At 41.7% G+C, this 57,671-nt stretch carries 46 protein-coding genes and 1 other RNA gene (2 of these 47 only partly in view); 34 read left to right on the top strand and 13 right to left on the bottom strand.

Translation table 11 applies throughout. The annotated features are described in order from the left end of the window. The 3 genes from ssrS to NST01_RS09580 form a co-directional block, all read left to right on the top strand. Positions 1 to 48: non-coding RNA, 6S RNA (gene ssrS, locus NST01_RS09590), on the top strand (it extends 138 nt beyond the left edge of the window). A 135-nt stretch (positions 49 to 183) separates the two neighbouring features. After that, positions 184 to 1,965 carry a DNA helicase RecQ gene (gene recQ / locus NST01_RS09585; protein ID WP_144716671.1) on the top strand — a complete coding sequence of 594 codons (1,782 nt, stop codon included), beginning with the start codon at positions 184 to 186 and terminating at the stop codon, positions 1,963 to 1,965. Positions 1,966 to 2,221: 256 nt separating this feature from the next. Then, on the top strand, positions 2,222 to 3,013 hold the full coding sequence (locus NST01_RS09580) for a LysM peptidoglycan-binding and 3D domain-containing protein (RefSeq protein ID WP_341003282.1): 792 nt from the start codon (positions 2,222 to 2,224) through the stop codon (positions 3,011 to 3,013). A 152-nt stretch (positions 3,014 to 3,165) separates the two neighbouring features. Here NST01_RS09580 and NST01_RS09575 read toward each other — a convergent pair whose 3' ends face one another. Then, positions 3,166 to 3,672, bottom strand: a complete 507-nt coding sequence (locus NST01_RS09575; protein WP_019743302.1) for a GNAT family N-acetyltransferase — start codon at positions 3,670 to 3,672, stop codon at positions 3,166 to 3,168. Between the two features lie 204 nt (positions 3,673 to 3,876). Here NST01_RS09575 and NST01_RS09570 point away from each other — a divergent pair, with 204 nt between their 5' ends. From NST01_RS09570 to prpB, 4 genes are all read left to right on the top strand, one after another. Continuing rightward, a complete protein-coding gene (locus tag NST01_RS09570; RefSeq protein ID WP_008346516.1) occupies positions 3,877 to 4,416 on the top strand; it encodes a DUF420 domain-containing protein in 540 nt (179 codons plus the stop codon). A gap of 167 nt (positions 4,417 to 4,583) precedes the next feature. Next, entirely contained in the window at positions 4,584 to 5,726 is a 1,143-nt protein-coding gene (gene mmgD, locus NST01_RS09565) for a citrate synthase (RefSeq protein ID WP_025207495.1), read from the top strand. A 2-nt stretch (positions 5,727 to 5,728) separates the two neighbouring features. After that, complete coding sequence (locus tag NST01_RS09560) at positions 5,729 to 7,165, top strand: bifunctional 2-methylcitrate dehydratase/aconitate hydratase (protein WP_341041859.1); 1,437 nt, start codon at positions 5,729 to 5,731, stop codon at positions 7,163 to 7,165. Between the two features lie 12 nt (positions 7,166 to 7,177). Continuing rightward, the gene (gene prpB, locus NST01_RS09555; protein WP_341003281.1) at positions 7,178 to 8,095 is read left to right on the top strand and encodes a methylisocitrate lyase; all 918 of its coding nucleotides are present in this window, start codon (positions 7,178 to 7,180) and stop codon (positions 8,093 to 8,095) included. A 34-nt stretch (positions 8,096 to 8,129) separates the two neighbouring features. Here the strand turns inward: prpB and NST01_RS09550 are convergent, their stop codons facing one another. Then, a complete protein-coding gene (locus tag NST01_RS09550) occupies positions 8,130 to 8,792 on the bottom strand; it encodes a lysozyme family protein (RefSeq protein WP_017359484.1) in 663 nt (220 codons plus the stop codon). Positions 8,793 to 8,889: 97 nt separating this feature from the next. Further along, the gene (locus tag NST01_RS09545; protein ID WP_341041856.1) at positions 8,890 to 10,215 is read right to left on the bottom strand and encodes an APC family permease; all 1,326 of its coding nucleotides are present in this window, start codon (positions 10,213 to 10,215) and stop codon (positions 8,890 to 8,892) included. A 187-nt stretch (positions 10,216 to 10,402) separates the two neighbouring features. Between NST01_RS09545 and czrA the strand changes: the two genes are divergently transcribed. Further along, the gene (gene czrA / locus NST01_RS09540) at positions 10,403 to 10,732 is read left to right on the top strand and encodes a Zn(II)-responsive metalloregulatory transcriptional repressor CzrA (RefSeq protein ID WP_007500691.1); all 330 of its coding nucleotides are present in this window, start codon (positions 10,403 to 10,405) and stop codon (positions 10,730 to 10,732) included. A 35-nt stretch (positions 10,733 to 10,767) separates the two neighbouring features. Here czrA and NST01_RS09535 read toward each other — a convergent pair whose 3' ends face one another. Further along, entirely contained in the window at positions 10,768 to 11,292 is a 525-nt protein-coding gene (locus NST01_RS09535; RefSeq protein WP_341041854.1) for a mother cell-specific membrane sporulation protein, read from the bottom strand. A 118-nt stretch (positions 11,293 to 11,410) separates the two neighbouring features. Here NST01_RS09535 and NST01_RS09530 point away from each other — a divergent pair, with 118 nt between their 5' ends. The 7 genes from NST01_RS09530 (at position 11,411) to NST01_RS09500 (ending at position 17,416) form a co-directional block, all read left to right on the top strand. Further along, a complete protein-coding gene (locus NST01_RS09530; RefSeq protein ID WP_046343770.1) occupies positions 11,411 to 12,334 on the top strand; it encodes a helix-turn-helix transcriptional regulator in 924 nt (307 codons plus the stop codon). 53 nt (positions 12,335 to 12,387) lie between these two features. Beyond that, on the top strand, positions 12,388 to 12,864 hold the full coding sequence (locus NST01_RS09525) for a GyrI-like domain-containing protein (RefSeq protein ID WP_056704336.1): 477 nt from the start codon (positions 12,388 to 12,390) through the stop codon (positions 12,862 to 12,864). A 37-nt stretch (positions 12,865 to 12,901) separates the two neighbouring features. After that, entirely contained in the window at positions 12,902 to 13,621 is a 720-nt protein-coding gene (locus NST01_RS09520; RefSeq protein WP_025207489.1) for an MBL fold metallo-hydrolase, read from the top strand. Between the two features lie 3 nt (positions 13,622 to 13,624). Then, the gene (locus NST01_RS09515) at positions 13,625 to 14,197 is read left to right on the top strand and encodes a TetR/AcrR family transcriptional regulator (RefSeq protein WP_008346533.1); all 573 of its coding nucleotides are present in this window, start codon (positions 13,625 to 13,627) and stop codon (positions 14,195 to 14,197) included. A 151-nt stretch (positions 14,198 to 14,348) separates the two neighbouring features. Beyond that, positions 14,349 to 15,230: a hypothetical protein gene (locus tag NST01_RS09510; protein ID WP_144610212.1), complete on the top strand. Its 882-nt coding sequence runs from the start codon at positions 14,349 to 14,351 to the stop codon at positions 15,228 to 15,230. Continuing rightward, positions 15,193 to 15,798: a DUF4166 domain-containing protein gene (locus tag NST01_RS09505; protein ID WP_144610211.1), complete on the top strand. Its 606-nt coding sequence runs from the start codon at positions 15,193 to 15,195 to the stop codon at positions 15,796 to 15,798. The genes NST01_RS09510 and NST01_RS09505 overlap by 38 nt, the downstream gene beginning before the upstream one ends. Then, positions 15,791 to 17,416: a YndJ family protein gene (locus tag NST01_RS09500; protein WP_341041849.1), complete on the top strand. Its 1,626-nt coding sequence runs from the start codon at positions 15,791 to 15,793 to the stop codon at positions 17,414 to 17,416. Before NST01_RS09505 ends, NST01_RS09500 begins: the two co-directional genes overlap by 8 nt. Here NST01_RS09500 and NST01_RS09495 read toward each other — a convergent pair. Further along, positions 17,413 to 17,892 (bottom strand): hypothetical protein, encoded by a 480-nt coding sequence (locus NST01_RS09495; protein WP_007500681.1) that lies wholly within the window; start codon positions 17,890 to 17,892, stop codon positions 17,413 to 17,415. The two genes, NST01_RS09500 and NST01_RS09495, sit on opposite strands and share 4 nt — an antisense overlap. Before the next feature lie 266 nt (positions 17,893 to 18,158). On the opposite strand from NST01_RS09495, the gene csaA reads away from it, so the two are divergent. The 3 genes from csaA (at position 18,159) to NST01_RS09480 (ending at position 22,033) form a co-directional block, all read left to right on the top strand. Beyond that, on the top strand, positions 18,159 to 18,491 hold the full coding sequence (csaA, locus tag NST01_RS09490) for a chaperone CsaA (protein WP_017359474.1): 333 nt from the start codon (positions 18,159 to 18,161) through the stop codon (positions 18,489 to 18,491). Between the two features lie 517 nt (positions 18,492 to 19,008). Next, positions 19,009 to 20,400, top strand: coding sequence for an MFS transporter (locus tag NST01_RS09485; protein WP_007500679.1), 1,392 nt, complete (start codon positions 19,009 to 19,011; stop codon positions 20,398 to 20,400). A gap of 25 nt (positions 20,401 to 20,425) precedes the next feature. Further along, positions 20,426 to 22,033, top strand: a complete 1,608-nt coding sequence (locus NST01_RS09480) for a glycoside hydrolase family 43 protein (protein ID WP_236797576.1) — start codon at positions 20,426 to 20,428, stop codon at positions 22,031 to 22,033. A gap of 47 nt (positions 22,034 to 22,080) precedes the next feature. Here NST01_RS09480 and xylR read toward each other — a convergent pair whose 3' ends face one another. Continuing rightward, a complete protein-coding gene (gene xylR / locus NST01_RS09475; protein WP_341041845.1) occupies positions 22,081 to 23,241 on the bottom strand; it encodes a transcriptional repressor XylR in 1,161 nt (386 codons plus the stop codon). A gap of 213 nt (positions 23,242 to 23,454) precedes the next feature. On the opposite strand from xylR, the gene xylA reads away from it, so the two are divergent. The 3 genes from xylA to NST01_RS09460 all read left to right on the top strand — a co-directional run bounded on the left by xylA (position 23,455) and on the right by NST01_RS09460 (position 27,100). Then, positions 23,455 to 24,792: a xylose isomerase gene (gene xylA / locus NST01_RS09470; RefSeq protein WP_341041844.1), complete on the top strand. Its 1,338-nt coding sequence runs from the start codon at positions 23,455 to 23,457 to the stop codon at positions 24,790 to 24,792. Between the two features lie 33 nt (positions 24,793 to 24,825). Next, positions 24,826 to 26,319 (top strand): xylulokinase, encoded by a 1,494-nt coding sequence (gene xylB, locus NST01_RS09465; RefSeq protein WP_076822077.1) that lies wholly within the window; start codon positions 24,826 to 24,828, stop codon positions 26,317 to 26,319. 94 nt (positions 26,320 to 26,413) lie between these two features. Beyond that, positions 26,414 to 27,100, top strand: coding sequence for a glycoside hydrolase family 11 protein (locus tag NST01_RS09460; RefSeq protein ID WP_007500674.1), 687 nt, complete (start codon positions 26,414 to 26,416; stop codon positions 27,098 to 27,100). A gap of 46 nt (positions 27,101 to 27,146) precedes the next feature. Here the strand turns inward: NST01_RS09460 and NST01_RS09455 are convergent, their stop codons facing one another. Next, positions 27,147 to 29,186: a molybdopterin oxidoreductase family protein gene (locus NST01_RS09455; RefSeq protein ID WP_046526854.1), complete on the bottom strand. Its 2,040-nt coding sequence runs from the start codon at positions 29,184 to 29,186 to the stop codon at positions 27,147 to 27,149. Between the two features lie 118 nt (positions 29,187 to 29,304). After that, complete coding sequence (locus tag NST01_RS09450) at positions 29,305 to 30,501, bottom strand: cytochrome P450 (protein ID WP_052320494.1); 1,197 nt, start codon at positions 30,499 to 30,501, stop codon at positions 29,305 to 29,307. Between the two features lie 469 nt (positions 30,502 to 30,970). On the opposite strand from NST01_RS09450, the gene proC reads away from it, so the two are divergent. From proC to NST01_RS09435, 3 genes are read left to right on the top strand one after another with little or no spacing between them, the layout of a single operon-like run. Then, a complete protein-coding gene (proC, locus tag NST01_RS09445) occupies positions 30,971 to 31,768 on the top strand; it encodes a pyrroline-5-carboxylate reductase (protein WP_414092564.1) in 798 nt (265 codons plus the stop codon). A 27-nt stretch (positions 31,769 to 31,795) separates the two neighbouring features. Then, complete coding sequence (gene proB, locus NST01_RS09440; protein ID WP_236797570.1) at positions 31,796 to 32,914, top strand: glutamate 5-kinase; 1,119 nt, start codon at positions 31,796 to 31,798, stop codon at positions 32,912 to 32,914. Positions 32,915 to 32,932: 18 nt separating this feature from the next. Continuing rightward, on the top strand, positions 32,933 to 34,201 hold the full coding sequence (locus NST01_RS09435; protein ID WP_025207480.1) for a glutamate-5-semialdehyde dehydrogenase: 1,269 nt from the start codon (positions 32,933 to 32,935) through the stop codon (positions 34,199 to 34,201). Between the two features lie 199 nt (positions 34,202 to 34,400). Here the strand turns inward: NST01_RS09435 and NST01_RS09430 are convergent, their stop codons facing one another. After that, a complete protein-coding gene (locus tag NST01_RS09430) occupies positions 34,401 to 34,970 on the bottom strand; it encodes a GNAT family N-acetyltransferase (protein ID WP_052320493.1) in 570 nt (189 codons plus the stop codon). Between the two features lie 88 nt (positions 34,971 to 35,058). Between NST01_RS09430 and NST01_RS09425 the strand changes: the two genes are divergently transcribed. After that, positions 35,059 to 35,880 (top strand): MerR family transcriptional regulator, encoded by an 822-nt coding sequence (locus NST01_RS09425; protein WP_129548335.1) that lies wholly within the window; start codon positions 35,059 to 35,061, stop codon positions 35,878 to 35,880. Positions 35,881 to 35,939: 59 nt separating this feature from the next. Here NST01_RS09425 and NST01_RS09420 read toward each other — a convergent pair whose 3' ends face one another. From NST01_RS09420 to NST01_RS09410, 3 genes are all read right to left on the bottom strand, one after another. Further along, entirely contained in the window at positions 35,940 to 37,769 is a 1,830-nt protein-coding gene (locus NST01_RS09420; RefSeq protein WP_212337989.1) for an ABC transporter ATP-binding protein, read from the bottom strand. Beyond that, on the bottom strand, positions 37,766 to 39,499 hold the full coding sequence (locus tag NST01_RS09415) for an ABC transporter ATP-binding protein (RefSeq protein WP_341041831.1): 1,734 nt from the start codon (positions 39,497 to 39,499) through the stop codon (positions 37,766 to 37,768). Before NST01_RS09415 ends, NST01_RS09420 begins: the two co-directional genes overlap by 4 nt. Before the next feature lie 94 nt (positions 39,500 to 39,593). Next, entirely contained in the window at positions 39,594 to 40,496 is a 903-nt protein-coding gene (locus NST01_RS09410) for a LysR family transcriptional regulator (RefSeq protein WP_065460521.1), read from the bottom strand. A gap of 153 nt (positions 40,497 to 40,649) precedes the next feature. Here NST01_RS09410 and gltB point away from each other — a divergent pair, with 153 nt between their 5' ends. Then, entirely contained in the window at positions 40,650 to 45,221 is a 4,572-nt protein-coding gene (gene gltB / locus NST01_RS09405) for a glutamate synthase large subunit (protein ID WP_341041828.1), read from the top strand. 16 nt (positions 45,222 to 45,237) lie between these two features. Further along, entirely contained in the window at positions 45,238 to 46,722 is a 1,485-nt protein-coding gene (gene gltD, locus NST01_RS09400; protein ID WP_008346585.1) for a glutamate synthase small subunit, read from the top strand. A gap of 63 nt (positions 46,723 to 46,785) precedes the next feature. On the opposite strand, the gene NST01_RS09395 is transcribed toward gltD, so the two are convergent. Beyond that, a complete protein-coding gene (locus NST01_RS09395) occupies positions 46,786 to 47,988 on the bottom strand; it encodes a nitrate/nitrite transporter (RefSeq protein ID WP_008346586.1) in 1,203 nt (400 codons plus the stop codon). A gap of 169 nt (positions 47,989 to 48,157) precedes the next feature. On the opposite strand from NST01_RS09395, the gene nirB (NST01_RS09390) reads away from it, so the two are divergent. From nirB (NST01_RS09390) to dacB, 7 genes are all read left to right on the top strand, one after another. Then, on the top strand, positions 48,158 to 50,419 hold the full coding sequence (gene nirB / locus NST01_RS09390) for a nitrite reductase large subunit NirB (RefSeq protein WP_017358864.1): 2,262 nt from the start codon (positions 48,158 to 48,160) through the stop codon (positions 50,417 to 50,419). Continuing rightward, positions 50,416 to 52,554 carry an assimilatory nitrate reductase catalytic subunit NasC gene (gene nasC / locus NST01_RS09385; protein WP_341041825.1) on the top strand — a complete coding sequence of 713 codons (2,139 nt, stop codon included), beginning with the start codon at positions 50,416 to 50,418 and terminating at the stop codon, positions 52,552 to 52,554. Before nirB (NST01_RS09390) ends, nasC begins: the two co-directional genes overlap by 4 nt. Before the next feature lie 89 nt (positions 52,555 to 52,643). After that, positions 52,644 to 55,055, top strand: coding sequence for a nitrite reductase large subunit NirB (gene nirB, locus NST01_RS09380; RefSeq protein WP_017358862.1), 2,412 nt, complete (start codon positions 52,644 to 52,646; stop codon positions 55,053 to 55,055). Between the two features lie 23 nt (positions 55,056 to 55,078). Then, positions 55,079 to 55,402: a nitrite reductase small subunit NirD gene (nirD, locus tag NST01_RS09375; protein WP_008346593.1), complete on the top strand. Its 324-nt coding sequence runs from the start codon at positions 55,079 to 55,081 to the stop codon at positions 55,400 to 55,402. A gap of 66 nt (positions 55,403 to 55,468) precedes the next feature. After that, positions 55,469 to 56,161, top strand: a complete 693-nt coding sequence (locus NST01_RS09370) for a DUF421 domain-containing protein (protein WP_008346595.1) — start codon at positions 55,469 to 55,471, stop codon at positions 56,159 to 56,161. A 99-nt stretch (positions 56,162 to 56,260) separates the two neighbouring features. Continuing rightward, on the top strand, positions 56,261 to 57,241 hold the full coding sequence (locus NST01_RS09365; protein WP_008346597.1) for a pectinesterase family protein: 981 nt from the start codon (positions 56,261 to 56,263) through the stop codon (positions 57,239 to 57,241). 131 nt (positions 57,242 to 57,372) lie between these two features. Beyond that, positions 57,373 to 57,671: the beginning of a D-alanyl-D-alanine carboxypeptidase/D-alanyl-D-alanine endopeptidase gene (gene dacB, locus NST01_RS09360; RefSeq protein ID WP_341041823.1), read on the top strand. Its footprint extends 1,186 nt past the window's final position; only the first 299 of its 1,485 coding nucleotides appear in the window; it begins with the start codon at positions 57,373 to 57,375; its stop codon lies beyond the right edge, outside the window.

The following is a 57,671-nucleotide window of genomic DNA, read 5'->3' as shown; positions in this document are numbered from 1 at the left end:
GGTGGTTTAAAACTTTCTTACTTAGATTACGGCATCCGCAGCTTTTCCTAGGATGATTCAAGCCATTTTCCATTTTTGGAAAATGGCTTTTTATTTTGTCCAAAATACGATTTTGAACAGACCGAATGTGCATGTACAAATGTATGTTAAAATAGACAAAACAAACGACGGAGAGGGAATTGGATGTTACAACAAGCAGAAGCACTTCTTAAACAATATTATGGCTTTGATGCTTTTAGACAAGGACAAAAACAAGCCATTGAATCGATTGTGAATAAACGGAAGGATACGGTCTGCATTATGCCGACAGGCGGAGGGAAATCGGTTTGCTATCAGATTCCTGCTCTTATGATGGAAGGAACGACAATCGTTGTATCTCCGCTTATTTCTTTAATGAAAGATCAGGTTGATGCGTTAAATGAGATGGGAATACGATCGTCCTTTTTAAATAGTACACTTTCAGCAGGTGAAATGAATACAAGGCTGAAAAAATGTGAACAGGGGGAGTATGATTTGCTTTATATCACCCCTGAACGCTTACAAAATGAACGTTTTTTTCAGCTGCTTGATCGATTGACGATTCCTTTAATGGCTATTGATGAAGCGCACTGTATATCTGAGTGGGGACATGATTTTAGACCGAGCTATCGCTTTATACAAGAATGTGTAAACAAGCTTTCAAAAAGGCCTGTTATTGTAGCATTAACAGCCACTGCTACAAAGAAGGTCCAACAGGATATATGTGAGCAACTTGGCATGGACGAAGAAGAAACAATCTTTACTGGTTTTGCTAGAGAAAATTTGTCTTTTCAAGTGGTGAAAGGGCAAAACAGCGACCAATTCATCACACAATATATGAAGAAAAACAGTCTTGAGTCAGGCATTATTTATACAGCCACACGAAAAGAAGCAGATCAAATTTATCATCGTCTAAAAAAGCAAAAGATCAAAGCGGGTGTTTATCACGGAGGATTAGATGATGAAGTCAGAGAAGAACAGCAAAATCTTTTTTTAAATGATGATATTCAAGTAATGGTAGCTACATCTGCATTTGGTATGGGGATTAATAAGTCTAATGTACGTTTTGTCATTCATCATCAAATTCCAAGAGATATTGAAAGTTACTACCAAGAAGCAGGACGTGCCGGGAGAGACGGGCTTGAAAGTGAATGCATTTTGCTGTTTTCACCGCAAGGCGTACGCGTGCAGCGCTTTCTCATTGAACAATCAACAGAAGATGAATTGCGGTATCAGCATGAATTGCTCAAGTTGAGACAAATGGTAGACTACTGTCATACGGAACAGTGCCTTCAGCAATTTGTGATGGATTACTTTGACCAATCATCAAGTGCCCCTTGTCAAAAATGCAGCAACTGTCTAGACGAGAGAGAGCGTGAAGACGTCACGAGAGAAGCACAAATGGTTTTGTCATGTACCGTTAGAATGAACGAACGATTCGGAAAAATGATGATAGCTCAAGTATTAGCCGGCTCTAAAAACAAAAAAGTACTTGATTTTGGTTTCGACCGGCTTCCTACTTATGCTTTAATGAAACAGCATTCAGCCCAACATATTAGTGATTTCATTGAATTTTTAATTACAGAAGAGTATTTACACATGTCTGAAGGAGCTTTTCCAACACTAAAAGTGACACAAAAAGGAAAGAAAGTGCTAGTGGGGCAGGAGACCGTCTATAAAAAGCAGGCGATAAAGGCAGAGGCTATTCAAGAAAATGATGCATTATTTGAGCAGTTAAGAATGGTCAGAATGAAGTTGGCAAGAGAGCAGGGCGTTCCGCCATTTGTTGTCTTTTCTGATCAAACATTGAAGGAAATGTCAGCAGTAGAGCCTAAAACAGAAGAAGAACTTTTAAATATTAAAGGTGTCGGCGCACAAAAAAGAGAGAAATATGGAGATGTTTTTTTAGAAGAAATTCGTTTATTTATAGAAAAAGAGAAAAACTAAAGAGTTTGAAGAAGGAAAATAAATTTTTTTCGTTTCATTTGGACGCGTTTTCATCATGATGATTTCCATCCCTACAAAACCTTGATATGATGCGGAATTGAGCCATTTAGTGGGCTGATTTACCAATGGAGAGAGATGTTTCATGTAAAGGAACTGTAATCTAAAACATATCGTTTTGTTATTGAAATGACATTTACATATGTTACGATAGCACTCGTTAGCCGCCATAAAAAGCTAACAAGGGAGGATTTACTTTATGAAGAAGACTATTATGTCCTTGGTTGCTGTTGCAGCAATCTCAACAACAGCATTAGGAGCACAGCAAGTTTCTGCAAAGGAAATCACTGTACAGAAAGGTGATACACTTTGGGGAATCTCTCAAAAAAATGATGTGTCTCTAAAGGACCTAAAGGGTTGGAACAATTTATCTACAGACATGATCTATGTAGGAGATAAATTGACAATCTCTTCAAAAGAGAAAACTCAGGAGCAGTACAAAGTCCAGAAGGGGGACAGCCTCTGGAAAATCGCTCAAAAATTCAATGTGTCAATTAGCGATATTAAGTCTTGGAATAACTTAAACTCAGATATAATTATGATTGGTTCAACACTAAGTGTTGCTGGTCAAAGCTCAGCTCCGGTAAGCTCAGAACCTGTTCAAAAACAGGCACCTGTCCAAAAAGAGCAAACAACGAAAAAAGCTGCTCCTAAAAAGGAAACAGCTAAAGCAGAATCATCTTCTGCTAGTCAAAGTGTTCAAAAAGAAATGACTGTAACGGCTACGGCTTATACAGCAAATGATGGTGGCATCTCAGGTATCACTGCAACAGGGGTAAACTTAAACAAAAACCCAAATGCAAAAGTAATCGCAGTAGATCCTAATGTCATTCCATTAGGAAGTAAGGTTTATGTTGAAGGCTACGGTGAAGCCATCGCAGCAGATACTGGCGGCGCAATTAAAGGTAACAAAATTGATGTACACGTACCAAGCAAATCCCAAGCTAAAAATTGGGGCGTAAAATCAGTCAAAGTGAAAGTACTTAACTAGTAGTCTATTGTTTTTGGAAGAAAGCATCAGGTGGCGGCCTGATGCTTTTATTATACCTTTTTTTGGCCGGAAATACACATATTTTTCTGAAAAATTCGCATTTTCGACAAAAACCAGCGTATAAGCCCATCTCAACGCTGGTTTTTGTGTCGTTAGCTGTCCACCCAATAAATTTCTCCGCTTTGCTCTTTCCAATTAATTTGGACATCAAAATGGTGTTTTTCATAAAAATGAATCAGGCGGTCCACATGGTTCCAATCTCTTTTGACGAGATCCCCAGTAATGACTGGAATGTTTTGCTCTCTTGCGATTTCTTTTAAATGCTTCATACAGATGGATCCATAGCCATTATCAGGCGGGCCTTTAATATCGGCAATGTGAATCTTTCCTTCTTCAGGATATTCCGCGATCAAGGAAAAATCAGATTGTCCGCGAAAAGCTTTTTCACAATCGCTTAACATGATTTTGCACGTCTCTGCATTCTCAATTGCAGAGACGATCATCCATTCATCTTCCTTCGCTTGATCAATGCCAATAATCTTTGCTTTTTTTGAAATATCTTTTATATTTTCTTGCATTCGATACATCTGGAACTGCAACTGCTGTAATTCTTGCTCTAATGTCTTCACATCTTTTGTTGTTTCCTGTAAGATTGACAAGTCTATTGCTCCTTTCATAGAAGAGTTGATAAAAACCACACAAATTCCCATTCTAAAGGAAGTGAGTGGATCTTTCAAGCCGCTAGAAGGCAGGCAATCGGCAAGTTTGTCTAAAATTCGACGAAGACAGCGAATTCATTGACTTTAGAGAGAAAGTTAAATAACATACTCTTAGTCGGAACTAATAAAGAGAGGTTTTCAAACATGAACGAACAGAATCAAAAACCGAAAAATTTCACCGGCATTGTTGTCTTTTTAACAATTGCCATAAACGGCTTAATTGCTTTATTATTTTTCATGCCAAAAACAGATAAATTTAGTCATCTGGATATTACATTTCTGCCGTTACTGAATGCCGTGATGAACAGTTTTACGTTTATCTTTTTACTTTCAGCGCTCATTATGATTAAACAAAAGAACATTAAAGCCCATAGACGATTTATCTTTGCGGCTTTTTCAACAACACTTGTCTTTTTAATTTCGTATGTGACGTATCATTCAATGGCAGCTGATACACACTTCGGGGGAGAAGGAATCATTCGTCCGATTTACTTCTTTATTCTCATCACACATATCGTCTTATCTGCCGTCATTGTACCGCTTGCACTGATCACTCTCTTTAGAGGCGCACAAATGCAAGTCGAACGTCATCGTAAAATTGCCAGATGGACCATGCCTCTTTGGCTCTATGTCAGTCTAACAGGTGTCATCGTATATATTATGATTTCTCCATACTATAGCTAACGTATGTCCATCTGGACATACGTTCTTTTATTTACAAGATGAAGTGCTTTGGATAAAATGGGAATTGGGTATCCGACTTGCACGGTATCTTCCCACCTATAGAATCACATCATGTCTGGCCGTTTGCTCGTTTGGAGAACACAATTGAACGAAACGGGGGTTATATGATGACTGAACAATTGCAGTACAAACCGGGGCTTGAAGACATTGTGGCAAGCGAAACGTCAATTTCGTTCCTAGATGTCCAGCAAGAAGAAATTGTGATTCGCGGTTATGACCTCATCGAGCTGGCACAAAACAAGACGTACTTAGAAACAGCCTATCTGCTCATTTATGGAAGATTACCAGATGCAATGGAATATCACCAATTTCAGCAAGATATTTCCTCACAAACAAGCTTACATCCAACCATTCAAACCATTTTGACAAAACTGCCAAAAACCACTCACCCAATGGATGCCATGAGAACGTGTTTATCTGCTCTTGCAGGGTACGATGAACAACTGAATGATCGATCAGAAGCATGCCAACAAGCGCGTGCCGTTCGATTACTTGGCCAGCTGCCAGCGATTGTTGCGGGAAGCTATCATATTCTCACACAAGACACCACACCTACTCCAGACCAGACCAAATCCTACACTGAAAACTTTCTAGCGATGTTAACAGGCCGCACTCCGGCACAAGACGAAATCAAAGCATTTGACCAAACACTCACGCTTTATAGTGAGCATGAGCTGCCGAATTCAACATTTGCAGCAAGAGTCATTGCATCTACTCATTCTGACATGTATGGTGCTTTTACTGGAGCGATTTCTTCATTAAAAGGTGACTTACACGGAGGCGCAAACGAAGCAGTCATGCACATGCTGCTCGAAGGCAAAACAACAGAAGGTTTCCTTGCGCTCATTGAACGTAAATTAGCCGCAAAAGAAAAAATGATGGGCTTTGGACACCGGGTATACATGAGAAAAATGGACCCAAGAGCGGCTCTTTTAAAAAGATCGTTGAAAACGCTTACCGAATCAAAAGGAGACACGACGCTTTATGACATGTGCGTCGCAGGCGAGGCATACATGAAAGAAAAGAAAAACCTCTATCCAAACCTTGATTATTACGCAGCACCTATTTATTACGTGCTCGGCATTCCTATTTCACTTTATACACCGATTTTCTTTGCTGCGAGAGCAAGCGGATTAGCAGCGCATGTCATCGAGCAGCATTCACACAATCGGATTTTTAGACCGAGAGTAAGGTATTTAGGACCAAGAGGATTAAAAGTCTCAAATGATGATGGAAAAACGGGGGAATGAATATGAATAAAACAGCAGTAGCCAATCAAACAGATCAACTATTAGAAGATATCGCAGCCTATGCCGTGGATGGAGAAATTACGAGCAAAGAGGCCATTGAAACAGCTAGGTATGTACTCATGGATACACTCGGCTGCGGAATGCTGGCGCTCAACTTTCCAGAATGCACGAAGCATCTTGGACCCATCGTACCTGGAACTGTTGTCCCTAACGGAGCAAGAGTGCCCGGCACTTCATTTGTATTAGATCCTGTTCAAGCGGCTTTTAATATAGGATGTATGATCCGCTGGTTAGATTATAATGACACGTGGCTTGCACAGGAGTGGGGCCATCCCTCAGATAACCTGGGCGGGATATTGGCTGTAAGCGATTATATCAGCAGAACGAGGCTTGCAAACGGAGAAGAACCGCTTTCGATGAATGACTTACTGCATGCGATTGTAAAGGCACATGAAATACAAGGTGTGCTTGCTTTAGAAAATTGTTTGAATCGAAATGGCTTGGATCATGTTCTTTTTGTCAAGGTGGCATCAAGTGCAGTCGTTTGTGCAATGCTTGGCGGAACGAAAGAAGATGTGCAGCATGTGTTATCACAAGCATTTGTGGATAATTCACCGCTTAGAACGTACCGGCATGCCCCGAACACAGGATCAAGGAAATCGTGGGCAGCAGGGGATGCCACAAGCCGTGCAGTGAGACTAGCGATGATGACATTGAAAGGAGAAATGGGCTATCAGACGCCCCTCAGTGCAGAAAAGTGGGGATTTGAAGATGTGTTAATGAAAGGAAAACCACTTACACTTGCCCAGCCGCTCGGGTCATATGTGATTGAGAATGTACTCTTTAAAATTGCCTATCCAGCAGAATTTCATGCGCAAACTGCCGCTGAGGCCGCTGTCATTCTACATGACGCGGTAAAAGACCGTTTAGATGAGATTGACAGGATTGAGATTACGACACATGAATCAGCCATTCGAATTATTGATAAAAAAGGACCGCTTTACAACCCGGCAGACCGTGACCATTGCTTGCAGTATATTACGGCCATTGGGTTAATCTATGGTGAGCTGACCGCTGATCATTATGAAGAAGAGACGGCGCAGAATCCGCTCATTGACCGTTTGCGTGATCAAATGATCGTCAAAGAAGATAAACGGTATACAGAAGACTATTTAGATCCGAAAAAGAGATCAATTGCAAACTGTGTTCAAATCTTCTTTAAAGACGGAACGATGACAGATCGAATTGAAATTGAATATCCGCTTGGTCATCGCAGAAGAAGGCAGGAAGGGATCCCGCTGCTTGAAAAGAAATGGGTATATCATTTGAAAACGAGATTTCCACAAAAACAAGTCGATCAAATTGTTTCACTTTGCCAAAATCCAAATCAATTAAAAACAACGACAGTACCAGCATTTATGGATTTATTTGTCATATAAGGGGGAGCTAGTGTGTGGATCTTGAATGATGAAGTAAATCAAGCTGACTTAGCCGCAGCTTTTAAAGAGCAAATGCACAAATCCGCTTTATTTCAAATTCCAGGCGTTCACGATGGAATGTCTGCGCTCTATGCGAGGAAAATGGGATTTCAAGGGCTTTATTTATCGGGTGCCGCTTTTTGCGCAAGCAAAGGGCTTCCTGACCTCGGTATGATTCATTCCACTGAAATGGCGGAAAAGGCAAAGGAAATCATTCGAGCTTCTCAGCTGCCTCTTTTAGTTGATATGGATACTGGCTATGGCGGTGTATTAAATGCAGCCAGGGCAGCAAAAGAAATGGTGGAGAGCAAGGTAGCGGCTGTTCAAATTGAAGATCAGCAAATGCCGAAGAAATGCGGACATTTAAACGGAAAATCACTCGTTTCTGTAGAAGACATGATGGCGAAAATCAAAGCGATCAAACAAGCGGCACCTACACTTCTCGTCATCGCAAGAACGGATGCGAAGTCAGTAAACGGGATGGAGGATGTCATTCACCGGGCGAATCTCTATCTAGAAGCAGGAGCAGATGCCATTTTTCCTGAGGCGCTGATCACAGCAGAAGATTTCACGTATGCTTCAAATAATATAAAAGGGCCGCTTCTTGCAAACATGACGGAGTTTGGAAAAACACCTTATTATCATACAGACGAATTTTCTATGTTTGGCTTTCAAATGGTGATTTATCCAGTGTCATCCCTGAGAGTTGCTGCAAAAGCGTATGAGCGTTTATTTACAGAGATTAAGGAAAAGGGGACTCAGCAGGGGATGCTGGAGGACATGCAAACGAGAAAAGAGCTATATGAAACGATTCATTATGATGAATATGAAGAAATGGATCAGCATTTAGCCAAAACGATCCTGCCGGAAATCGGGAAAGAGCATTCATAAAATGAAAAGCACTTCCTAAACGGAAGTGCTTTTTTTACGATGATGGTGTGGATGATGAAGCCAATTTCATCTTTTCTTCAACTGTTTTCGTTTTTTCTTTTACTTTTTCAGCATAAGTGAAATCACCGTAGCAATACGGATAGCGGAAGTTATCTTTGTCGCCCCCGCATGTATAGACTTCAGGGTTTCGCTTCACTTGCTTTTTGGAGTATTGCTTTGCCAATTTTTCGGAATGTTTTCCCCCGTTTTTTGCAACAAAATCAATATAGCCGATTCCCATGTTATAGCTTTGAATAATGGTTTCCAAATCAACGCCTTTTTTCTTCCCATGCTTGTACATGGTTGAAAAATGATGGACTCCTTGTTTAATGCTTTTCTGAGGGTCATTGATTTCATTTCGTTTCAAACCAAGAGATTCAGAGGACTGCATTGGATCTCCGCCTCTGCCTTTTGATTCCTGATACATCATACCGAGAATTAACGCGGTATATTGATCTAAATCTTGATCTCTTAACTCTGTTTCTACAAGCGGTTTGTAATCATCCAGTCTCGACAAAACAATTGATTCCGTATCAATCGGCAGCTTTTTTAACTCCTTTTGATTAAAGGAAATGACAATGGCCGCTAATACGCAAACAAACAGAAAAATCGTGAAACAGCCTGAAATGGCAAAACATCCTGTTTTTTTCTTTTTCAAGGTCAGTTCACCCCTGTTTTGCCCCGCTTTTAAAAGGGAAGTACAGCCTTTATATTATGCCATATCCTGCACAGGATACCAAGTGAAAACCTTATATTCAATCATAGCCAAACGTAAATTCTATTCTTGTTTTCAGTCTATAGCAGAAATAAACAAAACCGATCATGAGCCACACCATGCCGATGATTAATGCATTTGTACTGATGCTTGTTAAGAGCCAAATACAAAAAGCCGTTCCGCAAAGAGGGATGATGGCATACCTCAGTGTGTTTAATACACCTCTTTGTTTTTGTTTGATGAAATAGTAAGCGAAAACAGACAAGTTAACAAACGTAAATCCAATTAATGCCCCGAAGCTGATAAACGAGTAAATGACCTCAAGCTCACCAACAACTGCGGTTAACGAGAAAACACCAATTAATAAAATATTAAATACAGGCGTTTTCAATGTTGGGTGAATATAACCGAAGAAACGCTTTGGTAATGATTGATCTCTTCCCATCGCATACAAGAGTCTTGCGGCACTCGCATGTGATGATAGGGAGGAAGAGATGACAGCGACCATGGTGCCGGCTAAAAAGAATGAGTGGAGAAACGCGCCACCCACAAATTCTGCAATTTCAAGTGATGCCGCATCTGGATGCTTGAACTGTTGAAAATTTGGAAACACCTGCTGTAAAAAATAAGAGGTGAGGGTAAACAGCACACCTCCAATAGCGACCGTTAAAAATATGGCGAGAGGAATCGTTCTTTTTGGTTTAATTGTTTCCTCAGACATGGTCGAAATCGCATCAAATCCTAGAAAAGAAAAACATAAAATCGTTGCGCCGGAAAAAATAAGGGCGGGATCTAAGCTCGCTGAATAAAACGGACGGGTTGACAGTAACTCTCCCGTGCCTGCATTCTGCGTGAGCCCATAAACAATAAACCCAACAAATGTCACAGCGACAATCACCTGAAAGGTCACAAATAGCGCTGTAATGTTGGCTGTAAGACGTATACCGATTACATTGACAGTCGTTATGGCGATAGCAAGTATGATGATCCAAATGTAATGAGGTACATCAGGAAAGGCTGCGGTTAAATAAGCACTTCCGATTGCAAAATTCACCATAGGCAAAAATAAATAGTCTAGCAATAGTGTCCAGCCTACAAGAAAGCCAACGTGAGGATGAATACTTTTTTGCGCGTATGTATATGCAGATCCTGCTTTTGGAAAAGCCTTCACCATATTCCCATAGCTAAGCGCTGTCAATAGTAATGCCAGTAAAGTAAAGATATAAGCTGCAGCAACGTGTCCTTTCGTCAGCTGAGCAACAATGCCGTATGAATCAAATACGACAAGTGGGTCCATATAAGCAAGCCCGATCACAACAAGTGGAAAAACAGTCAGGCTGCGTTTTAGTCTTGGCTCTTCAGTCAATTTGCCTATCAGCTCCTCTAAAAAAATGAATAAATAATGCTCATTTTAAAAAGAATGCTACCACGTGTCAATGCTATTTGAATAAATCTTTTTTCAAAAGGTGTGGAAGCTTTGCATGCTACACGTTTTGGTATATGATGATACATAGAATAAGTCGTGAGTTGACTGACAAGAAAGGTGAAGCGAAATGAAGGAAGAACTGAATACAAATCAAGAACAGGAACGGATGGAGCTGGACGAAGAAAGTCTATTTCTTGTCTCCCAAACATTTAAAGCCTTATCTGATCCGACGCGTATTCGTATTCTGCATTTGCTGTCTCAAGGTGAACATTCAGTAAATGATATAGCAGAAACACTAAACCTTATGCAATCAACCGTATCTCATCAGCTGCGCTTTTTAAAAAATCTTCGTCTCGTGAAATCTAGACGAGCAGGGACCTCGATTTTTTACAGTCCTGAAGATCAGCATGTGATGGAAGTGCTTGAACAAATGATACACCATGCACAGCATGATTGAGAAAAAACCTTCCTACTTCTATATAGGAAGGTTTTTTATGCATGATGTACATGGGTTGATCGTTTATTTGCTTTCATCATTTGATAAGAAAACACAATATAGTAAGCCGCTAGAAGGAAAAAGCTGAGTATTGTCAACGCATCATCGCTGACAATATGCTGATACAATTCAACGATATCCATTTTGGTGATCGCATGTGTTGTCAGATTGACCGATTTAAATGCAAGCCTAGATAAAAACAAACATAAAATAAAGCTTTCAATCCATTTACTTGTTTTCACATACAGCCGGCCATTTTCTAATTTCATTTGAATCGTCTGATAGGCATGAACGGCGAGACTGCTCCCGAAGATCATGCCAATGACGGCATAGATAAAAATACTGTGATTTTGCCATCCTTCTGATAAGAGAATAAGGGCAGTGAGACTAAATACATACATTCTCATGAAAAGATTTACCGGGCGCACAAGCTGATAGCGTCTCATTCGATTCATTCGAATGATGATCCAGACGAGCATGACGATCCCGATCATGAACAACTGCCATACGTGATGTGTCATGATGCAACCTCCTCCTGCACAGGCAGGGATGTAAACGAATGCTGGCTGTTACTTATCATTACCATTCTTTCTTTTTTTATCAAATCAAAACCTATATTTATGAAAAAGAGGAAAAGTCATGAAAATCGATCGCATTTTGTCCATTGTGATGATACTGATTAGCAAACGGCAAGTACAGGCGAAAGACCTCGCTGAACTACATGAAGTGAGCGTAAGAACCATATACCGTGACATTGATACGATTAATCAAGCGGGGATTCCAGTTGTCACAAAACAAGGCGCAGGGGGTGGAATTTCACTCGTTGACGACTATCGTCTAGAGAAAAAATTATTCACCGATGATGATATTGAACTGATTTTAACAGCTCTTGAAAGCATTACGAGTGCATACACCTTTAAAGAAAGTGAACATGTACTAAAGAAAATGAAATCCCTGATCCCGCCTCAAAATGAGAAACAGCAACATGTCTTTATTGATTTAAGCTCTTGGGGGAAAGACAGCTACTTAGAAAAGAAGCTCCAGCTCATTCATACCGCTGCCTCAGCGCATCAATATATCCAGTTCACCTATCGCAATGCAAAAGGCGAAACACTTCCTAGAAAAGTAGAGCCTTATACACTTGTCTTAAAAGGAAGACACTGGTATTTGTATGCGTATTGCTGCGTGAAAAAAGCGTTTCGCCTGTTTAAACTCAAAAGAATGTCAGACCTTATCACGCATTCAGTATCTTTTCTTCCTAAACGAATAAAAAATGAAGACAAGCCTTGGAATGATTCTTGGCATGAAGAACCTTCCGTCAGTACACTAACGCTCAGGTTGACTCAAGATTCTGTTGGTAAAGTGAAGGAATGGATAGATGAAAATGAATTCACCGTATGTGCAGATGGTACGTATCTTGCCACAATCACTTTGCCTCAGGATGATTGGTTATATAGCTTTCTTTTTTATTTAGGGCCAGATGTCGAGATTGTCTCTCCGCTATCCGTTCGGGAAGCATTTGATCTCAAGTTGAAACAATTTCAAAAACCAAAAGGAACTTGACACAATGTTGTCAGGTTTCTTTTTATATGATGGAAAAAAGGAGATGAGAATGTATGTACGATATCGTGATTTTACAGAAACAATGGATCAAGGGATTATCTGTTCGAACAACAAATGAAATGGAGCAAACAAACGAGCGGAAGATTGCACCGCTTTGGCAGCAATTTTTCACGCAGCAGCTCGACGGAGGCCATGCGCCAGTCATAGGGCTGTATTCAGATTATGAAAAGGATGAAAATGGCGCTTATTTGTTCACAGCGGGGCAATTGGTTGACCAGCAGCTAGCACAAGATGCAAAAGAGATTCCAGGCTCCACCTACGCAAGATTTCAAACGAGAAAGGGCCCGATTGAAGAGGTTGTGTTTGAAACATGGCAGCAGATTTGGAGTTGGGATCAGCGTTATTTGCGAACATATACTGGCGATTTTGAATGGTACGACGAACGATCAATTGATCCAAAAGAAGCGCAAGTTGATATTTATATTGCAGTCGATGAAAAAATAGTTGCTAAAACTAATACTATTAGTTAATATAAAACTAACGACATTAGTTTTAGGGGGAAACAAGATGAGATTGACAACATTTGACCGTTTGCACCAGCTTACACTCATGCCACGTATTTTTCCGGTAAATTGTTATGTATTTGAGGAAGAGAATGAACTCATCTTAATTGATGCAGCTTTGAAAATGGCAGCAAGCTCGATCATTGAATTTGCACATCAATTAAACAAACCCATTAACAAAATTATTCTGACTCATAGTCATATGGATCATATTGGCGCACTAGATGAAGTGAAAAAGGCTTTTCCAGAGGCAGTTGTTTATTTATCGAAACGAGATGCTCGCCTGTTTGCTGGCGATTTCTCTTTACTTCCTGGTGAACCGAAGAAAAAAGTCAAAGGCAGTTTTTCAAAAGACATTCTCACAAAACCAGACGTGCTTGTTGAAGAAGGGGACGAGATTGGGTCACTTAAAGTCATTGCCACACCAGGACATACACCAGGAAGCATCTCTTTATACGATGAAAAGTCAGGGGTTGTCATTGCGGGAGATGCAGTTGTGACAAAAGGCGGTTTATTTGTAACGGGTGAGTTTCGCTTCACCTTCCCATTCCCGGCTTTTGCCACTTGGGATGCAGAAACAGCACTAAAAAGCGCTGAAAAATTACTGGCACTTCGCTTGTCTTGTCTCGCAGCAGGACATGGTGATCTCATCATAGAGCCTGAGGCAAAGCTCAGAGCTGCTATCGAAAAAAGGAAGCATCAGCTACAAAAGGGAGGACAGTAAGCCATGTCTCCAAGAATGGGTATCACACAAGAAAAAATTGTTGAATCTGCCATCGAATTTGTCGATGAGGAGGGCTTTTCCGCTTTGACCATTGCTACATTGTCCAAACGGCTTAACATCAGACCACCATCTCTTTACAACCATATATCCGGTCTTCATGAAATACAGGCAGCTCTTGCTGTTAAGGGGCTGACAATGCTTTGTGAGGCCGGCAAACAAGTTACAGCGGGGCTGGAAAAAGAAGACGCTGTTTTAGCATTTGCAAGACAATATGTTCAATTTGTTCGTCAGCATCCCGGCCTTTATGAGGCTGCTTTTTCACATATGAATGAAAAAGAAGTCAGTGTGGCTGCAGAGAATCTTGCTGATTTTGTCCAATCCATCATGTCTCGTTTTGGTGTAAAAGAAGAGGACATGACGCATGTCGTCAGAGGGCTTAGAAGCTTACTGCACGGCTTTGGAGATATTTCAAACAAAAAAGGATTTCAACGGAAAGAACAGCTTGAAGATAGTGTGAGCTATGCGGTCCGTCTTTATATTGCAGGCATCAAAGAGCAAGAAGATCTGTCTCATTGACAGGTCTTTTTTATGTATCGAACTGATATGATGAAGGAGATGTAAACGAATCAAAACATTTTTTGGGCAAAAAACCAATAAAGATTTGACAGTTTTGTGAAACATGGTATGCTTATTATGTGAAATAATTCACATAGAGGAGTAGAGGCAGATGAAAAGAAAGCCTGTTTATGTGGAAACAACCATTCAAGCACCTATTGAAAAAGTATGGGAGTATACGCAAAATCCAAAGCTTCATGAACAATGGGATTTGCGATTTTCGACAATTTCATTAAATGGACCTAGTCATGAACAGCCCCAATCCTTTTTGTATGAGAAACACCTTGGATTCGGCATTAGTGTAACTGGGACAGGAGCGTATCGAACGAGCGTGAAGGATGAGCGTCATGAAAGAGCATCCTCACTTCAATTTAAATCATCACACCCTTTGTCTTTCATCAAAGAAGGCGGAGGGTATTGGAAATACATGAAAACGAATGATCACATTGTGTTTCAAACGCAATTTGATTATGAAACAAAGGAAGGAAAAGGGTGGAAATGGGCAGACCGTTTGTTTTTTCGACCAATGATGGGGTTTATGACTGCCTTTAGCTTTGGCGCATTAAAGACGTGGCTTGAAAAGGGCACGCATCCCCGTTTGCTGCTAGAGAGAACACTTGCCCATTATGGCATTTGTTTGTTGTTTGCCATCGTCTGGTTATGTCAAGCGATCATTCCTTTTTCACCTTCTGCTTTTGATCATAGCACCGGATTTCGATTGTTTTATGCGCTATTAGGTGTATCATGGCTCATGCCTAAACTGCCAAAGAAATATATATTCATCCTTCAAAGCATCTTTCTGCTACTGATGCTTGGTATAGGGATTTTATCGCCAGAAACGACTCTGCACGAGCCGCTGGTGCTGAGTGCATTTTTCATTTTATCCGTTGCAGGAATGATCAATTTAAAAGATTGTGTAGATGTGTTTTCGATCAAACGAAAAAGGGGAGGTAGACATGGTCGTTCATCATCATCAAGTAAAGGACTACGATAAGCTGCATCCAGCATTAAAAGAACGTTATAACCGCGCGTTTATGGCCGAAGGCATCATGGAGGAAATAGGAGGCGGCACAAAGCTCATCCGATTTTTATTCAAAGTCGGTCCATTGTTTCGCTGTTTTTTTCCTGAAAGAGGGCGAAATATTCCCTTCCAAATTGTGAACAAGCCTTTTACGACAAGTAAGGGAGAAGAAGGGATGCACTGGTTTCGAACGTTCTATTTTCCTGACAAGGAAAGACATTTTGATGCAGATATGATCATTGATCAGAAGAGCCATCAAGTACTTGACTACTTTGGAAAGCCTAGGCTTCTTGTGTCAGAGCTCCATTTTACAGTCACGGAAAAAGGGTTCTTGCACATTCAATCAGGTAAGCAAAAGTTTTTGCTGTTTGGGCGGGAGTGGCCACTGCCTTCTTGGCTTTATGGTGAATCTGATGTAACAGAAGGTTACGATGAGCATGCAGGTGAGTATACCATTGATGTTCAAGTGAAAAATCGCCTTTTTGGCACTCTTTTTACTTATAAGGGCCGGTTTACGGAAAGGGTGTCACCTCATGAATAAATGGCATTTGATGTGTAGCATCATGTTGCTGTCCTGCTTTCTCGTTACCCGTTTGACGACAGCTCCCATACCAGAATTTTTTGTTTTGATTGCGATGTTATTTTTTCTTCCCGCTTTCTTACACTTTTTTTATCAGGAAGAGAAGAAACGGCAGCAGAAGGGGCTGATCGGCTTCATAATGAAAGCCTTTCCAGTAGCAGCTCTATGTGCAACAGGCGCATTCATCTATCATTCTCTTTGGCTTGCATTGGGATGGCTTTTCTTTACAATGATTCTGGCTTTATTTGGTTTCACTCGTTTGCTGAAAAGAGGGGCCCATCCGCTTCATGAGCTGATGATCGATGGCGCATGTATGTATATCGCTCTAGGTGGGCTTTGGTTCTGGCTGTACATAGCAGATATACAAGTGATGACATTTTCACCGATGATTGTACTTTTGACCGCTATTCATTTTCATTATTCGGCTTTTTTTATCCCTATCTTTTATGGATTATTGGGGAGGCAGCGGAAAAAAGAGACGACGCTATACAAACTGGGTGGCTGGGTTATTTTACTGTCGCCAGTGATGATTGCTGTTGGAATCAGCTATTCTCGCCTGTTTGATACGTTCAGCGTCGTTTTGTATGTGATCGCACTTTATTTGTATGGAGTTTTATGTATGAAAACTTCTTTTCGTTCAACTGTCGCAAAAGGGTTCGTTGTGTTTTCTAGCATCATGTTAATGGGAACGATCGTCCTATCATTCCTTTATTCTGCCGGAATGCTTTTACATGTTACCTACATCAGCATGGATCAAATGATTTGGTTTCATGGCAGTATCAATGCAAGTTTGGTTATTTTACCAGGCCTCATAGGATGGTTGATTGAAAGACCAGCTGATCGATTGAAACAGAAGGATTTTCCGGTATCGAGAGTTCACGGTCGTTTTCAGATCATGTCATTTCAACATGACGACATGCAGCATGATGAGAAGATTGGTTTAGTCGATTCTCTTGACCAATTAAATGGAAAGGCATTTTCAGCAGAGAGTGTGTCACCTGTTATTCGCAGATTTTATGAAGACCCGATGTCCTTTACGTTAAAAGCAGCCGTCTGTTTTCATTGGTGGGTAAGGCCGTTTGTCTTTTTGCTTCAACCTGTTTTTAGACAAATAGGACAGCTCTATTTAGGGTTATCACGAATGCCATATGAAATGCCGGGGAGTCTTTCAAGATTTCAACATCCTCTTGAAGAAAGGGAAAATGTACGTGTGTGGATCAGGCGCAATGAGAAAGGCGAGCAAGTCTTTTATGCGCTCTATGCCCAGCACCATGATGAAGAGACAGTCTATATGAATATTGCTTTGCCGCTTCCTTTTTCACAGCTTACGGCTATTTTAAAACCTTTGAATGAAAAGGAAGATTTTCTATTAAAAAGTAAAAGTCCAAATGGCAGTACGGGTGATGAAGGATTGTATTTGCATACGTCTTTCATCACCATGAAACTGCCAATGGAAGAAAGCTTTCATATGAAACCGGAGACGGAAAAAAGTCTCACAGCAATTCATCAAATGAAGCTATTCGGCATTCCTTTTTTAACGATTCAGTATCAAATCGACAGTGAAAGCCACTCATTTTAATCAATGATGTCACATGGTTCACCGTGCCGAATGATGTTCACAATCGCTTGCCCATCACTCGGATGATGATCTGCATACTGGACTGGCAGCAGTGCAAAAAATACATAGTAGACTGAGAAGTAAGCAAATTGATAGAAAAATTGATGTTCTGGCAGGAAATCGTTGGCGATCATTGTGTTCAATATGAGAACACTGAGCAGGTTGCATAATGATCCGCCTAAGTAGACAAGAATGTGTGAGAAACGGTTATTTCTCCTCATTTCTTCATAGTGGCAAAATGCATCTAGAAAATAGATTCTTCTAATTTCAACGACGCCTATTTTCAATACTTTTTTGCCTCTGCCAAGTGCAAACGAAACCTTTGCTCCAAACAGCCAGGCGACTACAATGTGACCCAGCTGATGCAAGATGGCAACGATAGGAAGAATGACGAAAAACGACCAGCAAAACGTCCACATATCTGATAATGTAAACAAGTGTTAACCCTCCCCGAAATATTCGAGAGGAAGCAGTAGGATTATTTGCCATTTTACCGAATTCATTTTCATGATGCAAATATTTAATAGACTACTATAAAATCATTATGTAAACTAAAAAGGATTTTCAATGAATAGGCTTTTTAACCCTTTCTTTTAGAAGAGTAGGGTGTGCTACAATAAAGAAATTAGTGGAAGACAAGTGGTCATCCAGCAGAAGAAAAATGTGACCTTTTTTATGAAAGATTGAAAGGAGAGAGATTCTAATGGCAGATATTGAACAGTTTTTAGCGTTAGACATTCGCGTTGGGACGATAGTAGAAGCAGCATTTTTTGCAGAAGCAAGAGTGCCTGCTTTCAAGCTGAAGATTGACTTTGGGGATGAGATTGGCATAAAACAATCTAGTGCACAGCTGACAAAACGTTATCAGGCTGAGAATCTCACTGGGAAACAAATTATTGCAGTGGTCAATTTCCCACCAAGAAGAATTGCCGGGTTTAAATCAGAGGTACTTGTCTTAGGAGGCATGCCGTCAAAAGAAGACGTTGTTTTGCTTGCCACCGATGAGCCGGTTGAAAATGGCACCAAAATAGGGTAAGAAAAAAGACATCTTCATCAGAAGATGTCTTTTGCGTATTGAGGCGGAATAACCACACGCCACATTCGTGTGTGTCTCAAAGAGACATGTTACCCGACTTACACAATTCAGCTCATCGCTTGATTAATATAGCATGGGATCAGTATGAATGCAACCATTATTTGAGTTCTCTTTGTCTTTGGAAGATAAAAAGAAGGTTCATCTCCTCATATCATAGAAAAAATGACAAGAAATCAATTATTTGGATTATTTTTTCAAAAAATATTGAAAAGTCAGATCATATTTTATAAAATGAATTCATCTTAGTTTGTTTAATCGATAAACTAAGATGGCGATCATCTATTGATCTATTGTTTAAAGCACATGATTTGCTGCTATGTGGGCTAAGCTGAAAGAAAGAGCTGTTCAGCTTCATTTTTACAACGAATTGAAAGCGCTTTATTTTCGACCTATTGATTGCTGCTGCCCTGCACCATCTGTCCGTTAGAAGAGGCTAAGTGAAGAAGGGAGAAAACTCATGGTGAGTGAGAATTTAAAGAAGATTCGTATGTCTGAAAAAGTGGGGTATGCTTCAGGAGATTTCGCATGTAATTTAATTTATGCAACTGTCTCTACGTATCTATTATTTTTTTATACGGATGTGTATGGATTATCAGCAGCAGCAGCAGGGACGATGTTTTTGGTGGTTCGGGCCATCGATGCGCTTGCAGATCCGTTTATTGGGGCGATGGTTGACCGAACGAACAGCCGTTTTGGCCGGTTTAGACCTTATTTGTTATTTGGTGCGTTACCTTTTGCCGTTCTTGCTATTCTTTGTTTTACGACACCGGATTTTTCCGAAATGGGAAAACTCATTTATGCGTACATCACGTATGTTGGTTTATCGCTTACATACACGTTCATCAATGTTCCTTATGGTGCTTTAACTTCCGCAATGACAAGAAATAACCAAGAGGTCGTCAGTATTACGTCTGTTCGTATGCTTTTTGCAAATCTCGGTGGTTTAGTTGTTGCTTTTTTTGTTCCGTTTCTTGCGACGTTTTTGAGTGATACAACAGGAAATACAGCACTTGGCTGGCAGATCACGATGGCATTTCTCGGTGTACTTGGGGGCGGATTACTGATTTTCTGTTTTAAAAGTACGAATGAGCGCGTCACACTTCAAAAGCCAGAGGAAAAGATCAAGTTCAGTGATCTCTTTGTCCAGTTACGAGTGAATCGTCCGCTTGTTGTGTTAAGCATTTTCTTTATCATTATCTTTGGTGTGAACTCGATCAGCAACTCAGTCGGGATCTATTATGTGACGTATAACCTCGGCAGAGAAGATTTAGTGAAGTGGTACGGCCTGATTGGCAGTCTGCCAGCTTTAATGGTGCTGCCGTTTATTCCAAAATTGCACAAACTATTAGGAAAGAAAAAGCTGCTGAATTATTCATTATTGCTGAATATTGTAGGCCTTCTTGCATTACTTGTGATCCCGCCGAGTCAAATCACTTTAATACTTATTTTCAGGCTCGTTGCGGCTGCAGGGAGTATTACAGCAGGTGCTTACATGTGGGCACTCATTCCTGAAACCGTTGAATATGGCGAATATAAAACAGGGAAAAGAATGGGTGGACTGATTTACGCAGTGATTGGCTTCTTCTTTAAATTTGGGATGGCCTTAGGCGGCATCGTTCCAGGGCTTGTCCTTGACCGATTTGGTTATATTGCAAATCAAGTGCAAACACCAGAAGCTTTACTGGGCATTTTAATCACGACAACGGTGATTCCTGTATGCTTACTCATTTTAGCGATGGTTGATATTAATTTTTATAACCTAGATGAAGAAAAACATAAAAAAGTCATACGAGAGCTTGAGAATAGAGACAAGGTGTATATCGATCATATGGACGATTTTAAAATGTAGTTCTCTGAAAGAGGAGGAAGTTCAATTGAAGATTACTAATCCAGTGCTCAAAGGATTTAACCCTGACCCAAGTATTTGCCGTGCGGGAGAGGACTATTACATGGCGGTTTCTACATTTGAATGGTTCCCGGGGGTGCAAATTTATCACTCGAAGGATCTCATCCATTGGCGGCTCGCCGCGCGTCCCTTGCAAAAAACTTCTCAACTCGATATGAAAGGAAATCCTGATTCCGGCGGGGTATGGGCACCGTGTTTAAGTTATGCGGATGGTCAGTTTTGGCTCATCTATTCAGATATTAAAGTAGTAGATGGTCCGTTTAAGGATGGTCATAATTATTTGGTCACAGCTGATGCAGTAGATGGTGAGTGGAGCGATCCGGTTCGGCTCAATAGTTCTGGGTTTGATCCTTCCTTGTTCCATGATCCAAGCGGAAAGAAATACGTGTTGAATATGCTGTGGGACCATCGAGAAAAACATCACTCCTTTGCAGGTATAGCCTTGCAGGAATATAGTGTATCTGAAAAAAAACTGGTCGGTGAGCGGAAGGTCATTTTTAAAGGCACGCCAATCAAACTGACAGAAGCCCCGCATCTTTATTACATCAATGATGTCTATTATTTATTAACAGCTGAAGGGGGAACACGTTACGAACATGCAGCCACAATCGCCCGTTCCTCGCGTATTGATGGGCCGTACGAGGTTCATCCTGACAACCCAATTTTAACGGCTTTTCATGCGCCTAGCCATCCACTACAAAAATGCGGGCATGCTTCCATTGTACAAACGCATACAAATGAATGGTATTTGGCTCATCTGACTGGCCGCCCAATTCATTCAAGTAAGGAATCCATTTTTCAGCAAAGAGGCTGGTGTCCTTTAGGAAGAGAGACAGCCATACAAAAGCTTGAATGGAAAGATGGCTGGCCGTATGTGGTAGGCGGAAAAGAGGGGCTTCTAGAGGTTGAAGCGCCTGCGATGAGCGTAAAAGAGTTCTCTCCAACCTATCACATAGTCGATGAATTTAAAGATTCATCGTTAAATAGACATTTCCAAACATTAAGAATCCCATTTACGGATCAGATTGGTTCAGTGACGGAAAATCCTCATCATTTAAGGCTGTATGGGCAGGAATCTTTAACGTCTAAATTTACCCAAGCGTTTGTTGCGAGGCGCTGGCAAAGCTTTTATTTTGAAGCAGAGACAGCGGTTTCCTTCTTTCCGAAAAACTTTCAGCAAGCGGCAGGTCTTGTGAATTATTATAATACGGAAAATTGGACTGCACTTCAGGTGACTTATGACGAGGCGCTTGGCCGTATCCTTGAATTATCTGTGTGTGAAAATCTGGCCTTTTCTCAGCCGCTAATCAAAAAAATCATCATCCCAGACGAGATTCCGTATGTGTATTTAAAAGTGACCGTTAAGAGAGAGACGTACGCGTATTCTTATTCTTTTGATCAACAAGAGTGGGAAAAAATAGATGTACCGCTTGAATCGACCCATTTGTCAGATGATTTTATTCGAGGAGGGGGGTTCTTTACAGGGGCTTTTGTCGGAATGCAGTGCCAAGACACAAGCGGCGAACATCTGCCTGCCGATTTTAAGTATTTTCGATACGAAGAAACAACTGAATAAAAAAAAGACAACACTCTAAAGGCTGTCTCTCTTTAACATGTATTCCATTATGGTGAAGGCGTGACATCACGCAAAAAAGCTTCAGTGACAAGAGATGTCATCCCTAAGGCTGGTGCGTTTTGTCCTAATGACGAAGGGAGCAGCTCCACCCGTGAGCTGAATTGTGCATCCATTCTAGAGGATACTTCATCTTGAATGACACTTAGAACGGTCTGCTCAGATTCAATGACCTTGTTTCGTAAAATAACGGCTTGTGGGTTGAAGGTATGCAGAACGTTTGTGAGACCTACCCCAATGTAAAAGCCAAAGTTACGCAAGGCATTGAGTGTTTTCATATCATTTAACTTCGCCAGCCGCTCAATATCTTGATAGGTGAATGGCTGACCATCTGTTTGGAGCGATTGGAACAGTGCTTTCTCAGATGCATACAGTTCCCAGCAACCACGATTTCCGCAGCTACATGTCGGTCCATTAAAGTCGATCGTCATATGTCCCATTTCACCAGAAAAACCGTTTGTGCCTCTATATAAATGATGATTGATAATGATGCCTATTCCAATACCAGTGCCGATACTTGCATAGATCAGATGGTCATAATGTTTAGCAGCACCGAAGATTTTTTCACCGTAAGCACCGGCATTTGCTTCATTCTCGATAAAAATCGGTACTTGGAATGTGTCTTGGAGACTTGTTTTTAGATCGACATTTTTCCATTTTGAATGAGGCGTAAACACAATTTGCTCATCTGCATCGACCAGACCTGGTATACAAATGCCTATACCAATCAGCCCGTATGGAGAAGAAGGAATGTGTGAACGTAACTGCTGAATCAATTCAATTAATATTCGGACGGTCACATCAGGTGTGCTGGATGGGAGCTTGAGCTGCTCATTATGGATAATTGACCCTTCAAGGTCTGTTAAAATGCCGTTGACATAATCAACACCGACATCAATGCCCATAGAGTAACCTGCACGTTTATTAAACATGAGGAGCACGGGTCTTCTTCCGCCGCTAGATTCGCCTTGACCGATTTCATAAACAAGATGTTCTTTCATTAAAGTACTCACTTGAGAAGAAACGGTCGATTTATTTAACCCAGTGCGTTCAGATAATTTTGCTCTGGAAATTGGTGCATGGTGCAGAATTTCGTTTAGCAATAGCTTTTGATTTATTTTTTTCACAAAGTTCTGATCCGCAATATCCATTGTATCCACTCCATTTGTTTCGTCTTTAGATTAAGTGAAGAAAAGCCACTTTTTATCGTGTTCATTCTCTATAAAACATGCTTTTCATTTTATTATAACGAAAATATTTCTAAAAAACTAAAAAATATGGAAAATTCAAAGAGATTAGTTGGTAAACTCGTTTATTCGTTTGTTGAATCAACTTACTAAGTGAATATATAGGGGGAATCACTTATGGTCAAATCAAATATGACTTCGTCAAGTAGTTTACAGGGGATTGGCAACATTCAATATGAAGGAAAACATTCAAAGAACCCATTCGCATTTAAATATTATAATCCGAGCGAAATGATTGGCGGAAAGACAATGAAAGACCACCTGCGATTTTCCGTCGCTTATTGGCATACACTGACTGCTGATGGAACAGACATGTTTGGAACTGGCACGATGAAAAGGGCCTGGGATTCTTATAGTGGAATGGATTTGGCGAAAGCTAGATTGGAAGTGGCTTTTCAGCTCTTTGATCTATTGGATGTTCCGTATTTTTCATTCCATGACCGTGATATTGCACCAGAGGGCGACACGCTTCAAGAGACCAATCAGCAGTTAGACATCATCATAGAAAGAATGAAAGATTACATGCAGCAAAGCGGGGTTCGGCTTCTATGGAACACGGCTAATATGTTTAAGCATCCAAGATTTGTTCACGGTGCAGCGACATCCTGTCATGCAGATGTATTTGCCTATGCAGCTGCACAAGTGAAAAAGGGCATCGAAACAGCAAAGGAACTCGGCGCAGAAAATTATGTTTTCTGGGGAGGACGAGAAGGTTACGACACACTGCTGAATACAGATATGAAAAGAGAGCTTGATCATTTGGCGACCTTTTTGCATATGGCGGTCGATTATGCAAAAGAAATTGGATTTACAGGTCAATTTTTAATTGAGCCAAAGCCGAAGGAACCGACAACTCATCAATATGATACGGATGCAGCGACATCGATCGCCTTTTTAAAACAATATGGATTGGATACACACTTTAAATTAAATATCGAGGCCAATCATGCGACATTAGCGGGTCATACGTTTGAGCATGAGCTGCGTGTAGCAAGAATTCATGGACTGCTCGGTTCCGTTGATGCCAACCAAGGAAACTCCCTTCTAGGATGGGACACAGATGAATTCCCAACGGATTTATATGCCACAACACTCGCCATGTATGAAATTTTGCAAAATGGCGGACTTGGAACAGGCGGTCTCAATTTTGATGCAAAAGTCAGAAGAGCCTCCTTTGAACTGGAAGATCTTCTGTATGCCCATATTGCGGGGATGGATGCATTCGCAAAAGGGCTGCGGGTGGCTCATAGACTCATAGAAGACCGTGTGTTTGAAGATGTGATCAAGCACAGGTACCGCAGTTTTTCTGAAGGAATTGGACTGGAGATTTCAGAAGGAAAGGCAAACTTTCATACATTAGAAGAATATGCACTGAAACATCCGCTCATCAGAAACGAATCTGGCAGAGAGGAACAGCTGAAAGCCAGATTAAATCAATATTTGTTAGAAGATTAATGGAGCGGGCGGATGTTTTGAAGGAGTGAACACATGAAGTATGTGATGGGAATTGATCTTGGAACGAGCGGAGTTAAAGCGATATTAGTAGATGAGAGCGGGAAGGTATGCTGCGAGACGACTAAATCTTACCGCCTCATTCAAAGCAAACCAGGTTATTGTGAGCAAAATCCTGAAGACTGGGTAGAGCAGACGATTGCCGCGATGACAGAACTTATGGAGAGAAAGCCTGTTCAGTCAAGGCAAGTAGAAGGCATCAGTTTTTCTGGACAAATGCACGGACTTGTTTTATTAGATGAATTCCTTCAAGTGCTCAGGCCTGCCATCTTGTGGAATGACACAAGAACAACACCGCAATGCGTGCGCATGACAGAAAAGCTAGGAGGCAGGCTGCAAGCGATCACAAAAAATCAGGCATTAGAAGGATTTACACTGCCAAAGTTGTTATGGGTAAAGGAACATGAACCAGAAATTGATCAACGAATCCATTTGTTTTTACTTCCAAAAGATTATGTCAGATATCGATTAACCGGTGCTATTCATATGGACTATTCTGATGCGGCTGGTACGTTACTGTTGGATATGGGAGAACAAGCATGGAGTGAGGAGATTTGTCAAACCTTTGATATTCCGATTCGTATTTGCCCGCCGCTCGTTTCATCGGAGGCGGAGGTTGGAACACTCTTGCCGCAGATCGCAAAGGAAACCGGGATGGCAGAAGAGGTGAAGGTTTTTGCGGGTGGAGCGGATAATGCTTGCGGTGCCATTGGTGCCGGCATTTTATCATCAGGTCACACACTATGCAGCATTGGCACATCAGGTGTCATTCTTTCCTATGAAGAAAATCATAACAGAGAGCTGAATGGAAACTTGCATTTGTTCCATCATGCAAAAAAAGACGCTTTTTATACAATGGGGGTCACTTTGTCAGCAGGTTATAGCCTCGATTGGATTAAATCTTTACTTGCTCCAAATGATTCGTTTAAAGACCTTTTAGCCGGAGCAAAAGATATAGCGCCTGGCGCAAATGGATTGCTATTTACGCCATATTTAGTTGGGGAAAGAACGCCTCATGCAGATTCAGTCATTCGTGGAAGCTTCATTGGATTAGACAGCCGGCATAAAAAAGCGCATATGGTTAGAGCTGTGCTTGAAGGAATCACTTTTTCATTAAATGAATCGATCGCTTTATTCAAGCAGGCGGGAAAAAGCATTGATTCCATCGTGTCTATTGGTGGAGGTGCGAGAAGTCATACATGGCTTCAAATGCAGGCAGACATTTTTCAAGCTGAGGTGATACAGCTTGAAAATGAGCAAGGGCCCGCATTAGGTGCAGCGATGCTTGCAGCAGTTGGATGCGGCTGGTACGAGTCACTTGAGGCGTGCGCGGATCAGTTTATCCATCAAGCGGTCGTATTTACACCAAATCAACAGCATGTCGATGTATATGATCATCTCTTTCGTTTGTATCAAAGCATTTATACAAACACAAGAGACATTCATGCGGGTCTAGCACAGTATCGATAATCTAGTAGTGAGTAGGGGCATGAAAGGAGGTGATGAATTCATTTCATCTTAGAGATGACAGAATTAAAAGGATGAAAAAGGAGAGGAATGGACGATGAATTTGAGAAAATTAAGACTGTTGTTTGTGATGTGTATTGGACTGACGCTTATACTGACGGCTGTACCAGCCCATGCGAGAACCATTACGAATAATGAAATGGGTAACCATAGCGGGTACGATTATGAATTATGGAAGGATTATGGAAACACCTCGATGACACTCAATAACGGCGGGGCATTTAGTGCAGGCTGGAACAATATCGGAAATGCTTTATTTAGAAAAGGGAAAAAGTTTGATTCCACTAGAACTCACCATCAGCTTGGCAACATCTCCATCAATTACAACGCAAGTTTTAACCCAGGCGGGAATTCCTATCTATGTGTCTATGGCTGGACACAATCTCCATTAGCAGAATACTACATTGTTGATTCATGGGGCACATATCGTCCAACAGGAGCGTATAAAGGATCATTTTATGCTGATGGAGGCACATATGACATTTATGAAACAACCCGTGTCAATCAGCCTTCCATTATCGGGATCGCAACCTTCAAGCAATATTGGAGTGTACGTCAAACGAAACGTACAAGCGGAACGGTCTCCGTCAGTGCGCATTTTAGAAAATGGGAAAGCTTAGGGATGCCAATGGGGAAAATGTATGAAACGGCATTTACTGTAGAAGGCTACCAAAGCAGCGGAAGTGCAAATGTGATGACCAATCAGCTGTTTATTGGCAACTAAAAAAGTCAAAGAAAAGAGCCGGGAGCAAAACGCCTGGCTCTTTCTATCATAATTTTTCAACTTCGACTCTGCCGGAAAAGAACGTCGCACCACCGCCCATATCTGCCAAACGATCAGGTGTGAGGCCATTCACCAAATGTTTTTTGCCTTTTTGGTCTGCCCATAATCCCTGGCTGACAACAACGCCAGATAACACATTTTGTCCGACTGACACGATCAGCTCGCATTCTCCTCGATCATTCAGCACACGAACCATGTCCCCATCTTCAATCTGTCTTTCTTTTGCATCTTGTTCATTCATATGAAGCTTCGGAAATTTCTCTAGCTTTTGATGCTTCTCATGAAGAGAGAAGGTGGAATTAAGAAAATTATGGTTTGGTCCCGGTATAAACGTTAGTGGATAATCACTTTCCTTGAATAAAGGTACATAGGTTGGAAGGGCTGGATATCCATCTTTTTTCATTTGTTCAGAGTAAAGCTCAATTTTCCCGCTTGGGGTAGGGAGCTTTAAATCTTTGAAAGGCCCTCGTTTTGCTTTGATCCACTTTTTCTCTTTTAACGCTTGATATGAGATGTTTTCATAGTGCGGATTTTCAGGATGATGAAGAGCTTGTTCCATTAGTTCCGCATCTGTGTCTTTAAAGGCTTCATCTTCAAAGCCCATCGCATGAGCCAAAAGACGAAACACTTCTGTGTTTGATTTGCTTTCTCCATAACGTTCAATAACAGGTTCTTGAATTTGAATGTAATGATGCCAGTAAGAAGTATAAAAATCCTCGTTTTCAAAGGCAGATGTCGCTGGCAGAACAATATCCGCATAAGTGGCTGTCTCTGTCATGAACAAGTCATGGACAACCGTAAATAAGTCTTGCCGCATTAAACCGTCTCTTACTTTATTTGCTTCAGGTGTCACAACAGCCGGGTTGCAAGAGTAGACAAAAAGAGAATCAATAGAAGGTTCTGCGTTCGTTAGCACGCTGCCCAGCTGATTCATATTAAATGTTCTAGGTTCGCGTTCCTTTAATAATTCCGGTCGCTGAAGAGCGGTTTCATTATAACTAAGAAAAGAAGAGTTCGATTTCATCGCACCGCCGCCTTTGTGCAGCCATTGACCGGTGAGGGCAGGGAGACAGGAGATGGTTCGAATACTCATGCCGCCATTATCGTGATGCTGTAGCCCATTGCCAATACGAATGAGAGACGGCGTTGTCTCTGCGTACATTCTCGCAAGTGTGATGATGTCTTCTTTCGGGACACCCGTGATTTGTTCAACCGTTTCTGGATCATACTGCTTCACATGCTCGCGAAGTTCATTGTGACCGACCGTGTAAGTCTCTAAAAATGACGCATCTGTGCGGTCTTCTTTAAAAAGGACATGCATGATCCCAAGAGCTAGCGCACTGTCAGTGCCAGGGCGAAGCGGAATGAACCAATCTGCCATCCGGCCCGTTTGGTTTTTGTGCACATCAATGACGACAATTTTAGCCCCTTGCTTTCGAGCTTTTTGTGCCAACGTGATTTGATGCATATTGGTTGAAACCGCATTGATGCCCCAAAAGATAAATAGTTTCGTGTGAATGGTCTCTTCTGGGTCTGTCCCGATGCTTGCGCCCATTGTATATTTATAGCCTGTTGTTCCGGCTGACTGACAAATGGTTCGGTCTAGCTGACTTGAGCCAAGTCGATAGAAAAAGCGGCGGTCCATTCCTTCTGCATTAAGATTCCCCATATTCCCATAGAAGCTGTAAGGCAAAATGCTTTCTGGTCCTTTTTCTTCGATCAGCTTTGTCCATTTTTGACGAATGGTTTCAATCGCTTCTTCCCACGTAATTGGTGCAAACTGCCGGTCACCTTTTTGACCTACACGTTTTAATGGCGTTGTCAGACGTTTTTCATCATATAAACGAGCTGTGACATTCCGCACTTTATTGCAAATGTTTCCTTGAGTGACTGGATGATCTGGGTCTCCTTGAACTTTAACGATCTTTCCGTTCTCTTTATGGATTAAAAGACCGCACTGGTCAGGGCAATCTAACGAACAAACTGATTTGAATATTCCGTCTTTCATTGCTGTGTAATCGGTCATACGTTTAGCTTCCTTTCCGAATTCCGTGATCACTGTACATATGGATTTTATTTTAGCATGTTCAGACGAGGAAGGTAAGGATAAGCATATGAAAAAAAGCCCCTAATGAAAGGGACTTTTAAAAACGGGTGACCTGCACAGGGAATTCTTTGACCCCAAACACAAACGTGCTTTGAATCGGTTTCAGCTGATCTGCCGCACAGGTGATTTCCCGAAACGTACGGAGTAAAATCTCAAGTGCTAGATGAGCCTCAAGCCGGGCGAGAGGGGCACCAAGACAAAAATGGATGCCGAAGCCAAAGCTCAAATGCGGATTTGATTTTCTGTCAAGACGAAACGTATCCGGATCGTCAAACTTCCGTTCATCACGATTCGCAGATGCCACCCAGCTGATGAGATAGTCTCCTTTTTCAATGTGAGAACCGGCAATCTGAACATCCTCTGCTGCAACTCGCCCAATCGCTTGAACAGGCGGATAATAGCGTAGCGTTTCTTCTGTCAATTGAGGAATGAGAGACAGGTCTTGCCGCACTGATTCGGCGATATGCGGCTGCTCTGTTAAAAGTCGTACGGCATTTGTGATTAAATTCGTTGTTGTTTCATTACCAGCAACGAGTAAGAGTATACAAAAGCCAAGCAGTTCATTTTCTGATAAACGCTCACCGTCAATTTCCGCTTGGATGAGAAGGGAGATTAAATCATCGGCTGGCGTTTCTTTTCGTTTTTGGATCAAATGAGCAAAGTACTCTGACAGCTCTTTTTCTGCTTGTTTTTGCATGTCGACAACGGCTTGAACAGCTTCTTTTGAATCATCTTTGGCTCCTGCAACTAGAGCATCTGAATGTTTTTTGATCAGCTCTCTGTCTTTCATTTCTGCACCGAGAAGCTCGGCGATGATCATGACAGGTAGGGGAGCGGCCAGATCTTGCACAATATCGAAGGTTCGTTGATCCTTTACTTGATGTAATAGATCATGGGTCAAGTCTTTGATCTTTTCTTCTATTTGTTTGATCGCTTTTGGCGTGAAGGCTTTATTGACGAGTGCTCTCATTTTGGTATGTTTTGGAGGGTCCATTGTTAAAATACTCGTTTTAGATGTACTTCTTCCTCGCTGTGATGAAAACACTTTTGGCTGCTTCAGAACGGACTGAATATCAGCATATCGAAAGAGATCCCAGCACTTTCTCGTTTCATCGTATCGAATATCACCCTGCGATCTTAATTCATTGTAGATAGGGAATGGGAAAAGAAGGTCATCTGTAGATCGGATTTCTTTCATTGGGATGACATTGACGTAATTTTCTTTTACTTTCATTATGAACGCTCCTTTTTCTCTTGATTCCCTTTCACGGTATCACCACGAAAAACGCATTTCAACGGACATGTTTTCTAAAATATGTCAATAGTCTAATCGAAAGATTCAAACACATTCATCCTATAGGAAAATAGAAAGTCATCAAAATGATAGCGCTTTCTAAAAACTAGAATTGAAGTCACCGAAACCAAAAATAAAATGGTGAATTCAGTCGAACGAAAGGGTACTATGATTCAAATCTGTATAGTTCTTTTGATCTAAATTGATGATTTTAAAAAACACGGCTAACATACATACCGCAAGCTGTTCAGCGTGTATTCGGGACTTTTGAAAAGCGCTGGCTCTTTCTTGACACGATTTCTCATCATGTTACGATAACTAACGTGCGAAAAACACGAACAAAAAGCGAACAAGGGAGAGGATCAATATCATTGATCAAAAGAAAGTTGCTTTCATTGGAGCAGGTTCTATGGCGGAAGGAATGATTGCAGGTATTGTGCGATCAGGTCAGATGCCTCTCAGCCAAATTTACGCAACAAACAAGCAAAATAAGCAGCGATTAAACGAACTAACGAAACGCTACGGAATCCAAACAGCCACAATGGATTCATTTCCTTTTGAAGAAATGGATATGTTGATCCTGGCAATGAAGCCAAAGGATGCTGAAACAGCACTTGAATCATTAAAACCTCATATTCAGAAAGATCAGCTCATCCTGTCTGTACTTGCAGGTGTGAAATCATCGTATATTGAAGACATGCTGCATGAAGGGCAGCCTGTTATGCGAGTAATGCCAAATACGTCAAGTACGATTGGGGCGTCGGCGACCGCTTTATCTGCTGGACGTTATGTGAAAAATGAACATGTAAGCATGAGTCGGGCTCTTTTATCTGAAATGGGAGAAGTGTATACCATTCAGGAAGAGCAAATGGATATTTTCACAGGAATTGCCGGAAGCGGTCCAGCTTATTTTTATTTCTTAATGGAAAGAATCGAAGAGGCTGGAGAAGAAGCTGGCTTATCAAAAGAAATGTCCCGTCAAATCGGTACACAGACACTTCTCGGTGCAGCGAAGATGCTGCAAGAAACAGCTGAAAATCCTTCTGTCCTCAGAGAAAAAATTACGTCACCTAATGGAACAACGGCTGCAGGACTAGATGCATTAGATGATTTTGGCGGAGGAGAAGCCATCAAGCAGGCCGTCAAACATGCCGCCAATCGATCAAAAGAAATAAGTGAACAGCAAAAACAAAAAGTATCGATATAAATAGAGCCTCAATACAGGAGTGATAAGGTGTACGCAGATAAAGAGAGAAAACGAATTGTTGTGAAAATCGGAAGCAGCTCTCTTACTAGCTTTCAAGGTGAGATTAGTTTAAAAAAACTAGAAAACCTCGTCAATCAAATTGTAAAACTCAAAGATGAAGGACACGAAGTCATTTTGGTCTCATCTGGTGCGGTTGCAGCTGGTTACCGAAAATTAGGATTTATTGATAGACCGAAAACACTGCCAGAAAAACAGGCGTCTGCCTCAATAGGGCAAGGGCTTTTAATGGAGTCATATTCTACTTTATTTTTATCGCACGGTTATATTGCTTCACAGCTATTAATTACAAGAAGCGATTTTTCAGATGAAACGCGCTATCAAAATGTGCGAAATACAATGAATGTGTTATTAGATCGAGGGATCATCCCGATTATTAATGAAAATGATACAGTGACGATCAATCGTTTGAAGTTTGGAGATAATGATACATTGTCTGCAAAAGTAGCTGGACTGATTGATGCGAATTTCCTCGCTATTTTATCTGATATTGACGGCTTGTATGAAGATAACCCTCATACAAACCCGAATGCGAAGAGAATTCTAGAAGTCACAGAAATCACAGAAGACATCGAAGCAGCCGCTGGAGATGCGGGAAGCAGCGTTGGCACAGGCGGAATGAAATCAAAACTCGATGCTTTTAAAATTTCAATGGCCGCAGGCATCAATGGCTTTTTGGGAAAAGCCGATACGCCTCACATTTTAGACAAAGCCATTAATGGGACAGAGGACGGCACTTATTTTACAGCTGACGAAAATTTAGCGCCGCTGAATTATAAAAAACAGTGGATTGCTTTTCATTCTGGCCCAAAAGGCGAAATCGTTGTTCAAGAGAAAACACAGGAGCTTCTCATGCATCGTGAGAAAAGTCTGGATTCTGACGGCATAGTCGATGTAAAGGGTTCGTTTAAAAGAGGCGATGTTGTCCGTATTTTAGATCAAGATGAAAGAGAAATAGGGCTTGGCATTGTCAATTATGCGTCCGACGAACTCGCACTCAACGGTGACTTGCTACAGGATGAAGTGGTGCATGTCGTAGATCTTGAAGCGTTTGTTTGTCATTTAGATTTATCAATACCAGTTTGCTAATCATAAGGGAGGAATTTCATGACACTGACAGCTGAAGTTGTCACATCGGTCAAAGAAAAAGCGAAAAAAGCAAAGCACGTATCAAAAAAACTAGGTTTACTTCAAACAGAGGAAAAAAATGAGGCGCTGCTGAAAATAGCAGAAACGCTCGAACAGCAAAGTGATTTTATTTTACAGGAAAATCAAAAGGATTTAGAGGCAGGAAAAGAAAAGGGCTTCTCTGAAGCATTAATGGATCGATTAATGTTAAATGAAGAGAGAATTCATGAGTTTGCGGAAAGTTTGCGGCTTGTGACGAGATTAACAGATCCTGTTGGAGAAATATTGGATGAATGGACTCTTGAAAACGGCTTACATGTGAAAAGCCGAAGAGTACCGCTCGGCGTGATCGGGATGATCTATGAAGCGAGACCGAATGTCACTGTCGATGCAGCAGGGCTTGCCCTCAAGGCAGGCAACTCAGTGATTTTAAAAGGCGGTTCCTCCGCTATTTCTTCCAACAAAGCCATCGTCCGCGTCATTCATGAGGCATTGGATCAAACAAAGATCCCTCGTGATGCGGTACAGTTTATTGAACAAACAGACCGTTCATCGGTTCAAGCGATGTTTCATCTAAAAGAGTGGATTGATGTTTTAATCCCGAGAGGCGGGGCTTCTTTAATCAAAACCGTTGTAGAAGAATCGACCATTCCAGTTCTTGAAACAGGGACAGGGAACTGCCATATCTTTATTGATCAAACAGCGAATGTAGAAAAAGCCATTCAGATTGTCATCAATGCGAAAACAAATCGTCCGGCCGTTTGTAATGCGCTTGAGACTCTGATCGTTCATCGCGATTGGCTGAAAGAAAATGGTGCAGCATTGAATGAAGCACTCCTTCAGCATCATGTCACTGTGCATGGAGATCAAGACGCTCAATCTTTCTTTTCCGAAGCGGTTCCTGCGGAGGAAGTAGATTGGACAGATGAGTATTTAAGTCTTGATCTTGCGGTGAAAGTCGTTGACTCAATTGAGGACGCCATTCACCACATTGATCAGTACGGAACGAAACATTCAGAAGCCATCGTAACAGAGGATGAAAAAAACGCACAAATCTTTCTAAACGAAGTCGATGCAGCCGCTGTTTATCATAACGCATCTACACGTTTTACAGATGGCGGTGCACTAGGATATGGCGCTGAAATTGGCATTTCTACTCAAAAACTGCACGCAAGAGGGCCAATGGGACTTCCTGCACTGACAACAACAAAGCTGCTTCTATCTGGTGATGGTCAGATTAGAAGCTAGAATGAATGTAACGAACACTACCTTTCTTCTTGGGGTAGTGTTTTTTTAGTGTATGAGAAAAGAAGAGAGAAAAAGGGGGAACGACATGGAAACGATGCTGAAGCACTGACAACTCTTGAAAAAGAAGACAAAGGGCTAAAATGAAGTCCATTTTAGCCCTTTGTCAACAATCTGAAATTCCCCATAAGAGGGAGTTTTTTTATGAACTTGAACAATCTTTTTTCATGACTTTCTCAAATTTGAAAAATTCAAATGTCTCAGGCGCTAAAGGGTCATTTTCTTGATCGTTCTCATGAGGCAAGCTCGGATCTGGATGGTGCAAGTGATAAAACTCAACAATCTGAAACCCGCATTTGTTCACATAAAAATGAATGTTGCGCTTTTCAAAATAAGGAGTGACAACTTCCCACACCTTCGTTTCTGGATATTGCGCCTCAATGGCTTTCCATGCTGCCTGACCAATGCCGCGGCTGTGAGATGATGAAGAAATGTATAATAGGTCCACCGAATTGCGGTGTGTGAGAGGGTTGATTTTTAAAACAACGCCTCCTGCCTTTTGACCGTTTAGTAAAATATGATAGACAAGGTTCTCAGTCGAATAAAAAGATTCATCAATCGACTCATCAGGAGGAATTGGTCCACCTTCTGCATCGCCAAATGCATCAATGATGCCAGCTGTGAAAGCATCTTGCAGTTCTTTTTTCATCAAAGGGAAGTCTTCTTGATTTGCAAGTGATAATGTGACTTGATCTTGTGCGATTTTGTTCATGTGTAAATCCTTTCTCCACATATGTGGTGTTTCTGCATGTTATCATAAAGGATGGAGTAACTCCATAGTCAAGAAAGGAGCCCTAAAAATGATGAACGATGTTCAAAAAACATTTTTAACTGGAGAATTTGCGGCATTATTTGAAGTGAAAAAAGATACACTGCTTTATTATGATAAGATCGATTTGTTTAAGCCGGCAGGTGTTCAGGAAAATGGGTACCGTTATTATACATTTGAACAGTTTGATCATTTCATGGCCATTCAATCTCTTCGTGCTGTTCAATTTCCGATCAAGCAATTAAAACAATACTTTACTGAGCCTTCTCAGGAAAAATTGCAAAGCCTGGCGGTTGAGCAAGCAGAAAAGGTCGGGGAGGAGATCCAAAAACTACAGGATATTCAATCTTTTCTTTTTCGTGTGATCGAGACAACGAATGAATTATCATCAGTGAAAACAGGGGAGGTCTTGTTTCAAGAACTGCCAGAAGAACCGATCGTCCTCAGTACATCAAACCCGATTGATTCAAACACACCTATAGAAGAAATTTCTCGAATTGTAGGAGAATTTCTGAAAGGGATTGGTATTAAAGGTGCCGCGGCAAATGGTTCTGTTTTAAACAAGGAGCAGTTTTTGCAGCGTCATTATCATCAGTCTGATAGGCTGTTTTGCCGAATGGAAGGGCCGGATGCAGTCAAAAAGCCTGCGGGTCTATATGCAGTCATGTATCAACAAGGAACATATGAAGAGATGGAGACTGCCTATTCACGTTTATTAGATCGAATCGAAGCAGAGGATATGATACTGGATGGAGATGTCTTTGAGGAGTATTTACTTCATTCTCTGATGTCTAAAAATGAAGCGGATTACATGACGAAACTTAGTGTGAAAGTCAGAAAACGGGAAGCTTAAGGCATCACAAAAAGGATAGACAGGCATTTTTACATGCTGTCTATCCTTTTTGGTGCTGTTTAACCGACTTGGTTTTCGGCAAATTGACTCATATAGAGGTCTGCATAAAAGCCTTTTTCTTTCAAAAGCTCACGATGAGTTCCTTTTTCAATGATCGTGCCATCTTTCATAACTAAAATGAGATCGGCATCTTTAATCGTTGAAAGTCGATGTGCAATAACGAAGCTTGTTCTGCCGTTCATTAATTCATTCATCGCTTTTTGAATATGCATCTCTGTCCGTGTATCGACACTGCTTGTTGCTTCATCTAAGATTAATATCTTCGGATCAGATAAGATGGCACGGGCGATGGTTAACAGTTGACGCTGACCTTGTGAGAGGTTGCCTGCATCTTCCGTTAAGAGTGTGTCATATCCATCTGGAAGGGTGCGGATGAAATCGTCTGCATAGGCATGTTTAGCGGCCTTCAACACATCCTCTTTTGAAACATTTGGTCTGCCATATGCGATGTTGTCATAAATTGTGCCTTCAAAGAGCCATGTATCCTGAAGAACCATCGCAAATAAGTCACGTACTTGCTCTCGGCTGAGGTCGGTGGTTTTTACGCCGCCAATGCGAATAGAGCCTTGATCTAGCTCGTAAAAGCGCATTAACAGATTAATAATCGTTGTTTTTCCAGCGCCTGTTGGCCCAACAATGGCCACCGTTTGTCCTTCTTGGACATGTAAATTCAAATCTTTAATAATGGATTGATCTTTCTCATAACCGAAGTGAACTTGCTCAAAGGCCACATCTCCGGTAAGAGATTCAAGATCAATCGCTGCATCTTCTTCCGCATGTTCTTCTTCCTCATCCAAAATCTCAAACACCCGTTCAGCAGAAGCGATAGCAGATTGAACTAAGTTTGCAACACTGGATGCTTGCACAAGCGGCTGCGACATTTGCTGAGTGTATTGGATAAATGCCTGCACATCCCCAACACGAATATTCCCGTTAATGACAAGAATTCCGCCAGCAACACTTACCGCCACATAGCCAAGGTTCCCAATAAAGGTCATCATCGGCATCATTAAGCCGGAGATAAATTGTGCTTTTCTTGAGGATTCATACAGCTTTTCGTTTAATTGATCAAATGTATCAATGGCTTTCTTTTCATAGCCATACGCGCGCACTGTCTGATGTCCTGTAAACATTTCATTAATATGTCCATTGATCATCCCTAGTTCTTTTTGCTGTGCTTTAAAATGCTTTTGCGAAAATGATGTAATGCCTCGAATCGCAAACAAACTAAGAGGTAGCGTCAAACAAACAAGCAGCGTCAGCAGCGGACTGATGAAAAGCATCATGACGACAATCCCAATGACTGTAATAACAGATGTAATCACTTGCGTGAGTGCCTGCTGTAAAGAAGTATTAATATTATCAATGTCGTTCATCACCCGGCTCAGCGTGTCTCCGTGTGTTGTTTTATCAAAATAACGAAGGGGGAGACGTGTGAGCTTGTCATTTGCTTCTTGCCTTAATTCAGCAATGGTCTGCTGCGAGACACCCGCCATTACATATTGCTGCACGAATGAGAAGAGAGAAGCCACGACATATAATAGAACAAGCAACAATAAAATGCGTGAAATGACATCGAATTGAACGCCAGTTCCTTGTGTAAAACTTTCAAATAGGGAAGAGGTGGCATCCCCAAGTAATTTTGGACTGACGACATTAAAAACGGTTGAACCGATCGCTGCAATCAGGACAATGATCAGCTGAAATTTTCTCGGTTTTAAATAGCCCGTTAAACGAAGAAGTGTTTTTTTAAATTCCTTTGGTTTTTGTACTGGGCCCCTTGGGTGACCGCCTTTATGTCCCATTCCAGAAGACATTTTTTTACTCATCCTTGCTCCACCTCCTGACCTTCCTGTGATGCGACGATCTCTTGATAGACAAGGTTATCTTTCAGTAACTGTTCATGTGTACCGATACCTGCTATTTTTCCATCATCTAACACAATGATTTTATCGCTATGCTTCACTGTGCTGATTCTTTGAGCCACAATAATCAAAGCAGCATGCTCTTTTTCAGCTTCTAGCGCTGACCGAAGTTTTGCATCCGTTTTGTAATCAAGGGCAGAGAAGCTATCGTCAAACAGGTAGAATGCAGGTTTTCTTACGAGTGCTCTTGCGATCGAAAGACGTTGTTTTTGACCGCCAGAGAGATTCGAACCCCCTTGGTCTATCTCTGCGTGAATTCCGCCATCTTTTTGCAAAACAAATTCTTCGGCCTGTGCTGTCCGCAGTGCCTGCCAAATCTCGTCATCTGTAGCATCTCGTTTGCCAAAGCGCACATTATCAGCAATGGTTCCGCTAAATAAAATGGCTTTTTGAGAAACATAACCCATCTGACTTCTCAGTTTCTCTTGAGGCAATTCTCTAATATCGACACCATCTAATATAATTTTTCCTTCTGTTGCTTCATAAAAACGTGTCATCATCTGAAGAAGGGTCGTTTTCCCGGAACCTGTACTGCCAATGATCGCCGTCGTTTCACCCTTTTTGGCTTCAAACGTCATGTCTTGAACGGCTGGTTTTTCAGCATTTGAATAATAAAATGACACATTCTCAAAGCGAATAGACTGGGCTGGCTGATCAAGTTTAGTGACAGTCTCTTTTTTGTCTTTAATTCTTGGTTCTAGATTTAACACTTCATTCATCCGTTTAGCTGATGCCTGAGCTCTAGGCACCATAATAAAACTCATAGACAGCATAATGAGTGCCATTAAAATCATCATCGCATATTGAATGAAGGCGATCAGATTCCCGACTTCCATCTGTCCGGCATCAATCCGATTAGCGCCAATCCAGACAATGCCGATATTCGTGAAGTTCATGATAATGAGCATAAAAGGGAACAAGTACGCCATTAATCGATTGACCTTAAGGCCAGTATCCTTATACGATGTATTGGCTTCTTGAAAACGTTCCTTTTCGTCATCTACTCGGTTAAACGCACGAATGACCCGAATGCCTGAAAGCGACTCTCTCATAATCAAGTTCAGCCGGTCCGTTTTTTTCTGAAGCTGGCCAAAGAGGGGGATCGCTTTTCTTGACACCAAATAAATGAACCCGCCAAGAAGGGGGAGAGCTGCTAAAAAGATGAGAGATAACACAGCATCTCTAGATACAGCCAAAATAATTCCACCAACGAGCATAAGAGGCGCCCGTGTCATCATTTGTAAGATCATGATCGTGACATCTTGAACTTGTTTCACATCATTTGTGGATCTTGTAATAAAGGAAGATGTCCCGATTTTTTGAAATTCTTCTAATGAGAATTGTTCGACATGCACAAACAGCTGTCTTCTCATATCACGCCCGAAGCCTAGAGCTGTCTTAGATGACAAGTAGGACTTCCAAATCGTGAGCAAGATGGCAAGTAAAGAACAAGCCACCATCCAGCCCCCAACCTTCCATATATAAGCGACATCTCCTTGGACGATCCCGACATCAACGATATCTGCTGTAAGCGTCGGTAAATACAGCTGGAGCATACTGCTCAAAAAGGTGAGAATCACAATGAACACAACGGATAGCCGATAGGGCTTTAAAAACGATAAAATTGATTTCATACGATTACCTTTCTTCCATATAGTCTGTTGTTCTGTAACTCATCATATACAAAGAGGGATTATTTCTACAAATGAAATGTCTTGTTTTAGTGAATTATTTATATTGTTCAATTTTAGAAAAGAAATCCTTCACAAACACATAAAAATCATGGGCAGAAGGAGACATTTCTCGCGTTTTAGATGCAATAATGCCAACCGTTCTTCTCACTTGAGGAAAATCGATCGGAATTTTCACTGTAAATCGCGGTGTTGTTTCATAAAAGGCACTTTCGGGTAATAAGGTAACACCCATTCCTGCCGATACGAGACCTTTTATGGCATCCAAATCTTCTCCTTCAGATGAAATGGTAGGCTCATAGCCAGCCTGCTTACAGGCATCAACCGCAATTTGTCTCAGCACATACCCTTCAGGAAATAACACGAAATGATCCTTTCTTAAATCACTTAAATGAATGCTCCTTTGTCCGCTAAAGGGGTGGCTAACCGGTAAAAGGGCATAAATGCTTTCAGAAAACAAAATATTTCCTTCTATTTGAGAATCGTTTGTCGGTACAGGTCCTAAAAAGGCAAGATCGATATCACGATTTTTAACGGCTTCAATGAGAAACTTATAAGAACCTTGACGAAGTAAAAAATCGACTTCTGGATATTCCAGCTTAAATGCGGAAATGACAGAAGGGAGCACTTGGCTTGCTAGACTTGTAGGAAAGCCAATATTCACCGTCCCTTTGTGCGGATCTAAGTATTCATCAATTTGCTCTTTTGCGTAATCAATGGCTTTGAGTGCAGTTCTGACATGATCTAAAAATTGTCTGCCGATTTTCGTTAATTTGATATTTCGTCCTTCTCGTTCGAATAAAGCCACTCCAAGTTCTTCTTCTAAATTGGCAATCTGCCGGCTGATGGCAGATTGGGCAACGTGTAAGTTTTCAGCCGCTTCTGACACGTGTTCACGGTCAGCAACTTCTACAAAATAACGTAATTGACGAAGCTCCATTTTTGCACTTCACACCCATCTATCTCAAAAAGAGATTGTTTTGATCTAAATTATATATTGTTTATATTAATTTGAAAACTTAAAATAAGTTACAGAGTTTGTGAGATTTTATTACTGTGAAAAAACGGATCTTTTAAACGGGGGAGAGAAACGATGACTTATAATCAACTACCACAACCACAAGGTCTCTACCGTCCTGAATTTGAACATGATGCATGTGGAATCGGACTGTACGCCCATTTAAAAGGGGAGGCGACACATAGCATCGTCAAAAAGGGATTGCAAATGCTGTGCCAGCTTGATCACCGCGGCGGGCAAGGCAGTGATCCGTATACAGGTGATGGTGCCGGTTTAATGGTACAACTGCCAGACGCTTTTTTTAGAAAGAACTGCCAAGACTTTGCACTTCCAGAAAAGGGCCGTTACGGGGTAGGAATGGTGTTCTTTTCAAAAGATGATGATGCCAAAACGCGTCAAGCGATCGAACAAAAGATCAACGGCTTCATTAAACAAGAAGGGCAAACATTAATTGGCTGGAGAACGGTCCCTGTTGATGCTGGGAAAATTGGAACGGTTGCAGCGAAGAGCTGTCCGGTTGTGAGACAGGTCTTTATCGGAGCAAACGACAACATTACAGACCGTTTGTCATTTGAACGAAAACTATATGTCATCCGTAAGCAGGCTGAAAACTGGGGAACAGCAGAGGAAAAACAATTTTACTTTGTCAGCCTGTCGAGTCAAACCATCGTATATAAGGGGCTTTTAACATCAGATCAAGTCGATGCTTTTTATCTTGATCTACAGGATGAAACATTTGTTTCTGCATTTTCACTTGTTCATTCAAGATTTAGTACAAATACATTCCCGACATGGGAACGAGCGCATCCAAACCGTTACTTAATTCATAACGGAGAAATCAACACATTAAGAGGAAACATCAATTGGATGAGAGCAAGAGAACAGCAATTCGTGTCTGAAGCCTTCGGAGAAGATCTAGACAAGATTTTGCCAGTGCTGAATGCAGACGGAAGTGATTCATCCATTTTAGACAATGCCTTTGAATTTTTCGTGCTTGCAGGGCGTACTCCTGCTCATACAGCGATGATGCTGATTCCTGAGCCGTGGACGGAGAATACGCACATGTCAAAAGAGAAACGGGCATTTTATGAATACCATAGTTCGTTAATGGAGCCGTGGGATGGCCCGACAGCGATTTCGTTTACGGATGGTAAACAAATCGGCGCCATCTTAGACCGGAACGGATTAAGACCCGCGAGATACTATGTGACAAATGACGATCATATCATTTTCTCATCTGAGGTCGGCGTCATCGACACAAATGAAGAAGATGTGAAGTATAAAGACCGTCTTGAACCAGGTAAAATGCTGTTAATCGATTTAGAAGAAGGACGCATTATTTCTGATGAAGAAGTGAAATCTTCGATTGCGAATGAACTTCCTTATCAAAAATGGCTCGATGAAGAAATGGTTCACGTCAATCGCTCGGAAGAAAATTCAGAAAATTCTAGTATAATGAGTGATTTGTTAACGCGTCAGCGTGCTTTCCATTATACGTACGAAGACATTCAAAAGTATTTAATTCCTTTACTAGAAGAAGGCAAGGACCCAATAGGCTCGATGGGAAGTGATACACCGCTTGCTGTGTTATCAGATCGTGCGCAGTCGCTGTTTTCTTATTTCAAACAGCTGTTTGCTCAAGTGACAAACCCGCCAATTGATGCCATTCGTGAGCAGCTTGTTACATCGACCATGACTTGGTTAGGTGCTGAGGGAGATATTTTACATCCAAATGAATATTCATGCCGAAGAATTAAACTTTATACACCAGTTTTAACAAGCGGGCAGTTCAACGGCTTGAAAACGATTGTTCATAACGCCTTTAAAAGCAAAACGATTCATACACTTTTCACTGATGACCTAAAACGAGGTCTTGATGCGATGTTTGAAGAGGCAGAAAAAGCCATTCGTGAAGGGGTATCTTTACTAATTCTTTCCGATCGTGACATGACGGAAGAAAAAGTGCCGATTCCACCACTTCTTGCATTGAGTGCACTTCATCAGCATCTTGTGCGTCAAGGCTTACGAACAAAGGTGAGCTTAATCGTCGAATCTGGAGAAGTAAGAGAGGTTCATCATTTTGCCGCACTGATTGGCTACGGTGCAGATGCGATCCATCCGTACCTCGTTTACGAAACATACAAACAGCTTATTGCTGAAGAAGCGATTGCGATTAGCTTTGATGAGGCTGTCACAAAGTTTGGGAAAAGTGTGACTGAGGGCGTCGTTAAAGTAATGTCTAAAGTGGGAATTTCCACTGTCCAAAGCTATCGAGGCGCACAAATTTTTGAAGCAGTCGGCATTAGTGAAGATGTCATCCAGGCGTATTTCACAGGAACAGCTTCACAGCTAGGCGGTATTGATCTTGACACCATTGCAAGTGAAGCAAAGCTTCGTCATGAGGCTGGGTATCAGGCATCAACTGATCAAACGCTAGAATCAGGCAGTGAATTCCAGTGGAGAAAAAATGGAGAGCATCATGCCTTTAACCCAAAAACCATTCATACTCTTCAGTGGGCATGCCGCAACGAAGATTATGATTTATTTAAGCAATATACGAAGGCAGCGGATGAAGAACGAATTGGTTTCCTTAGAAATCTATTTGCTTTTCGTTCAAAACAAAAGCCAGTTCGTCTGGAAGAAGTTGAATCTGCTGAATCCATTGTACGCCGCTTTAAGACAGGTGCGATGTCATTTGGTTCATTAAGTAAAGAAGCGCATGAAGCACTAGCGATTGCGATGAACCGAATTGGCGGCAAAAGCAACAGCGGAGAAGGCGGGGAAGACCCTGCACGCTTTACAGTAGATGAGCAAGGGGATGATCGCAGAAGTGCGATTAAACAGATTGCTTCTGGCCGCTTTGGTGTGAAAAGTCATTATTTAGTCAATGCAGATGAACTGCAAATTAAAATGGCGCAAGGTGCAAAGCCGGGAGAAGGCGGACAGCTGCCAGGAAATAAAGTATATCCTTGGGTCGCAGACGTACGTGGTTCTACGCCAGGTGTTGGCCTAATCTCACCACCTCCTCACCATGATATTTATTCAATCGAGGATTTGGCTCAATTGATCCATGATTTGAAAAACGCAAACCGTGACGCACGCATCAGTGTCAAGCTAGTTTCTAAAGCTGGCGTTGGAACGATTGCAGCAGGTGTTGCAAAAGGGACAGCTGATGTCATCGTAATTAGTGGATATGATGGCGGTACTGGAGCTTCTCCGAAAACAAGTATTAAACATACAGGACTTCCTTGGGAGCTTGGATTGGCAGAAGCGCATCAAACCCTTGTCTTAAACGGCCTTCGAGAGCGAGTCGTTCTTGAAACGGATGGGAAATTGATGACAGGACGCGACGTTGTCATGGCTGCGATTTTAGGAGCAGAAGAATACGGCTTTGCGACAGCTCCACTTGTCGTATTAGGATGCGTCATGATGAGAGCGTGTCATTTAGATACTTGCCCAGTCGGTGTCGCTACTCAAAACCCGGAACTTCGCAAAAAATTCATGGGTGACCCTGATCACATTGTCAACTTCATGATGTTTATTGCAGAGGAAGTAAGAGAAATTTTAGCTGAACTTGGCTTTACATCAATGGATGAATTGATAGGGCGTACGGATGTCTTATCAGTAAGTGAAAGAGCAAAATCACACTGGAAAGCAGGACAGCTGAACCTTGAAACCCTGCTTTATCAGCCAGAGGGACCACGCACATTCAGAACGCCGCAAAATCATAAAATTGATGAATCACTGGATATGAATGAGATTCTCCCTTATGTACAGGAAGCGCTCGATCATCAAACACCGGTTGATCTGTCACTAAACATTCGCAACATTCACCGTGTAGCTGGAACGATTACGGGCAGCGAAGTGTCTAAGCGCTACGGAGAAGAAGGCCTGCCAGAGGATACGATCACACTTCGGTTCACTGGTTCAGCTGGACAAAGCTTCGGCGCATTTGTTCCAAAGGGGATGTCTTTATATTTAACAGGTGACTCAAATGACTATATCGGCAAAGGACTCTCTGGAGGCAAAATTGCTGTCAAAACATCTGATCACTTTGTACAAAATGGACATGAGAACGTGATTGTCGGTAACGTTGCATTTTACGGCGCGACAAGCGGAAAAGCGTTTATTAACGGTCGTGCAGGTGAACGTTTTGCCGTGCGTAATTCAGGTGTCAATGTGGTCGTTGAAGGAATCGGTGATCACGGCTGTGAATACATGACTGGCGGACGTGTTGTCATTTTAGGTGACGTCGGGAAAAACTTTGGCGCAGGGATGTCTGGCGGTATCGCTTACGTGCATACATCTGATGCAAAACAGTTCAAAAGAATGTGCAACATGGAAATGATCATGTTTGAAAAACTCACAGATCACGAAGAAGAACAAGAAGTGAAGCAAATGATTCAGGAACACCTTGATTATACAAACAGCTCAAAAGCAGCAGCGCTTCTAGAGAACTGGGCAAAAGAAAAGAATCAATTCATTAAGATCATTCCGAGAAATTACAAAATGATGCTTCAAAGTATTGAGGAACAAAAACAAGCAGGCCTCAGCCACGAGGAAGCTGTTATGTTCGCATTTGAAGCAAACACAAAACCGAAAAATAAAGAAACGGCAAACGGGCAAAAAGCAGCCCTCGCTCATTAAGAAAGGGGAGAGGACAATGGGCAAAGCAACAGGTTTTATGGATTATAAAAGAGAAAAGCCAAATGAACGTGACCCTCTCACTCGTCAAAATGACTGGAAAGAATATTCAGCTCCTTATACAGATGAGGTATTGAAACAGCAGGGTGCTAGATGTATGGATTGCGGAACACCGTTTTGTCAAATTGGGATGGAGATCAGGGGCGGCGTTTCTGGCTGCCCGATCTACAATTTAATTCCAGAATGGAATGACCTTGTCTACCGGGGCAGATGGAAAGAAGCGCTTGAAAGACTACAAAAAACGAACAATTTCCCTGAATTTACTGGAAGAGTATGTCCAGCACCTTGTGAAGGCTCATGTACCGTCGCGATCAATGATCCAGCAGTATCGATTAAAAATATCGAACGGACGATCATTGATAAAGGCTTTGAAAATGGCTGGATTACACCAAGAATTCCTTCAAGTCGTACAGGGAAAAAGGTTGCTATTGTCGGATCAGGACCAGCAGGGCTGGCAAGTGCAGACCAACTAAACCAAGCAGGACACGCTGTAACCGTGTTTGAACGATCTGATCGTCTTGGCGGACTGCTCACTTATGGTATTCCGAATATGAAGCTCGACAAAGAAGTCGTTGAGCGCAGAGTTAAACTGCTAAGGCAAGAAGGCATTGACTTTGTGACCAATACAGAAATTGGTGTGGATATCACGGCTGATGAACTGAAAGAGCAATTTGATGCGGTCATCCTTTGTACAGGTGCACAAAAGCAGCGTGACTTGTTAATTGAAGGTAGGGAAGCAAAAGGGATTCACCTGGCAATGGATTATTTAACACTCGCAACAAAAAGCATGCTTGATTCAGGATTCAAAGATAAAAACTTTATTGACGCAAAAGGGAAAGACGTCATTGTGATTGGCGGAGGAGATACAGGCGCTGACTGCGTCGCAACTGCACTTCGCCAAAAAGCAAAAAGTGTTGTTCAATTCGGAAAGCATCCAAAGCTTCCAGATACACGTGTAGGGGATAACATGTGGCCAGAACAACCTTATGTCTTCTCTCTAGATTATGCTTACGAAGAAGCACAAGCAAAATTTGGAGAAGATCCGCGGCAATATTCGATTCAAACCACAAAGATTGTGGCTGATAAAAATGGGAAGTTAAAAGAGCTTCATACCATTCAAATGGAAAAGGTGAAAAACGAGCAAGGGAAGTTTGAATTTCATGAGATTCCAGGAACAGAGAAGGTATGGCCAGCTCAGCTAGTCTTTATTGCGATTGGTTTTGAGGGAACTGAACAGCCGCTAGTGAAACACTTTGGCGTGGACAGCAAAAACAATCGGATTGACGCAAAATATGGGGAATATACGACGAATGTAGAAGGCGTATTTGCAGCGGGAGATGCAAGACGCGGTCAAAGCTTGATTGTCTGGGCAATTAACGAAGGCAGACAAGTGGCGCATGAGGTAGACCGTTATTTAATGGGGAGTTCGGTTCTGCCAAAATAGGTCAAACAAAGGGTGTTTACCATATATAGAGAAAAGCCATGACCAAAGAGTGGTCATGGCTTTTTATGATTCAGACATGGTTGGCTGGATAATGACTTTTTTACGTTTGAACTGGGAGACAACCAAACAGAGGAAGACAGCAAGAACAAAAAGAGAAATGGTCAAAAAGCCAAATGTATAGGAGCCCGTCATTTCTTTTAAACTGCCAAGAACGTTTGGTAAAAAGAATCCCCCAATGCCTCCTGCAGCCCCTACAATTCCAGTCACAATCCCAATTTCCTTATGAAACACTTGCGGCACAAGCTGGAACACCGCCCCATTCCCCATACCAAGACACATCATTCCGACAAATAAAAGCGCAATGACCACTGGTAAAGCAGGTAGACTACTCACTGCCCCTAAACAGATACCAATCAAAGCAAATAAACCGAGCAGTACTTTCATCCCGCCAATTTTATCGGCAATCAAACCGCCAACTGGCCGAAAGAAGCTGCCTGCCGCCACGCAAAGCGTCACAAAATCACCGGCATGAATTTTTGAAATCGCATATTGGTCCACAAAGAAAATACTCAAGAAACTTGAAAGGCCGACAAAACCACCGAATGTAATCGCATAAAGCAGGCAGAAAAACCACGTTGTTTTCACTTGAAAGACTGAAAAATAGGACCGAAGCGGCTGAGGGGCGGGCTGGTTTGGTGCATCTTTTGCTGTGAAAATAAAAAACAAAAAGACGAAACTTAAAGGAATAAGAGCGAGCCCCATCACTGTATGCCAGCCATACATCTCCGCAAGCCTTGGTCCAAAGAGTGTCGAGATCAGTGTTCCGCTGTTTCCGGCGCCGGCAATTCCCATCGCTACCCCTTGTAAATGAGGAGGGTACCAGCGGCTTGCCATCGGTAAAGCGACCGCAAAACTCGCACCTGCAACCCCTAATAAAATCCCGATCAGTACTAGCTCTGAAAGGGTTGTACCACCGAAAAACCCCCATATAAGCGGAATGGTGGTCAAAATCATGCCCATCATCGCTGTTTTTTTAGGTCCCATTCGGTCTGTTAATAGGCCTAGCACAATTCGAAAAAAAGATCCGGATAAAATCGGAATGGCTACAATCATGCCTTTTTCTATTGTCGATAAGGCAAAATCTTGTGCAATAAAAGCACCGAGTGCCCCCAGCAAAACCCAAATCATGAAACTCACGTCAAAATATAAAAATGAACCAAACAATGTCTTAGGATGACCACTAGAAGTCAATTCTGAGAGTTTCACAAAACCACTCCTTTATTTTGAATTTTCTGACTTAAAGATAGCGAGTTGATAGAAGGAATGGAAGTATTGTGTTAGAAAAAATGACATGGATAAACACTTTTTTACAAATGTGTGCCATAATCTAGGCAAACATTGCTTTGGCGCAAAAAGCTAGAAAGGTTGATCTCACATGGCAAAACGTAAACTCGTGTTTATCGGAAACGGCATGGCGAGTATGAAATGTATCGAGCATATCGTAAAGAATCAGCCAGAACGCTATTCCATCACGATCATTGGAAAAGAGAAGCACCCGGCCTACAACCGAATAAAACTTTCATCGGTTTTACAAAAAAGTGAATCATTGTCTCAAATTGAACTAAAGCCAAAAGAATGGTACACCAAACATGACATCACCATCCAAACAGGCGAAGCAGTTGTCCACATCGATACAAAGCGTCAATTGCTCATGACAGAAGCACGCCGGAATATCCCGTATGACAAACTGGTTATCGCCACAGGCTCATCGCCTCATTTTCTACCTATACAAGGCGTATCCAAAAAAGGGGTCTATGCTTTTCGTACGATTGACGATTATGAGGCCATTTACGCTGATTCTTTACGCTATGAGCGTGCAGCAGTCATTGGAGGTGGTGTACTTGGTGTGGAAGTGGCCGCTGGTTTACAGATCGCTGGACTGAAGACAACCTTGATTCATCACACGGATTGGCTTATGCAACGCCAATTAGATGAAACCGCTGCAGGGCTTTTGTCTCAACAATTAAGTCGCAAGGGGATTCAGGTAAAAACAAATGCTCATACGATTGCATGTTTAGGAAACGAGAGAGTAGAAGGCGTTCTGTTAAAAAGTGGAGACATCGTGGATGCTGATCTCGTGGTTTTCACAACAGGGGTCCGTCCGAATATAGAGCTTGCAAAACAGCACGGCATTCATACAAGAAAAGCCATTGTTGTAAATGATGTCATGCAGACAAACGTTGAGAATATTTATGCTATTGGAGAATGTGCAGAGCATAAGGGAATGGTGCACGGTCTTGTGCAGCCTATTTATGAACAAGCAAACGTGCTTGCGAATCATTTATTAGATGAACTGGTCACGAATTTACCTCCTGCCATTTATTCAACAAAATTGAAAGCAAATGACATATCTATTTATTCTGCTGGCAGTATTGTAAACCGATCCCCCTCCGCTTCAGTGGTGACTTACTTAGATGAAGAACAAGAAGTATATAAAAAACTAGTGTTTGAACATGATGTGCTCACAGGCGTTGTATTAGTTGGTCAACTTGAGAGAGCTGAGCAGCTTTTGCAGGATGTAAAAGTGGGGCGTGATAAAAGCGTAGTCATGAAATCACTGAATGAAGAGCAGATATCCCCTTTAGATTCATTAAAAACAGAGGATCTCATCTGCCAATGCCACACGGTGACGAAGGGAGCGATATTCAAAAGCATATCGGTCCATCAGCTGACAAATTTAGAAGAGATAAAAAAACAGACAGGGGCCGCAACGGGCTGCGGAGGCTGTCAAGAGCTTGTTCGTGCCTGCTGCCATGTCTCATCAAATCAGCTAACGGAAGCACTGAACACGTTTTGCTCGTGCACAAATGTAGAGGAAGAGACCATTTTTTCGTATGTAAAAAAGCAGCAGCCGCTGAATGAAGAGCAAGTAAGAAGACAATTTGATTGGATGACAGATAACGGCTGTGACAAGTGCCGAGCAGCCATTCCATACTATCTTGAGCAGTTTCAAGATCTTTTCGTAAAAGACAGCCCATCAGATCATGAGCACATACTAATGCCTCAGTTATATGGTGGCCGTCTTGATCTGACATTTTTACAGATGATAACCGGATTATTAGAGCAAAAGCAAATTCAGCACGTAGAACTAACGGAGAATAAACGAATTCGGCTGATCGGTATTTCACAAGAGGCCGACCATATTGTAAAAGAACATGGACACATCATGCCACAAGAAAGCAAGAGACTTTCTCATGTTCTATCATGTGATTGTCGTCACGATCCATCTGTCACAACACTTGTCATGGAGATCGAAAGACAACTAGAAAACACGCTTTTACCTGCAGTCACATCGATTCATATCGCTGGTCCTTCCTGCGTATGTCATTTCAGCCCCATCTATGACATCTGCATCAAGAAGCAGCTGGATGAATGGGACATTTATATAGGAGGCAGCATACGTCAACCTAAGGCAGGTCAGCTTTTTTATTCTGTGAGCCGAACGGATGAGCTGATTCCTTTTTTAAAAGCACTGCTTGAAGACTATAGAAAACGTGCATATTTTCAAGAATCTATTGGAGACTGGATCCAAAAAAACGGCATCATTTCCATCCGAGAAAAATTGCTCGATGAGGAAATGAGAGAAGAGCTCTGCGAGCAATTTGAGCAAAGTAGACAAAAGGGTGTGAATGTATGAATCAATCTTTTTTACAATATGTGCAGCAAACATCAGAGCAGCAAGAGCGAAAAAGGGTGTTCCCATCTCAATGTCCGTTTTGCAGTATGCAGTGCAAAATGCAATTAGTCGAGCAGCACGCAGAAGGGCGAACACGCTACCAGACGATAGATATTCATAATCCAACCACGTTCGGCAGGATCTGTATGAAAGGGCAGCATGCCCACCAGCACGCACTGCACAAGGAACGATTGAATCACCCCCTCATCAAAAGAAACGGTCAATTTGTCAAAGTGACTTGGCAAGAGGCACTTGACGAAATCAAAGCACGCACTCAAACCCTTCAGACGGAACATGGGAACGATGCTATCAGTGTGTATGGTAGTGCATCGATTACAAATGAAGAAGCTTATTTACTCGGAAAATTTGCAAGGGTCGCCCTTAAAACGAAATACATTGATTACAATGGAAGACTGTGTATGTCTTCAGCAGCAACAGCAGCTAACCAAACATTTGGACTTGATCGGGGTCTAACCTTTCCGCTTCGTGACATCAAGCATGCCCGGGTTTTACTATTGGTTGGAACCAATATAGCGGAATGTCAGCCGACCCTCATACCGTATTTGGAAGAAGCTAAAAAGAACGGGGCATTTCTCATCGTGATCGATCCGCGAAAAACAGCAACAGCCAAACTAGCTGACTTACATGTCAGCTTAAGGCCTGGGTCAGATGCTGCACTCGCAAATGGAATCTTACACGTCATGCTTCATGAACAGTTACTAGACGAAGAATTTATTAAAAAACGAACATCAGGTTTTCAAGAAATGAAACAGCATATTTCACACATGTCCCTGCAAGACATTACGCAGCAAACCGGTGTATCGATGAAAGTCATTCAAAAAATAGCGAGAAAATTCGCCCGCGAAAAAACAGGCATGATTCTGACTGCAAGAGGCATTGAGCAGCAAATAGACGGGACAGCATCCGTTCGTAATTTCCTGAATATTCTGCTTGTTACTGGGAAGATTGGCCGGATTGGGTGTGGCTATGGTGCCATTACTGGGCAAGGAAATGGACAGGGTGCAAGAGAGCATGGACAAAAAGCAGATCAGCTTCCTGGTTACCGTGATATCACAAACCCAGTACATAGAAAAGAAATGGCCGAAATATGGAAGATCGATGAAAAAGAACTGCCTGGAAAAGGTGTATCTGCTTTTGAAATGTTTGAAAAAATGCAGAAAGGAGAGATAAAAGCGCTCTTTTTAATGTGTTCTAATCCTGTTCAATCAGGTCCGCATGCAAGCTTTATCAAAAAAGCCATCGAGCAGCTGTCCTTTTTTGTCGCAATTGATTTATTTATCTCTGAGACGGCTGCACTCGCAGATGTTATTTTACCAGCTTCGTCATATTTAGAGGACGAAGGGACCATGACGAACATAGAAGGACGCGTTACGCTGAGAGAAGCAACCTATCCACTCAAACACCAAAGAAAGCACGATTGGCAAATCATTTGTGAAATAGCAGCAGTATTAGGCAAAGGCGGCTCTTTTTCTTTTTCATCTGCAGAAGACATCTTTGAGGAATTGAGAACAGCAACGAAAGGAGCCAAAGCCGATTATTCCGGTATGACCTATGACAGGTTAAGGAAGACGCAAGGCATATTATGGCCCTGCTCTCATTTGGAAGACCGAGGAACAGAAAGACTATTTGAGCATCAATTCTCACATCCTGATAAATTAGCAAAATTTGCAGTCGTTGCACATGGACAACAGGGTGCAAAAGAACCAGTCAGTCCAGAATATCCACTCTATTTAACGACCGGCAGGGTGATGGCTCATTACCAAACGGGCGTTCAAACAAGAAAAAGCACCTCTCTTGTTGCCCGGCAGTTTGAAGCTTATGTAGGGCTTCATCCTGACACAGCCGAAGCTTATGGACTTCAGCACGGGGAGCTCGTCACCATCCAGTCAAAACGAGGTAGTGTCATCATGAGGTGCCACATAACAGATACCACCCGAAAAGATACTGTGTTTGTTCCGTTTCACTGGAATAAACATCAATCAATTAACCTATTAATTGGTAAACAGTTAGATCCACACAGTAAAATGCCAGGTTTTAAATATTGTCCTGTACAGCTGTCAGCCTACAAGAATTGAAAACTATGTGAGAAATTTTAACATGTATTTTCCATCTTTGTTTAGATTATGGTACTTTCTAAAAAACGATCACATGAGGGGTGTTTTTCATGAAAGAAAAACTCGTATTAGTAGGGAATGGTATGGCTGGTATCCGAACGCTCGAAAACATTTTAAAAACAGACAATGAACGATTCGACATGACTGTATTTGGAACTGAGCCGTATCCTAACTATAATCGGATTCTTTTATCGAAAGTTCTCCAAGGGGATACAAAGACAGAGGATATTACGTTAAACGATTGGAATTGGTACAAAGAACATCATATTCAGCTGTTTACAAATGAGACCATTGTGAAGATCGATCCAGACAATCAAACCGTTATGAGTGATCAAGGACGGACCGTGCATTATGACCGTTTAATTTTAGCGACAGGGTCCCTCCCGTTCATCCCGCCCATTCCAGGGAGCGATAAAAAAGGGGTAACAGCTTTTCGTACATTACAAGACACAGAGGAAATGGTCAAAGCATCTATGATGTACAAAAAAGCAGCCGTCATTGGAGGCGGGCTCCTTGGACTTGAAGCCGCGCGTGGTCTACTAAACTTAGGAATGGAAGTGACCGTCATTCATCTTGGCTCTCATCTAATGGACCGGCAGCTCGATCCGGTGGCAGGTCAGCTTCTGCAAGCAGCTTTAGAAAAACAAGGCATGAGCTTTCTATTAGGAAAACAGACAAATGAGATTTTAGGAGATACAAGGGTAGAAGGGCTAACATTTTCAGATGGTTCTACATTAGAGACAGATATGGTGGTCATGGCAGCAGGAATTAAACCGAATCACAAGCTTGCCGAAACGAGCGGCATTGAAGTGAACCGGGGGATTATCGTCAATGATTTCATGGAAACAAGTGTCCCGCGGATTTACGCAGTCGGAGAATGTGTTGAACATAGAGGACAAACGTACGGTCTTGTTGCGCCATTATACGATCAAGCAAACGTGCTTGCGAAGCATGTTTGTGATATGGCCCCGACGCCTTATGAAGGATCTGTACTATCGACACAGCTAAAAGTATCAGGGGTTGATGTATTTTCAGCTGGAGATTTTATCGAAAACGATGAGAAAAAAGCGATTAAAATTTTTGATGAACAGCAAGGTATTTATCAAAAACTAGTCTTCCAGCAAAACCGATTAGTCGGCGCCGTCATGTTTGGAGAAACAAGCGATGGACCACGTTTATTCTCGTACATTAGAGAAGGTGTTGATATGTCAGATATGGAAAAAGTATCTGTCTTAACATCAAATGAGCTGGCGCAAGAAAACACGATTGAACAAATGGCAAACGACCATATCGTTTGTGGCTGTAATGGTGTCTCAAAAGGTCAAATAGTGGCAGCTATTCAAAAAGAAGGCCTAACGACTATACAAGAGGTCAAGCAATGTACAAGTGCTTCTCGGTCATGCGGAGGCTGCCAACCTGTTGTGGAAGAGATTTTATGGCACACTTTAGGCGATGATGCAAACCGCACTGCGCAAAAAGAAACCATCTGCGCCTGCACCACCTTATCAAGAGATGAAGTGATTCATGAAATAAAAGAGAAAGGTTTGCAGCATGTCAAAGAAGTGATGAATGTACTTGACTGGGAAACAGAAGAAGGCTGTTCAAAGTGCCGGCCTGCACTGAATTACTATTTAGGGATGATGTATCCGCTTGACTACAAAGATGAAAAAAGCTCGCGATTTGTGAATGAACGAATGCATGCCAACATCCAAAACGATGGTACCTATTCGGTCGTTCCACGTATGTACGGAGGCGTGACAAATGCTAATGACCTGAGAAAAATAGCGGATGTCGTTGACAAATATGAGATACCGCTTGTGAAAATGACTGGAGGGCAGCGAATCGACCTTTTAGGTGTCAAAAAAGAAGATTTACCAAAAGTATGGGCTGATTTAGATATGCCGTCTGGTTATGCTTACGGAAAATCATTAAGAACCGTCAAAACTTGTGTTGGAGAACAATTTTGCAGATTCGGAACGCAGGATTCCATTTCTCTTGGGATCGCACTTGAAAAGAAATTTGAAGGACTTGCCACACCGCACAAAGTCAAAATGGCCGTATCAGCCTGTCCAAGAAACTGTGCTGAATCTGGGATTAAAGATCTTGGCATCGTAGGTATCGATGGGGGATTTGAATTGTATGCTGGCGGGAATGGAGGGACACATTTACGAGCTGGAGACTTATTAATGAAAGTAAGTACAGCAGAAGAAGTAGAACAAATGGCCGCAGCCTACCTTCAATATTACAGAGAAACCGCAAATTATTTAGAGAGAACATCCGCTTGGGTTGAACGGCTTGGATTGAATCATATCCAAACGGTCCTGCTAGATGACAAGAAACGTGCAGCACTCATCGAAAGAATGGACATCGCACTTTCAACTTATGAAGAACCGTGGCAAGAGATTCGAGAGAACGAAACAGAAACAAGACAATTATTTCAAAAGGCAACTGCTTCCGTCTAAATCAATTGAAGGGATGAGATCAGATGACAGTTTCAATTGTAAAAGTTCATATTGGTACAATATCAGATTTTCCATTGCAGCTAGGGAAAACAGTCGCAGCCGGTCCACTTGAATTAGCTGTTTTTCAAACCTCTAACAAGCAGTTCAAAGCCATTGAAAATCGCTGTCCTCATAAAGGCGGTGTACTAGCTGAAGGAATGGTGAGCGGAGATCATGTCTTCTGTCCAATGCATGATTGGAAAATCAACCTTTCATCAGGAAATGTTCAAGAACCAGATCATGGATGCGTGAAAACATATGAAGCATTGGTTGAGGGAGACGACGTCTTTATTTTACTGCCTTCATAAATGGTTTAGAACCTTCCTTTCCTGTACATGCTGTAAGTACATGCAGTGAGAAAGGAAGGTATATGTGTGCCATTTTTTAATATTTTGATTGAACTCTTTATCGGATTTTTCGCTTTATTTTCCATTACAAAGCTATTAGGGAAAACACAATTTGCACAAATCACGCCGTTTGATTTTATTTCTGCACTGATTTTAGGGGAGATGGTTGGTAACGCCATTTTTGATCCAGAAGTCAGCGTGCTACATATCCTTTTTGCAGTTGCAGTCTGGGGCGTTTTAATCTACACAGTTGAATGGCTTTCACAAAAATTCAAATCCATTCGCGCTTTTTTAGAGGGAAGACCGACTCTTGTGATTGATAAAGGAAAGATTCACTACAATCGATTAAAGAAAAATATGCTTGATTTAAATCAGCTGCAGACGCTGATTCGAGCGAAAGGGCATTTTGCTCTTAATGAAATTGAATTTGCCATTTTGGAAACGGATGGGTCTGTGAGTGTGCTTCCGAAAATGAAATATGCACCAGCTACAGCCGAAGATGTGAACGTGAAAGGAAAAGAAGTCACATTGCCTAGAACGTTTATTATCGACGGAGAGATTTTAAAAAAAGATTTAAAGGAAGCTGGATTTGATGAAGCGTGGCTGAGAGAGCAATTGAAAAAACAGCACATATCCTCCTATAAAGACGTCCTATTTTGTGAATGGATTGAAAATGAAGGAATTTATGCGATGAAATATGAAAAAACATCCACAACCTAACACAGTGGATGTTTTTTTGTGTTTTTTTGTTTTATAACTGAATAGGATCAAAAAGAATACGTCAATGAAAACGTTCACAATATAAGGGGGAGATGTGTGATGAAGTATGGAAAACGACTGCTGATGATGGTATTGGCCTTACTGCTTTTTGACTCAGCTTATGCGCAAGCAGCTGGACACAACCATCAAACAAACCGCGTGCTTATTGTCGACCAAAAAGGAAATGGGACATTTCGAACGGTTCAATCTGCCATTGATGCGATACCAGTGAACAATCAACAGCAAACGACGATATATATTAAAAATGGTGTGTATAAAGAAAAGATTCTCCTTCCGCAAAATAAGCCGTATGTGTCCTTTATTGGAGAAAATCAGTATCAGACGATTCTGACGTATGATGATACAAATGCAAGCAGCGGGAGCACAACCAATAGCTCTAGTACAATGATTCGGGCAAATCATTTTTACGCAGAAAATATCACGTTTCAAAATACAGCTGGCCGAAACGCAGGGCAGGCGGTTGCCCTTTATGTATCCGGGGACCGGGCTGTGTTTAAACACGTACGTGTTCTCGGTTATCAAGATACACTTTATGCCACAGGCACAGGGAGACAATATTATGAAGATTGCTATATCGAGGGCACGGTTGACTTCATCTTTGGTTCAGCAACGGCTGTATTTAAAAGAGCTGAAATAAAAAGTCTTGGAAATGGATATATTACAGCGGCATCCACAACAGAAGCGCAAAAGTATGGCTACGTTTTTATTGATTCCACGTTAAATAAAGGAACGTCTGCGTCTCAATCTGTGTACTTAGGCCGTCCGTGGAGACCTCATTCGGCTGTCACGTTCCTCCAAACAAAAATGGATGAACATATTAAAGCTGAGGGATGGCATAACTGGGAGAACAAAGACAACGAAAGAACGGCTAGATATCAAGAATATGGATCAACGGGCGCAGGGAGTCATGTGGCAAACCGGGTGAAGTGGTCAACGATATTAACAAAAAACGAAGCAAGTCAAATCACCGTTCAAGCCGTGCTTAGCGGAAGCGATGGCTGGAATCCTGAAAAAAGGTAAAAGAGGCTTGTCAGTTTTCGTCAAAGAAAGCTGACTTTTCTGTTTAAAAAACCTTTGAGAACAAACGTTCTTTTGTGTATAATGAACATAATCTGCTAAATTTGGCTGCTTTTCTAAAAAGGAGGGATTGCGTGAAACGTTTCTCACAGGTCATGTTTTTACAACTATGTATTTTGTCGATGTTATTTCTCCCTTTTTCAGTGAAAGATGAACAACTAACAGCTCATGATGATCAATCAAAATGGATCACTTCTTTAGACGAATTCATTCGAACAGCACCTGATTTAGAGGGCGCAATTGCTGGCATCAGCGTACGCGATACTTCTGACACTTCTCTTCTTTATGAACATCAAGCGGACATCCGTCTGACTCCTGCTTCTAATATGAAATTACTCACATCTGCTATCGCACTCGATCTACTGGGTGAAAC

The sequence above is a fragment of the Bacillus sp. FSL R7-0166 genome, from assembly GCF_038008935.1.
Lineage (GTDB): Bacteria > Bacillota > Bacilli > Bacillales > Bacillaceae > Bacillus > Bacillus altitudinis.
Note: the sequence above shows the minus strand (reverse complement) of the source record. Positions and strands in the feature narration are given on the sequence as shown.

What these genes read in the sequence shown, in the direction of transcription:
- recQ (WP_144716671.1), top strand. Translation starts at nt 184, where the DNA reads ATGTTACAACAAGCAGAAGCACTTCTTAAACAATATTATGGCTTTGAT.
- NST01_RS09580 (WP_341003282.1), top strand. Translation starts at nt 2,222, where the DNA reads ATGAAGAAGACTATTATGTCCTTGGTTGCTGTTGCAGCAATCTCAACA.
- NST01_RS09570 (WP_008346516.1), top strand. Translation starts at nt 3,877, where the DNA reads ATGAACGAACAGAATCAAAAACCGAAAAATTTCACCGGCATTGTTGTC.
- mmgD (WP_025207495.1), top strand. Translation starts at nt 4,584, where the DNA reads ATGACTGAACAATTGCAGTACAAACCGGGGCTTGAAGACATTGTGGCA.
- NST01_RS09560 (WP_341041859.1), top strand. Translation starts at nt 5,729, where the DNA reads ATGAATAAAACAGCAGTAGCCAATCAAACAGATCAACTATTAGAAGAT.
- czrA (WP_007500691.1), top strand. Translation starts at nt 10,403, where the DNA reads ATGAAGGAAGAACTGAATACAAATCAAGAACAGGAACGGATGGAGCTG.
- NST01_RS09535 (WP_341041854.1), bottom strand. Translation starts at nt 11,292, where the DNA reads ATGACACATCACGTATGGCAGTTGTTCATGATCGGGATCGTCATGCTC.
- NST01_RS09530 (WP_046343770.1), top strand. Translation starts at nt 11,411, where the DNA reads ATGAAAATCGATCGCATTTTGTCCATTGTGATGATACTGATTAGCAAA.
- NST01_RS09525 (WP_056704336.1), top strand. Translation starts at nt 12,388, where the DNA reads ATGTACGATATCGTGATTTTACAGAAACAATGGATCAAGGGATTATCT.
- NST01_RS09520 (WP_025207489.1), top strand. Translation starts at nt 12,902, where the DNA reads ATGAGATTGACAACATTTGACCGTTTGCACCAGCTTACACTCATGCCA.
- NST01_RS09515 (WP_008346533.1), top strand. Translation starts at nt 13,625, where the DNA reads ATGTCTCCAAGAATGGGTATCACACAAGAAAAAATTGTTGAATCTGCC.
- NST01_RS09510 (WP_144610212.1), top strand. Translation starts at nt 14,349, where the DNA reads ATGAAAAGAAAGCCTGTTTATGTGGAAACAACCATTCAAGCACCTATT.
- NST01_RS09505 (WP_144610211.1), top strand. Translation starts at nt 15,193, where the DNA reads ATGGTCGTTCATCATCATCAAGTAAAGGACTACGATAAGCTGCATCCA.
- NST01_RS09500 (WP_341041849.1), top strand. Translation starts at nt 15,791, where the DNA reads ATGAATAAATGGCATTTGATGTGTAGCATCATGTTGCTGTCCTGCTTT.
- csaA (WP_017359474.1), top strand. Translation starts at nt 18,159, where the DNA reads ATGGCAGATATTGAACAGTTTTTAGCGTTAGACATTCGCGTTGGGACG.
- NST01_RS09485 (WP_007500679.1), top strand. Translation starts at nt 19,009, where the DNA reads ATGGTGAGTGAGAATTTAAAGAAGATTCGTATGTCTGAAAAAGTGGGG.
- xylR (WP_341041845.1), bottom strand. Translation starts at nt 23,241, where the DNA reads ATGGATATTGCGGATCAGAACTTTGTGAAAAAAATAAATCAAAAGCTA.
- xylA (WP_341041844.1), top strand. Translation starts at nt 23,455, where the DNA reads ATGGTCAAATCAAATATGACTTCGTCAAGTAGTTTACAGGGGATTGGC.
- xylB (WP_076822077.1), top strand. Translation starts at nt 24,826, where the DNA reads ATGAAGTATGTGATGGGAATTGATCTTGGAACGAGCGGAGTTAAAGCG.
- NST01_RS09460 (WP_007500674.1), top strand. Translation starts at nt 26,414, where the DNA reads ATGAATTTGAGAAAATTAAGACTGTTGTTTGTGATGTGTATTGGACTG.
- NST01_RS09455 (WP_046526854.1), bottom strand. Translation starts at nt 29,186, where the DNA reads ATGACCGATTACACAGCAATGAAAGACGGAATATTCAAATCAGTTTGT.
- NST01_RS09450 (WP_052320494.1), bottom strand. Translation starts at nt 30,501, where the DNA reads ATGAAAGTAAAAGAAAATTACGTCAATGTCATCCCAATGAAAGAAATC.
- proC (WP_414092564.1), top strand. Translation starts at nt 30,971, where the DNA reads ATGGCGGAAGGAATGATTGCAGGTATTGTGCGATCAGGTCAGATGCCT.
- NST01_RS09435 (WP_025207480.1), top strand. Translation starts at nt 32,933, where the DNA reads ATGACACTGACAGCTGAAGTTGTCACATCGGTCAAAGAAAAAGCGAAA.
- NST01_RS09430 (WP_052320493.1), bottom strand. Translation starts at nt 34,970, where the DNA reads ATGAACAAAATCGCACAAGATCAAGTCACATTATCACTTGCAAATCAA.
- NST01_RS09425 (WP_129548335.1), top strand. Translation starts at nt 35,059, where the DNA reads ATGATGAACGATGTTCAAAAAACATTTTTAACTGGAGAATTTGCGGCA.
- NST01_RS09420 (WP_212337989.1), bottom strand. Translation starts at nt 37,769, where the DNA reads ATGAGTAAAAAAATGTCTTCTGGAATGGGACATAAAGGCGGTCACCCA.
- NST01_RS09415 (WP_341041831.1), bottom strand. Translation starts at nt 39,499, where the DNA reads ATGAAATCAATTTTATCGTTTTTAAAGCCCTATCGGCTATCCGTTGTG.
- NST01_RS09410 (WP_065460521.1), bottom strand. Translation starts at nt 40,496, where the DNA reads ATGGAGCTTCGTCAATTACGTTATTTTGTAGAAGTTGCTGACCGTGAA.
- gltB (WP_341041828.1), top strand. Translation starts at nt 40,650, where the DNA reads ATGACTTATAATCAACTACCACAACCACAAGGTCTCTACCGTCCTGAA.
- gltD (WP_008346585.1), top strand. Translation starts at nt 45,238, where the DNA reads ATGGGCAAAGCAACAGGTTTTATGGATTATAAAAGAGAAAAGCCAAAT.
- nirB (WP_017358864.1), top strand. Translation starts at nt 48,158, where the DNA reads ATGGCAAAACGTAAACTCGTGTTTATCGGAAACGGCATGGCGAGTATG.
- nasC (WP_341041825.1), top strand. Translation starts at nt 50,416, where the DNA reads ATGAATCAATCTTTTTTACAATATGTGCAGCAAACATCAGAGCAGCAA.
- nirB (WP_017358862.1), top strand. Translation starts at nt 52,644, where the DNA reads ATGAAAGAAAAACTCGTATTAGTAGGGAATGGTATGGCTGGTATCCGA.
- nirD (WP_008346593.1), top strand. Translation starts at nt 55,079, where the DNA reads ATGACAGTTTCAATTGTAAAAGTTCATATTGGTACAATATCAGATTTT.
- NST01_RS09365 (WP_008346597.1), top strand. Translation starts at nt 56,261, where the DNA reads ATGAAGTATGGAAAACGACTGCTGATGATGGTATTGGCCTTACTGCTT.